General features: G+C 67.1%; 53 protein-coding genes (2 of these 53 cut by a window edge). 28 read left to right on the top strand and 25 right to left on the bottom strand.

The annotated features are described in order from the left end of the window. From MNQ99_RS16785 to MNQ99_RS16750, 8 genes are all read left to right on the top strand, one after another. On the top strand, window positions 1–230 hold the 3' end of the coding sequence (locus tag MNQ99_RS16785) for an amidohydrolase (RefSeq protein WP_241913749.1). 1,465 nt of this gene lie to the left of the window's left edge; the window shows 230 of its 1,695 coding nt (coding positions 1,466–1,695); the start codon falls outside the window, past its left edge; the stop codon is at window positions 228–230. Beyond that, window positions 227–1,480 carry a M20 family metallo-hydrolase gene (locus MNQ99_RS16780; protein ID WP_241913748.1) on the top strand — a complete coding sequence of 418 codons (1,254 nt, stop codon included), beginning with the start codon at window positions 227–229 and terminating at the stop codon, window positions 1,478–1,480. The genes MNQ99_RS16785 and MNQ99_RS16780 overlap by 4 nt, the downstream gene beginning before the upstream one ends. An 860-nt stretch (window positions 1,481–2,340) precedes the next feature. Continuing rightward, window positions 2,341–2,886 (top strand): CalY family protein, encoded by a 546-nt coding sequence (locus MNQ99_RS16775; RefSeq protein WP_241913747.1) that lies wholly within the window; start codon window positions 2,341–2,343, stop codon window positions 2,884–2,886. A 108-nt stretch (window positions 2,887–2,994) separates the two neighbouring features. Next, the gene (locus MNQ99_RS16770) at window positions 2,995–3,561 is read left to right on the top strand and encodes a signal peptidase I (RefSeq protein WP_241913746.1); all 567 of its coding nucleotides are present in this window, start codon (window positions 2,995–2,997) and stop codon (window positions 3,559–3,561) included. Between the two features lie 172 nt (window positions 3,562–3,733). Next, window positions 3,734–5,536: an Ig-like domain-containing protein gene (locus tag MNQ99_RS16765; RefSeq protein WP_241913745.1), complete on the top strand. Its 1,803-nt coding sequence runs from the start codon at window positions 3,734–3,736 to the stop codon at window positions 5,534–5,536. A gap of 13 nt (window positions 5,537–5,549) precedes the next feature. Continuing rightward, window positions 5,550–5,984, top strand: a complete 435-nt coding sequence (locus MNQ99_RS16760; RefSeq protein ID WP_241913744.1) for a hypothetical protein — start codon at window positions 5,550–5,552, stop codon at window positions 5,982–5,984. Then, the gene (locus MNQ99_RS16755; protein ID WP_241913743.1) at window positions 5,917–6,615 is read left to right on the top strand and encodes a response regulator transcription factor; all 699 of its coding nucleotides are present in this window, start codon (window positions 5,917–5,919) and stop codon (window positions 6,613–6,615) included. The genes MNQ99_RS16760 and MNQ99_RS16755 overlap by 68 nt, the downstream gene beginning before the upstream one ends. Further along, entirely contained in the window at window positions 6,608–7,924 is a 1,317-nt protein-coding gene (locus MNQ99_RS16750) for a sensor histidine kinase (protein ID WP_241913742.1), read from the top strand. The genes MNQ99_RS16755 and MNQ99_RS16750 overlap by 8 nt, the downstream gene beginning before the upstream one ends. 81 nt (window positions 7,925–8,005) lie before the next feature. Here MNQ99_RS16750 and MNQ99_RS16745 read toward each other — a convergent pair whose 3' ends face one another. Both MNQ99_RS16745 and MNQ99_RS16740 read right to left on the bottom strand, forming a co-directional pair. Continuing rightward, the gene (locus MNQ99_RS16745) at window positions 8,006–8,587 is read right to left on the bottom strand and encodes a sugar O-acetyltransferase (protein WP_241913741.1); all 582 of its coding nucleotides are present in this window, start codon (window positions 8,585–8,587) and stop codon (window positions 8,006–8,008) included. A gap of 115 nt (window positions 8,588–8,702) precedes the next feature. Then, window positions 8,703–9,665, bottom strand: coding sequence for a LysR family transcriptional regulator (locus MNQ99_RS16740; RefSeq protein ID WP_241913740.1), 963 nt, complete (start codon window positions 9,663–9,665; stop codon window positions 8,703–8,705). A 105-nt stretch (window positions 9,666–9,770) separates the two neighbouring features. Between MNQ99_RS16740 and MNQ99_RS16735 the strand changes: the two genes are divergently transcribed. Next, window positions 9,771–10,829 carry an MBL fold metallo-hydrolase gene (locus MNQ99_RS16735; RefSeq protein WP_241913739.1) on the top strand — a complete coding sequence of 353 codons (1,059 nt, stop codon included), beginning with the start codon at window positions 9,771–9,773 and terminating at the stop codon, window positions 10,827–10,829. 19 nt (window positions 10,830–10,848) lie between these two features. Next, window positions 10,849–12,249, top strand: coding sequence for an MFS transporter (locus MNQ99_RS16730; protein WP_241913738.1), 1,401 nt, complete (start codon window positions 10,849–10,851; stop codon window positions 12,247–12,249). A 93-nt stretch (window positions 12,250–12,342) separates the two neighbouring features. Here the strand turns inward: MNQ99_RS16730 and MNQ99_RS16725 are convergent, their stop codons facing one another. The 3 genes from MNQ99_RS16725 to MNQ99_RS16715 all read right to left on the bottom strand — a co-directional run bounded on the left by MNQ99_RS16725 (window position 12,343) and on the right by MNQ99_RS16715 (window position 15,857). Further along, window positions 12,343–13,563 carry a glycine cleavage T C-terminal barrel domain-containing protein gene (locus tag MNQ99_RS16725; RefSeq protein ID WP_241913737.1) on the bottom strand — a complete coding sequence of 407 codons (1,221 nt, stop codon included), beginning with the start codon at window positions 13,561–13,563 and terminating at the stop codon, window positions 12,343–12,345. A 348-nt stretch (window positions 13,564–13,911) separates the two neighbouring features. After that, a complete protein-coding gene (locus tag MNQ99_RS16720) occupies window positions 13,912–14,664 on the bottom strand; it encodes a pullulanase X25 domain-containing protein (protein WP_241913736.1) in 753 nt (250 codons plus the stop codon). A 146-nt stretch (window positions 14,665–14,810) separates the two neighbouring features. Then, on the bottom strand, window positions 14,811–15,857 hold the full coding sequence (locus tag MNQ99_RS16715; RefSeq protein ID WP_241913735.1) for an NAD(P)-dependent alcohol dehydrogenase: 1,047 nt from the start codon (window positions 15,855–15,857) through the stop codon (window positions 14,811–14,813). Window positions 15,858–15,960: 103 nt separating this feature from the next. Here MNQ99_RS16715 and MNQ99_RS16710 point away from each other — a divergent pair, with 103 nt between their 5' ends. Then, complete coding sequence (locus tag MNQ99_RS16710; RefSeq protein WP_241913734.1) at window positions 15,961–16,662, top strand: TetR/AcrR family transcriptional regulator; 702 nt, start codon at window positions 15,961–15,963, stop codon at window positions 16,660–16,662. A gap of 79 nt (window positions 16,663–16,741) precedes the next feature. On the opposite strand, the gene MNQ99_RS16705 is transcribed toward MNQ99_RS16710, so the two are convergent. Next, entirely contained in the window at window positions 16,742–19,330 is a 2,589-nt protein-coding gene (locus MNQ99_RS16705; protein WP_241913733.1) for an ATP-dependent Clp protease ATP-binding subunit, read from the bottom strand. Between the two features lie 210 nt (window positions 19,331–19,540). On the opposite strand from MNQ99_RS16705, the gene MNQ99_RS16700 reads away from it, so the two are divergent. The 3 genes from MNQ99_RS16700 to MNQ99_RS16690 all read left to right on the top strand — a co-directional run bounded on the left by MNQ99_RS16700 (window position 19,541) and on the right by MNQ99_RS16690 (window position 21,865). Next, a complete protein-coding gene (locus MNQ99_RS16700; RefSeq protein ID WP_241913732.1) occupies window positions 19,541–19,858 on the top strand; it encodes a hypothetical protein in 318 nt (105 codons plus the stop codon). Between the two features lie 284 nt (window positions 19,859–20,142). After that, a complete protein-coding gene (locus tag MNQ99_RS16695) occupies window positions 20,143–20,562 on the top strand; it encodes a LexA family protein (protein WP_241913731.1) in 420 nt (139 codons plus the stop codon). Then, entirely contained in the window at window positions 20,555–21,865 is a 1,311-nt protein-coding gene (locus MNQ99_RS16690; protein ID WP_241913730.1) for a Y-family DNA polymerase, read from the top strand. The genes MNQ99_RS16695 and MNQ99_RS16690 overlap by 8 nt, the downstream gene beginning before the upstream one ends. A 3-nt stretch (window positions 21,866–21,868) precedes the next feature. On the opposite strand, the gene MNQ99_RS16685 is transcribed toward MNQ99_RS16690, so the two are convergent. From MNQ99_RS16685 to MNQ99_RS16670, 4 genes are all read right to left on the bottom strand, one after another. After that, on the bottom strand, window positions 21,869–22,414 hold the full coding sequence (locus tag MNQ99_RS16685; protein ID WP_241913729.1) for a hypothetical protein: 546 nt from the start codon (window positions 22,412–22,414) through the stop codon (window positions 21,869–21,871). 702 nt (window positions 22,415–23,116) lie between these two features. Next, on the bottom strand, window positions 23,117–23,524 hold the full coding sequence (locus MNQ99_RS16680; RefSeq protein WP_241913728.1) for a hypothetical protein: 408 nt from the start codon (window positions 23,522–23,524) through the stop codon (window positions 23,117–23,119). Between the two features lie 48 nt (window positions 23,525–23,572). Then, complete coding sequence (locus MNQ99_RS16675; protein ID WP_241913727.1) at window positions 23,573–23,779, bottom strand: hypothetical protein; 207 nt, start codon at window positions 23,777–23,779, stop codon at window positions 23,573–23,575. Window positions 23,780–23,858: 79 nt separating this feature from the next. Continuing rightward, the gene (locus MNQ99_RS16670; RefSeq protein WP_241913726.1) at window positions 23,859–24,929 is read right to left on the bottom strand and encodes an NAD-dependent epimerase/dehydratase family protein; all 1,071 of its coding nucleotides are present in this window, start codon (window positions 24,927–24,929) and stop codon (window positions 23,859–23,861) included. 308 nt (window positions 24,930–25,237) lie between these two features. Here MNQ99_RS16670 and MNQ99_RS16665 point away from each other — a divergent pair, with 308 nt between their 5' ends. Beyond that, window positions 25,238–26,674: an aldehyde dehydrogenase family protein gene (locus tag MNQ99_RS16665; protein WP_241913725.1), complete on the top strand. Its 1,437-nt coding sequence runs from the start codon at window positions 25,238–25,240 to the stop codon at window positions 26,672–26,674. A 186-nt stretch (window positions 26,675–26,860) separates the two neighbouring features. On the opposite strand, the gene MNQ99_RS16660 is transcribed toward MNQ99_RS16665, so the two are convergent. Both MNQ99_RS16660 and MNQ99_RS16655 read right to left on the bottom strand, forming a co-directional pair. Further along, window positions 26,861–28,510, bottom strand: coding sequence for a catalase (locus MNQ99_RS16660; protein WP_241913724.1), 1,650 nt, complete (start codon window positions 28,508–28,510; stop codon window positions 26,861–26,863). Window positions 28,511–28,963: 453 nt separating this feature from the next. Next, window positions 28,964–30,190, bottom strand: a complete 1,227-nt coding sequence (locus MNQ99_RS16655) for an MFS transporter (protein ID WP_241913723.1) — start codon at window positions 30,188–30,190, stop codon at window positions 28,964–28,966. A 225-nt stretch (window positions 30,191–30,415) separates the two neighbouring features. Between MNQ99_RS16655 and MNQ99_RS16650 the strand changes: the two genes are divergently transcribed. After that, complete coding sequence (locus MNQ99_RS16650) at window positions 30,416–30,895, top strand: TetR family transcriptional regulator (RefSeq protein ID WP_241913722.1); 480 nt, start codon at window positions 30,416–30,418, stop codon at window positions 30,893–30,895. Between the two features lie 54 nt (window positions 30,896–30,949). Here MNQ99_RS16650 and MNQ99_RS16645 read toward each other — a convergent pair whose 3' ends face one another. From MNQ99_RS16645 to MNQ99_RS16635, 3 genes are all read right to left on the bottom strand, one after another. Next, entirely contained in the window at window positions 30,950–31,318 is a 369-nt protein-coding gene (locus MNQ99_RS16645) for an iron chaperone (RefSeq protein ID WP_241913721.1), read from the bottom strand. A gap of 107 nt (window positions 31,319–31,425) precedes the next feature. Continuing rightward, window positions 31,426–32,361, bottom strand: coding sequence for an NADP-dependent oxidoreductase (locus MNQ99_RS16640; RefSeq protein WP_241915408.1), 936 nt, complete (start codon window positions 32,359–32,361; stop codon window positions 31,426–31,428). 250 nt (window positions 32,362–32,611) lie between these two features. Then, window positions 32,612–32,938 (bottom strand): hypothetical protein, encoded by a 327-nt coding sequence (locus MNQ99_RS16635; protein WP_127513371.1) that lies wholly within the window; start codon window positions 32,936–32,938, stop codon window positions 32,612–32,614. Window positions 32,939–33,444: 506 nt separating this feature from the next. Here MNQ99_RS16635 and MNQ99_RS16630 point away from each other — a divergent pair. Further along, complete coding sequence (locus tag MNQ99_RS16630) at window positions 33,445–34,071, top strand: malonic semialdehyde reductase (protein ID WP_127513370.1); 627 nt, start codon at window positions 33,445–33,447, stop codon at window positions 34,069–34,071. A gap of 172 nt (window positions 34,072–34,243) precedes the next feature. Beyond that, complete coding sequence (locus MNQ99_RS16625) at window positions 34,244–34,804, top strand: DUF421 domain-containing protein (RefSeq protein ID WP_127513369.1); 561 nt, start codon at window positions 34,244–34,246, stop codon at window positions 34,802–34,804. Between the two features lie 39 nt (window positions 34,805–34,843). Here the strand turns inward: MNQ99_RS16625 and MNQ99_RS16620 are convergent, their stop codons facing one another. From MNQ99_RS16620 to MNQ99_RS16610, 3 genes are all read right to left on the bottom strand, one after another. Next, window positions 34,844–36,049: a GGDEF domain-containing protein gene (locus MNQ99_RS16620; RefSeq protein ID WP_127513368.1), complete on the bottom strand. Its 1,206-nt coding sequence runs from the start codon at window positions 36,047–36,049 to the stop codon at window positions 34,844–34,846. A gap of 250 nt (window positions 36,050–36,299) precedes the next feature. After that, window positions 36,300–37,133: a hydroxymethylpyrimidine/phosphomethylpyrimidine kinase gene (locus MNQ99_RS16615; protein WP_241913720.1), complete on the bottom strand. Its 834-nt coding sequence runs from the start codon at window positions 37,131–37,133 to the stop codon at window positions 36,300–36,302. A 106-nt stretch (window positions 37,134–37,239) separates the two neighbouring features. After that, window positions 37,240–37,692, bottom strand: a complete 453-nt coding sequence (locus tag MNQ99_RS16610) for a hypothetical protein (RefSeq protein WP_127513366.1) — start codon at window positions 37,690–37,692, stop codon at window positions 37,240–37,242. A gap of 165 nt (window positions 37,693–37,857) precedes the next feature. Between MNQ99_RS16610 and MNQ99_RS16605 the strand changes: the two genes are divergently transcribed. Then, the gene (locus MNQ99_RS16605) at window positions 37,858–38,568 is read left to right on the top strand and encodes a queuosine precursor transporter (protein ID WP_127513365.1); all 711 of its coding nucleotides are present in this window, start codon (window positions 37,858–37,860) and stop codon (window positions 38,566–38,568) included. Here MNQ99_RS16605 and MNQ99_RS16600 read toward each other — a convergent pair. Beyond that, window positions 38,532–38,771, bottom strand: a complete 240-nt coding sequence (locus MNQ99_RS16600) for a hypothetical protein (RefSeq protein WP_127513364.1) — start codon at window positions 38,769–38,771, stop codon at window positions 38,532–38,534. The two genes, MNQ99_RS16605 and MNQ99_RS16600, sit on opposite strands and share 37 nt — an antisense overlap. A 317-nt stretch (window positions 38,772–39,088) precedes the next feature. Between MNQ99_RS16600 and MNQ99_RS16595 the strand changes: the two genes are divergently transcribed. The 3 genes from MNQ99_RS16595 (at window position 39,089) to MNQ99_RS16585 (ending at window position 40,732) form a co-directional block, all read left to right on the top strand. After that, complete coding sequence (locus MNQ99_RS16595) at window positions 39,089–39,802, top strand: TetR/AcrR family transcriptional regulator C-terminal domain-containing protein (protein WP_241913719.1); 714 nt, start codon at window positions 39,089–39,091, stop codon at window positions 39,800–39,802. A 208-nt stretch (window positions 39,803–40,010) separates the two neighbouring features. Further along, the gene (locus MNQ99_RS16590) at window positions 40,011–40,412 is read left to right on the top strand and encodes a GNAT family N-acetyltransferase (RefSeq protein WP_241913718.1); all 402 of its coding nucleotides are present in this window, start codon (window positions 40,011–40,013) and stop codon (window positions 40,410–40,412) included. Beyond that, window positions 40,409–40,732: a hypothetical protein gene (locus tag MNQ99_RS16585; RefSeq protein ID WP_127513361.1), complete on the top strand. Its 324-nt coding sequence runs from the start codon at window positions 40,409–40,411 to the stop codon at window positions 40,730–40,732. The genes MNQ99_RS16590 and MNQ99_RS16585 overlap by 4 nt, the downstream gene beginning before the upstream one ends. An 88-nt stretch (window positions 40,733–40,820) precedes the next feature. Here the strand turns inward: MNQ99_RS16585 and tgt are convergent, their stop codons facing one another. After that, a complete protein-coding gene (gene tgt / locus MNQ99_RS16580) occupies window positions 40,821–42,080 on the bottom strand; it encodes a tRNA guanosine(34) transglycosylase Tgt (protein WP_241913717.1) in 1,260 nt (419 codons plus the stop codon). Window positions 42,081–42,490: 410 nt separating this feature from the next. On the opposite strand from tgt, the gene MNQ99_RS16575 reads away from it, so the two are divergent. Continuing rightward, window positions 42,491–43,549: an FUSC family protein gene (locus MNQ99_RS16575; protein WP_241913716.1), complete on the top strand. Its 1,059-nt coding sequence runs from the start codon at window positions 42,491–42,493 to the stop codon at window positions 43,547–43,549. A gap of 53 nt (window positions 43,550–43,602) precedes the next feature. Here MNQ99_RS16575 and MNQ99_RS16570 read toward each other — a convergent pair whose 3' ends face one another. Then, the gene (locus MNQ99_RS16570; protein WP_241913715.1) at window positions 43,603–44,379 is read right to left on the bottom strand and encodes an SRPBCC family protein; all 777 of its coding nucleotides are present in this window, start codon (window positions 44,377–44,379) and stop codon (window positions 43,603–43,605) included. Window positions 44,380–44,434: 55 nt separating this feature from the next. Then, window positions 44,435–45,343: a DUF6707 family protein gene (locus MNQ99_RS16565; RefSeq protein ID WP_127513358.1), complete on the bottom strand. Its 909-nt coding sequence runs from the start codon at window positions 45,341–45,343 to the stop codon at window positions 44,435–44,437. 768 nt (window positions 45,344–46,111) lie between these two features. Between MNQ99_RS16565 and MNQ99_RS16560 the strand changes: the two genes are divergently transcribed. Further along, entirely contained in the window at window positions 46,112–46,363 is a 252-nt protein-coding gene (locus MNQ99_RS16560; RefSeq protein WP_127513357.1) for a hypothetical protein, read from the top strand. A gap of 193 nt (window positions 46,364–46,556) precedes the next feature. Here the strand turns inward: MNQ99_RS16560 and MNQ99_RS16555 are convergent, their stop codons facing one another. Together MNQ99_RS16555 and MNQ99_RS16550 are read right to left on the bottom strand one after the other, a co-directional pair. Next, window positions 46,557–47,096: an NUDIX hydrolase family protein gene (locus MNQ99_RS16555; RefSeq protein WP_127513356.1), complete on the bottom strand. Its 540-nt coding sequence runs from the start codon at window positions 47,094–47,096 to the stop codon at window positions 46,557–46,559. 122 nt (window positions 47,097–47,218) lie between these two features. Further along, window positions 47,219–47,959 (bottom strand): VOC family protein, encoded by a 741-nt coding sequence (locus MNQ99_RS16550; RefSeq protein WP_241913714.1) that lies wholly within the window; start codon window positions 47,957–47,959, stop codon window positions 47,219–47,221. Between the two features lie 79 nt (window positions 47,960–48,038). Between MNQ99_RS16550 and MNQ99_RS16545 the strand changes: the two genes are divergently transcribed. Then, entirely contained in the window at window positions 48,039–48,632 is a 594-nt protein-coding gene (locus tag MNQ99_RS16545; RefSeq protein WP_241913713.1) for a YdeI/OmpD-associated family protein, read from the top strand. Window positions 48,633–48,686: 54 nt separating this feature from the next. Here the strand turns inward: MNQ99_RS16545 and MNQ99_RS16540 are convergent, their stop codons facing one another. Beyond that, the gene (locus tag MNQ99_RS16540) at window positions 48,687–49,850 is read right to left on the bottom strand and encodes a glycoside hydrolase family 76 protein (RefSeq protein WP_241913712.1); all 1,164 of its coding nucleotides are present in this window, start codon (window positions 49,848–49,850) and stop codon (window positions 48,687–48,689) included. 164 nt (window positions 49,851–50,014) lie between these two features. On the opposite strand from MNQ99_RS16540, the gene MNQ99_RS16535 reads away from it, so the two are divergent. The 3 genes from MNQ99_RS16535 to MNQ99_RS16525 form a co-directional block, all read left to right on the top strand. Next, window positions 50,015–50,791, top strand: coding sequence for a 3-hydroxyacyl-CoA dehydrogenase (locus MNQ99_RS16535; RefSeq protein ID WP_241913711.1), 777 nt, complete (start codon window positions 50,015–50,017; stop codon window positions 50,789–50,791). A gap of 241 nt (window positions 50,792–51,032) precedes the next feature. Continuing rightward, the gene (locus MNQ99_RS16530; RefSeq protein ID WP_241913710.1) at window positions 51,033–53,954 is read left to right on the top strand and encodes a phosphoenolpyruvate carboxylase; all 2,922 of its coding nucleotides are present in this window, start codon (window positions 51,033–51,035) and stop codon (window positions 53,952–53,954) included. A 788-nt stretch (window positions 53,955–54,742) separates the two neighbouring features. Beyond that, a protein-coding gene (locus tag MNQ99_RS16525) for an HD domain-containing protein (protein ID WP_241913709.1) crosses the window boundary here: on the top strand, window positions 54,743–55,281 show its 5' portion. 145 nt of this gene lie beyond the right edge of the window; only the first 539 of its 684 coding nucleotides appear in the window; its start codon is at window positions 54,743–54,745; the stop codon falls past the right edge of the window.

Here is a 55,281-nt window from a genome sequence, read left to right as displayed (position 1 = left end):
CCGCGGCCGCCACGGGAACTGAAGGGACCAGGGGCCGACTGATGCCGGGCATGCTGGCCGATCTGGTCTTCCTTAACCAGGACCCCACCGCCGTCGAACCATCGCAGATCGGCGCCACGCAGGTGCTGGCCACCATGGTGGGCGGCGAGATCCGCTATGGCGCAGAAATCTTCCCGGCGCAGGAAGGCCGTGATCCGGCGATGGCATCGACCGGGGAGGAAACCCGATGAGCACCACCAACCAGGAATTTCTGTCCGACTTCGCCACCATGTCCGGCTTCGGCGCTACCGCCGGCGGCGGCGTGGACCGGCAGGCCGGCACGACGGCGGACCACGCCACCCGCCGCTGGTTCGGCGAGTGGCTGGCCCAGCATGGCTTTGCCGAAAAAGTGGATGCGGCGGGAAACCAGTTCGGCACCCTTGACGTGGTTCCCGGCGCTCCGTATGTCCTGCTCGGGTCGCACCTGGACTCCCAGCCGCTGGCCGGCCGGTACGACGGCGCCTACGGCGTGCTGGCGGGGGCCCATGCGGCAGCCCGCGTCGCAACCGAGGCTGCTGCCGGCGGGCTCGACCCGGTGTACAACATTGCCGTGGTCAACTGGTTCAACGAAGAAGGCAGCCGCTTCACACCCAGCATGATGGGCAGCTCGGTGTTCACCGGCAAGCTCGCCTTGGAGCAGGCACTGGCCACGGCGGACCCGGCCGGGACAACGGTTGCCGAGGCCTTGGCTGCGGGCGACCGCAGCACCGGTGCCGGCGCCCCGGTGCTGGCGGACGTGGCCCGGTACGCCGAAATCCACATCGAACAGGGCAAGAACCTTGAGGAAACCGGCACGCAGGTCGGGATCGTGGACCGGACGTGGGCGGCCAGCAAGTACCGCGTCACGGTCGACGGCGCGCAGTCGCATACCGGTTCCACCCGGATGGAGGACCGCCGGGACGCCCTTTACGGGGCTGCGCTGGTGATTGCTGCCGCCCGCGATCTCGCCGCCGAGTTCGCGCCCGGGCAGCTGCACACGTCGGTGTCCGAGATGTACGTGCTGCCTAACTCGCCGGTGACCATCGCCCGGCAGGCGGTCATGAACCTGGACCTGCGTTCGCCGGACGAGGAGGTCCTGGCCCGCGCCATGGACTTGCTGGACAAGCGCATCGCCGACGCCGAGGCCCTCTCCCGGACGGACATCTCGCTGGTGCAGACGCATCGGTGGGGCTTGGTTTCCTACCAGCCCGCGGGAGTGGCGCTGGGAACCGCCAGCGCGGAACAGCTCGGCTTCAGCCACGCGGAGATCATGACGGTAGCGGGGCACGACTCCACCAACATGAAGGATGTCGTCCCCACTGTCATGCTTTTCGTGCCCAGCGTCGACGGCATCTCGCACAACGAAGCAGAATTCACCCGCGACGATGACGCCGTGCGCGGCGTGGACCTGCTGACCGAGGTCACCCGGCGGCTGGTCCGCGGCGAGCTCGCCGCCGACTAACGGTCCGCGGCCGCACCGCCGGAGGAAGGCTGGTCATCGTCGCGGCAGACACAGGGCCGGCAGCGATACGGGCAAGTCAAAAGCCGGCTCTACCGCGGCAGACGCGAAGACCAGAGCTCACGAAATCCGTGGTTGACCCATGACTGTGATCGTGGACTACAGCGCCGGAACTGCACCATCCGGAGGCATTGGAACGGCCCCGCGGACATCCGTAGGCGCCGTCGATCGCCCAATATCGCTGAGCTGCTAGATCCGAAATCCTGCCGGTCTTTCGGTTCTACGGGCAGCGCTAACGTACTTCGCGGGCCCCGCCGGCCGCGAATATTTCGGCCGCGTGTCCGGAAGCCCAGCACCCCAAGCCCACCTCTAGGCGATGCCAGTGTCCCAGCCGTTACCGGTGTTCTTGGTTCGGGGATATGACCCGCGCGCCAACCCGTTGAATGGTGTTTTCTATTCGTGGAACTCGAAGGGCCACAGACCAAGCCAGTACGAGTGCTGGCTTGGTCTGTGGCGGCAGCGTCCGGCATCCACGTTAACGATCGACCTGCCATGGTCAAAGCTTCGGCCAGTCTTGTCCCATCAGGGACCTTCAGGCACCTACTGGACCCCGTATAGCCCGCGATGAATTAGCTGACGGGGAGAGCAGTCATCCGCGTAAACAACCGGGAATTCCCTTGCTGCTGCGGGAGGCCGAACGGAGCCGTAGTGGATGTCTCTTGGAACTGGCGAATGGTTGTGGGACCGTCACGCTTTTTGTGGAAGATTGTTGGCATTCCCGGGTTGTTTCTGTGGGATTCCTGTGGGGTTTGGCTGAATAACGTTTTACCCAACAGCAACCCACTCCTCTGAAAGGGAAACCCATGACCACTGCAATTGCCAATCCCTCCCGCCGCGGCCGCATCCTCCTGTCCTTGGCCGGGCTCCTGGCTGCCGGCGCAGTGGCCGTCGGTTCGGGTGCCGACTTCGCCGCGAGTTCGGTCAATACGGACAACGCTTTCACTTCCGGCTCGTTGTCGCTCAGCAACAGCAAGGCCAACAGCGCTGTGTTCAACATGAGCAACCTGAAGCCCGGCGACAGCGTCACCGGCTCGGTGGCCATCACCAACTCCGGTACGCTGCCGGCTTCCTTCACGCTGAAGGAAACAGCCACCAGCACCTTCCCCAACGCAGACCTGCTGACCCTGAAGATCACCGACGCGAAGAACCCGAAGATAGTCTGGGCCGGCAACTTGGGCGCGTTGGGCACGACCGGCCTCGGCTCCTGGGCGGCAGGGGAACAGCGGGAATTCGTTTTCACCGTCACGTTATCGAAGGACGCGACCAACGCCGAGCAGGGCAAGACCGCCACAGCGCTCTATGCGTGGGGCGCAGTTCAGGCCGAAGGCCAGAACTACACCCAGCAGTAGCAACCAACTCACGGCGCGGCCTGCGGTTAGGGCCGCGCCGGCCTAACCGCAGGCCGCGCCCTGCGGTTAGGGCCGCGCCGGCCCACGCTCAGCCTGAAAGGACTTGACATGGCACACAGGCAGCGCACTCTTCGCCAACGGCTCGTTGGCGGCTTCATCAACATGGCGGCCGTGTTGGGCATCGCTGCCGCAGCGGCCATCCTGGTGCCCGGGCTGTTGGGCATGGAGCGCTACGTCATCACGGGGACGTCGATGTCAGGCACGTTCGAACGCGGTTCCCTGGCCTTCGAAGAGCCGGTCCCGGTGGGCCAGTTGCGGGTCGGAGATGTCATCACCTACATGCCCCCGCCGGACTCGGGGCTGACCCAACTGGTGACCCACCGGATCATCAGTATCGACGAGGACGCCCACGGGCTGGTGTTCCGGACCAAGGGAGACGCGAACAGTTCGCAGGATCCGTGGGAGTTCAGGCTGCAAGAGCCCATGCAGCCGCGGGTCGTGGCCACGGTTCCGTACGTCGGACACGCCTTCATCGCCCTGGCGGATAAGAGCCAGCGGATGCTGATCATCGGGGTCCCGGCTGGCGCCTTGGCCGCCTTCTTCCTGGTGGACTTTGTTCGCGGCCTGCGGCCAAGGCCCCAGGCAAACCCGGCTCAAGTTGGGCACCCGGCCTGACTCAACCCAATTGAAGTAACAGTGCCGGAGGGCGCCGCCAGCGCGCGCCCTCCGGCACTGTTACCTTCGCGTGGATCCTGCGTGGAAGAGCTGTGTACTTCGCCCTCCTAACGTTGAACCAAAGGTCGTCCCGTAGCGACGAATGCACCAAGACTCAGGAGAAGTCCAGGAAATGAAGGCCCGCACAGCACTGCTCGCGCTGTTGGCAGCCGTGATTGCTGTCGGCTGGGCCGGCTTGCCGGGATTCTCCACCGCCGCCTTTACCGCGACCACCACAAGCACCGCCCAGGTGACGACAGCCGCTGACTGGACTCCGCCCGTCGTCGTCCTCGATGCCCCCGCCTTTGTACTGAGGGACACGGTGACCCTGACCGCCGCCGCAACGGACGCCGAAACCGGGGTCAAGACCGTGCGGTTCGATTTTCTGGCCCCCGGAGCCTCGTCCTGGGCCGAGGTCTGCACGGCCACGCAGGCGCCCTTTTCCTGTGAGTGGAACACGAAGCCACTGGCCGACGGCAGCTATGGAATGAGGGCGACGGCGACCGACAACGCCGGGTACTCCGCCACTTCCGAGGCTCTCCGGGCGACGGTGGCCAACAACGTGCTGGTCGCCCTGGGTGACGTCGCGGACGCGGTGCGCGGAACGCCGACGCTGTCCGCCGCCGTACACAACGCCGGCGCGCTCGGCTATACGCTGCGGATCGAGTATTCGGCCGCCGATGCGAACAAGTGGACCGGGATTTGCACCTCCATGAACCCTCCTTTCAGCTGTAGCTGGAACACCGGCGCGCTGGCCAACGACTTCTACGATCTGCGGGCCGTCGCGGTCTTGGGCGGCAGCATCTTCTACTCGGCCATTGCCGAGGACGTGCTGGTGGACAACCAGGCACCGACCATCTCGATGACGGACCCCGGCTCGCCGCTTGCCGGCGTCCGAACATTCCAAGCCAAGGCCTCGGACGCCCACTCCGGTATTGCGCAGACGGTGCTGCAGTACGCTCCGTTCGGTGCGGGCAGCTACAAGGACCTCTGCACCGTCAATACCGCCCCCCACTCCTGCCGCTTCGACACCAGGGCCCTGCCCGACGGCAGCTACTCCTTCCGCGCCGTGGCCACCGATGTGGCCGGCAACAGCACCGTCTCCACGCCTATCTCCAGCCGGTTGGTGGACAACAATGCATCGGCCGTTTCAATGGAGAATCCGGGCGTCTACCTGACCGGCACGGTGACGCTTTCCGCGGCAGCCAGCTCCAAAGCCGGCGTCACCTCTGTGACCATTCAGCGCTCGACCAGCGGGACCTCGGCCTGGACCGATATTTGTGCGGACGCCACCTCGCCCTACGGTTGCAGCTGGAACAGCGCGACCGTGGTCAACGGGTTCTACGACTTCCGGGCCGTCCTGCTCGACGGAACAGGGAAAAGCACAACCTCCGATGCGACTAGCGGCCATCAGGTAGACAACACGCCGCTGCGCGGATTCGACGTCCAGGCCGCCAATGGGGGAGCCGTCGGCAAACTGCAGCCGGGCGACTCGATCACCTACACCTACAACCAGCAGGTCAACCTGTCCTCCATCACGCCCGGCTGGACCGGTGCGCCCCAGGCCGTCACCGTCCGACTGCAGGACGGCGCGCTGCTAGGCCTTGGCGCCACCGGCGACACCCTCGACGTGCAGCGCTCCGGCAGTGCGGTCAACCTCGGCTCGGTGAATCTGAAGCAAAACTTCGTCAAGGCCAACAAGACCGCACAGTTCAACGCCACCATGAGGGCGGGCACGACGACGGTCAACGGTGTGCAGGCGACCACCGTCACCGTCGCCCTCAACAACACGGGCAGCGGCAGCAACAACCTGCGCACCGCGTCGGCCGCCGCGAACATGGTTTGGGCGCCGTCCGCGGCCGCCCTTGATCTCAAGGGAAATGCGGCGTCGACGGCACCCGTCATTGAAGGAGGCCCCCTTGACATCGACTTCTAGACCCAGGAACACCGTGACCGGTGCAGCAGCCTGGGCGGGAGCGGTCCTGGCGCTGGTGCAGGGCGGACAGTCGTTCGCACACTTCGGCCGCACAGATCATATCGGGCTGGTACTGGTTTTTTGTGCCCTTGCCGGCCTCGCCGTGGCGGCACGGCTGTGGTGGACGGGCTGCTTCGAATCAAGGCTTTTCAGTGCCCTGCTGGCCCTGTTCGCCTTGGTTGGCCAGCTCATGCACGCCGCCATCGGCTGGCCTGGCGAACCCGCAGCAGGCTGGACGGCCTATGGGATTTTCGTCGTCGTGCTGGCGCCCGCCGTGCTGGTCCTTCTGACTCTTGCCCTCATTCGCCCAGACCCATCAGGGCGCGGCTATAGTAGATTAAATGATTCACCAGATATTGGTGGTGGAGGACGACGACGGCATTGCGCTTCCGCTCCTCCGAACCCTTGACCGCGAGGGCTATCACGTGGACCGGGTGTCCCACGGGATTCCCGCTCTCGATCACGTGCGGGCCGGCGGCACGGATCTTGTCATCCTAGACCTAGGCTTGCCGGACATCGACGGACTGGAAGTCTGCCGCAGGCTGCGCGAAGACGGCTTCGGCGGCGGTGTTCTGATCCTGACCGCCCGCGGCGGGGAGTTGGACCGCGTCGTCGGCCTGGACGTTGGCGCCGATGACTACATGGCTAAACCGTTCGGGCTTGCGGAGCTGCTGGCCAGGACACGGGCGCTGCTCCGCCGCCATCGCACCGATGTACCCTCGTCGCCGGCGGAATCCGCTCGGCCAGGCATGGAAGTGGACAGCCAAGCCCGGCGGGCCCAGGTGGGCGGCAGGGAACTGCCCCTGACCGCAAAGGAGTTCGACGTCCTGGCGCTGCTGCACACCGAACCCGGCACCGTCTTCACACGCGAGCGGCTGATGGACACCGTATGGGACGAAAACTGGTACGGCTCCACCAAAACCCTCGACGTCACCATCGGCCGTCTGCGCCAAAAGCTCGAAGAACACGGGGCACCGGCGAGGGTGACCACCGTGCGGGGTGTCGGCTTCCGGCTGGAACCGATTCAGACGGATGCGTGAACGCCTCGTAGCAGCATTCGTCTGCCTGGCCGTCGCGCTGGTCGCGCTCTACGCGATCCCTCGGTCCTACATCATTGCGGACGACATCCGTGCGACGGAGATCCGAAAACTCGAACGTTCGGCCAACCTGCTAGAGGTGCTGCTGCCCGAACGCGCCCGCAACGAGGCCGTTACCGCGGATTTCTTGGCAGGGCTCGTCAACCAGGCGGAACGGATCGAATATGTCCGGGCCGATGGAAGCGTCATTGCCGCCGGAGCCGAGCTAGCGCCTGATCCGGCGAATATTGTCTTGACCCGTGACCTGCCCGACGGCGTGACGGTCACCCTCTCGCGGTCCGCCGATTTTGTCGAAGCACGGGTAGCCGAGGAACTGGTCTCACTCGCCGCCCTGGGGCTGGGGCTGCTGGTGGCGGCCGTAGTCGCCGGGCTATTCGTGGCGGGCACCATGTCCCGTCCGTTCCTGAAACTCGCGGACGCGGCGCGCAAGCTGGGGGAGGGTGACTTCGCCGCCGACATCCCGCGCTTCCGAATCCCCGAGGCGGACGGCATCGGACGGGCGCTGCAATCGAGCTCCACAGCGCTGGAGGGCATGCTACGGAGGGAACGTGAATTTGCCTCCAATGCCTCCCACCAGCTGCGCACCCCGCTCACCGCCCTCCGCCTGGAGATCGAAGACCTCACGCTGCGGAAGGAAACCCCGCCCGAGCTCGCCGGTGATCTGCGACGCGCCCTGCATGAACTGGACCGTCTGAACGGAGCCGTCAACGATCTGCTGGACCTCTCCAGGAACCAGCGTATGGCCGCGGTAACCGACATCAACCTGGTGTCGGTTACGGCCGACGCCGTTGCGCGCTGGCGGGTCACCGCTGACGGGTTGGGTCGCCAACTGGAGGCGTCCCTGCCCGACACGCTACCGGCCAGGGTGCCTAAGGGGCCCGTACAGCAGATCCTCGACGTTCTCTTCGACAACGCGCTCAAACACGGCAGGGGTACAGTATCCGTGCGCGCCGCCGACGCCGGCACGCATCTGGGCATCACGGTGACCGATGAGGGGCCACGGCCCGAAGGCGACATCTTCCACCGGCACGTGAGCGGTGGCACCGGTGAAGGAATCGGCCTGGCCCTGGCCGGCGAACTGGCCGCATCCATCGCATGCCATCTAGGACTGGATGCCTCGCCGCAGACGAGCTTCACCCTGAAGCTTCCCAAGACGTCCTCCACCACCAATGCACTGTTGGGGCCTGGCAACCGAGGCGCCACGCTAAGCAAGCCCGACACACCCTCGGCCGGTCCCGGTTGGGGCCGGTGAGCCCCTTTGTGATCGGGCAGGTCTGCCCATTGGCGCGTCCGCAGCGCAGTTTCGTCCAGTTGATCCCGGGGCCCGGCGCGTTCAGAGTTCCCGCACCACCCGGGCCGGGCTGCCCACGGCCACCACATTGGCCGGAATGTTCCCCGTGACCACCGAGCCGGCGCCGATCACGCTGTTCTCGCCGATCGTCACACCGGGACAGACGATTACACCGCCGCCCAGCCAGACGTTATCGCCGAGGGTGATGGGCTGGGCCGCCTCCAGCTTGTCCCTGCGCGGCTGGGATTCGATCGGGTGCGTCGGCGTCAGGAGCTGGACGCCGGGCCCGATCTGGCAGTCGGCGCCGATGGTGATGGCCGCGACATCCAGGGCGGTGAAGTTGTAGTTGATGAAGGTGCGGGGACCAATGAAGATGTGTTCGCCGTAGTCGACGAACAGGGGCGGCTTCACGTATGCGTCTTCGCCCAGGCCGCCCAGCAGTTCGGCCAGGATCGACCTCGCATCGTCCGCATCGGCCACCACCGCGCGGTGGTAGTCGTCGGCCAGCCGGAGGGCGCGTTTGGCCCGGCGTTCGCTCTCCGGATCGTCGGCAACGTACAGGTCGCCGGCCAGCATCCGTTCGCGGTTGGTTCGGGCATCCCCGGCGAAGTAGTCAGTCTCCATAGCTTTGACCGTATCGCCGCAGGGGCGGCTCGAAAAGGCGGGCACGACGACGGCGGGGCCCACCCGCGCAGGTGAGCTCCGCCGTCGTACGGGGTTGGCTTGGCAGAGGAAGCGTTCAGTCCTTCGGTGTCTCCTTGCTGGGATCGAAGACGACGTGCATATCCACGGGGGAGCCGCCGTCGCTCTCCGCGGCCCAATGGTGCCGCAGGGCCACGAGGGTTTCCGTCACCAAAGCGCTCCGGGCCACCCCCGCCGGCAGTGCGGCCACCACGGAATTGCTATGCATCCGTCCGTCCACCGGCCGGAAAACCAGCGGCCTTCCCTCGGGACTTTGCCGGGCCGGTTGCATGAGCAGGGAGTAGGCGAGGTTGCGGCCCACCACATTCTGGATCACCTGCACGCTGGCCGAACGCCACCGCACGGTTGGCGTAACGCCGGCTCGGTCGAACTCCGCCAGCGTCCGCTGGAGCGCGGGTTCCTCATTGACCAGTATTGCGGGATACGGTGCGAGGTCTGCCAACGTGATCTTGTCTCTTTCGGCCAGCGGATGCTCCGGGCTGAGCGCCACCTGCCGCATCGTCGGGCGCAGTATCTCCGCCTCGCAATCTGGCAGCAGCTGCGCCTCGTAGGCCGCGGCCAACTGCGCCCGGCCCTCGAGCACCGCTTCCTGGACCTCCGGACCGGCCCCCTCGATGAAGTCGAGTTCCACCTGCGGGTGGCGGCTGGTGAACCAGTCGATCAGCGGCGGAATGATGTGCAGGGCCAGGGTTCGGAAGACCCCAACAACGAGCCGGCCGGACAGCTCGCCATGGACCTGGTTGACGGCAGCGGACATGCCATCGATCTGGTCGGCCACCTGTCGGGCCCGCACGGCCACGGCCTGTCCCTCCGCCGTCAGTGCCACTCCTTTGCCGCGGCGCCGGATGGCTAGCGTGGCTCCCAGCGCTTCCTCCAGTTGCCCCAGCGCCAGGCTGACCGCCGCCTGCGAGACGTGGCAGCGCTGCGCGGCCTCGGTGACGGAGCGCGTCTCCGCGATGGCCGCGAAGTATTCCAGCTGACGCAGCGTTACTTCCTTCATAAGTTCTCCTTGTGGGTCTCCCCACTTATTATAGCTAGACAAATGTGATGGCTGCCACCATGCTCGGATGAAGACCTAAAAGATTCTTGAGAGAGGAGCGGCCGCATGGAACATTCGGGCCCTCACGTCATCACGCTGGGAACGGCCGGCGGACCCCGCTGGTGGAAGGACCAGCAGGGAACGCCCCGCTTCGGCATCTCCACGGCCGTGGTGGTGAACGGAACGTGGTACCTGGTGGACTGCGGTCAGGGAGCCGGGCGCCAAGCCAACGCCGCCGGCCTCAACATGGCCGATCTGGGCGGCATCTTCATCACGCATATGCACTCGGACCACACCGTGGACCTGCCCTCGCTGTTGCTGTTCGGGGCCTTCGAGTTGAAGAACTCGAACCGCGGACCCATCCCCGTGGTGGGACCTGGTGACCGCGGCAAACTGCCGCCGCTCTCACCCCGCGCCACCTCCATTCCTGCTCCGGTGGCACCGCACCGGCCCACCCCGGGAGTCGCGGGTCTGGTGGAAGGCCTGCTGGCCGCGTACGCCGCCGACTGCAACGACCGGATCTTCGATTCGCTGGCCAAGAGCCCGCTGGACCAGTTCGAACCGCGCGAAATCGTGCTGCCTGCAGGCACCGGGTTCGATCCGGACACCAATGTTGCCCCGGACATGGAGCCGTTCGAGATCTTCCGGGATGCCAACGTCACGGTCAGCGCGATCCTGGTTTCACACCACCCGACGGCGCCTGCGTATGCCTTCCGTTTCGATACGGAGGCCGGGTCGGTCACCATTTCGGGCGACACGGCCCCCTGCGCCAACATGGTGCGCTTGGCAAGCGGCACCGACCTGCTGCTGCATGAGGCCATCAACCTGGACATCCTCGCCGGCCAGTACTCCGACGCGCAGATGCTTCAAGCCACCATGGACCACCACCGCCGCGCCCACACCACCGCGGCCGAAGCGGGAAAGATTGCCGAGGACGCCGGTGCTCGCCACCTGGCCCTCCACCATCTGGTTCCCACGTACTCGCCGCCGGAAGCCTGGTTGGAGGCTCGCAGCACCTATGGCGGGCCGCTGAGCATACCCGACGACCTGGACGTGATCAGTTTCAGCCGGGCGATCAGCCCAGACTCTTTGTCCGTTTCCACCGCCGGCAACGTCGCCGGATAACCTACCTCAAGGACACTCCATGAGCACAACTCCCACGACCGCCGCGCCATCCGGCGCCTACCACGCCAGTCCGCGCGACATGCGCCGGATCCTGTTCTCCAGCTTCCTCGGCACCGCGGTCGAATATTACGACTTCATTCTGTACGCCACGGCAGCCGGCATCGTCTTCAACCACGTGTTCTTTGCTGGAATGGACCCGAACCTGGCTATCTTCGTCTCCTTCGGCACGCTGGCCATGGGCTACATTGCCCGGCCGCTCGGCGGTTTCCTCTTCGGGCACCTCGGCGATCTGGTGGGCCGTAAGACCATTCTCATCAGCACGGTGCTGATGATGGGCATCGCCTCTACCCTGATCGGACTGCTGCCTACTACTGACCAGATCGGAGTCTGGGCGCCGATCCTTCTGGTGTCGCTCCGCCTGTTCCAAGGAATCGCCGTCGGCGGTGAGTGGGGCGGCGCCATGCTGCTGGCTTTTGAGAACTCGCGGAAGGAGTCCCGCGGCTTCGCTGCATCCTTCGCTTACATGGGGGCCCCGGCCGGAACGATCATCGGCACGCTGATGCTCTCGGCCATGACCATGCTTCCCGATGGACAGTTCCTGGAGTGGGGCTGGCGCGTGCCGTTCATTCTTTCCGCGGTCCTGATGGCGCTGGCGATCTTCATTCGGATGCGCGTCTCGGAATCCCGCGTTTTCAAGGAGATCTCCGCCAAGAGCGAAGCGAAGAAACGGCGCGTTCCCGCAGCCGAGCTGTTCCGCGAGCACCCGAAGTCGCTCCTGATCGCCGTCGCGTCGGGACTGTCCGGCCAGATGGCCCAGGGGCTGATGGGTGCGTGGGCCATTTCCTACGCCGTGCAGCAGGCCGTGCTGGTCCAGACCGAGGTGCTGAACCTGAAGGCGCTGGGTGGAGTGGCCACCATCGTGATGATCATCGTCGCGTCGAAACTGTCCGACCGGTTGGGACGCCGGAAGGTGCTGATCGCAGGCAACATCGGTGCCATGGTGCTGGCCTTCCCGGTGATGGGGCTGCTGGAGATGGGGTCGACCGTGGCGTTCATGCTGGCGATCTTCCTGGGCCTCTCCATCGTGCAGGGATTCACCTCCGGCCCGTACGGTGCCTTCGTTGGCGAACTCTTCCCGACGTCGGTGCGCTATTCCGGCACGTCCATCGGCTACCAGTTGGCTTCCACGCTCGGTGCCGGCTTCACGCCGATGATTGCCACCGCCCTGGTGATGGCCGGCGGCGGGTCGCTCTGGCTGGTGGCCTGCCTCTGGATCGCCTTTTCCGGCATGAGCCTGGCGTCGCTGCTGGCGGCCAAGGACCGTTCCGACCAAGACATTGAGCAGTTGGACGGCCCGGCTGCGGCCCCTGAGCCAGACGCCGCCCCGTCCGAGGCCGGCAAGGTTTCTGCCCGCGCATAGCGGCGCGGCCACGGTCCCACCACGACGACGGCGGAGCCCACCTGCGCAGGTGAGCTCCGCCGTCGTACGGGGTTGGCTTGGCAGTGGCCGCGTTCAGTCCTTGGGTGTCTCCTTGCTGGGATCGAAGAAGGGCTTTTGCACCACCGTGCCGTTGCGGATTCCCTCCGGTGTGTGGATGGACAGCGACGTGCCCTCTTCGCTGAGGTCGAACGGCACCATGGCCAGGCCAATGTTCCGTTCCAGCCGAGGGGAGTTGCAGGCGCTGGTGACTTCGCCGATGTGGGCGCCGCCGCCGACCGAGACCGGGAAGGGTTCGATCATGGAGCCGTCGTTGTAGCTGCCCAGCGGTTCGCCGTCGATGTCCACGCCGACCAGCAGCCGGTCGATGCCCTTCTCGCGGATGCGGCCCAGCGCCTCCTTGCCGACGAAGTCCGCCTTTTGGTCCAGATCCACCATCCAGTTGTAGTCGTAGCCGACCTCCAGCGGGTTGGTGTTGAGCGTGATGTCGCAGCCGTAGGCCAGCATGCCTGCCTCGATCCGCCGGATGTGGCAGGGGCCGATGACGCGCAGGTCGTGCGGCTGGCCGGCCTCCCAGACGGTGTCCCAGAGGCGCCCGGCGTTCTGGGTGGCGTTGTAGAGGTAGATCTCGTAGCCGATTTCGCCGGTGTAGCCGGTCCGGCTGACCACCACGTCCATGCCGTTCAGGGTGTGGTGCTGCATGTAGTAGTACGGCATGTCCAAGATCTGCGGGCCGAACAGGTCGGACATCAGACCCTTGGCTTTGGGGCCCTGGACCTGGACGGGTGCCACGTCCACTTCTTCCACCGTGACGTCCCAGCCGCCGGCGTGCGCCAGGCCCATGGCCCAGAGGTGAACGTCGCTGTCCGCCAGCGACAGCCAGAACTTGTTCTCCTCCACGCGCAGGATGATCGGGTCGTTGATGATTCCGCCGTCGGCCGCGGTGATGAAGGCGTATTTGCACTGGCCCACCGCGCACTTGGTCAGGTCACGGGGGGTCAGCATGTTGGTGAAATCGAACGCCTGCGGGCCGCTGATCTGCAGCTGCCGCTCCACGCCGACGTCCCAGAGGGTGACGTCGTTCAGCAACGACCAGTACTCGCCGACCGGGTCGCCGTAATGGCGCGGATGGTAGGTGTGGTTGTAGACGCTGTAGGCCGCGACGCCGTGCTCCCGCGACTTCCAAAAGTACGGGGACTTGCGCAGCCGGGTATAAAGCGTGACGGCCGGGTGGGGGTTAACGCGTGAATCGGTGCCGTTGAACGGGGCTGAGCCCGAATCGAGAATTTCCGACATGGATGCTTCCTCCTTCGAGGTTCTGGCGCCAGCCGGACCTGAAGTAGTTGCGCATGATGCGCAGCCCTGCGCCATGTGAGACATCGTGACAGTTGGGTAACGAACCAGTCAAGGGTTGTCGAAGACGGTCCTCGGGCACACTTTTTCGGCGGCCTCAACCGGGACGCCGACGATCAGGTTCGAGTCCTTGACCTCGAGCGTGCATAGTGGGATTCGCATTCCGCAGCACGAAGCCGGCCGGGTAGATCCCCAGTCTTCCCGGCCGGGCCTTCACGTGTGTTGTTGTGTGCAGAATTGAAGATTGAACACAACAGCCTGGGCAGGATGCCCCGCCGCGGCGGACCAGCCTCAGGCAGGAGCCAGCTGGGACGCCGGGGCCAGATCGCGGCTGCTGTGGTCATACGCGATGGTGACCGCACCGCCGTCGTGCTGGAACTCGTGGTTGGCTCCGTCGAGGAGTCCGTAGGCCCCGTAGTTCTCCTCCCACGAACCGTTGAGCGCGAACTTGAAGGCGTAGCGCCCGGCAGGCAGCTCGCCGTCCAACAGCCACAGCCCGTCGGCCGGATCGAAACTCATCTGCACCGCATTGGCGGCCGGATCCCAGTCCCGGTCAGCGCCGAGCAGGACACCGAAGTCGCCGACTACGGCCACGGATTCCGGCTGGCCGCTGGGGCGTTTGGGATCCGTCACCGGGGCGGGTGCTTCCGCCACCTGGGCCGGCGCTTCCGGCGCGGCGGCACTCTTTGCATCCTCCGCCCGTGCCGGCGCGTCGGGCAGCGGGATTCCCGCATCGAGAGCTTCTGCCAGTTCGGACGGGCTGGAGAAAGCGGCGACGGCCCGCAGCCCGTCTTCGGTGACAGCCCATCCGCCGCGGCCCTTGGACATCCAGCCCGCCTTCACCAGCCGGGCGGTCGCCGTCGTCAGGTTCTTGAAGCCGCGCGGCACTCCGCCGCTGAGCAGTTCCTGTTCGTAGGCGGTCGGCGGTACACGGCGCAACGCTTCGCTAATCACCTCGCGGGCATCGGGGCGGGTGCCGTTGGAGGCCGCTTCGGCCAGGATCTCGAGGACGGATCTGAGTCGCAGATGGGCATTGTTGGGCATAGCCGTGGCTCCTTCGCGGTGCAGCCGAAACGGGTGACGCTCCCAGTCTGGGACCCCGGCTATGGTGTGCGCCACTGTTTGGCGTTGTGTGTCGGAGCCGGCGCTGCCTTTTATTTGCTGGTCCAGTGATGAAGCCTGCCAAAAGGCTAGACGGTGATGACGGCTTTGCCCCGGATTTCTCCGGCATCCAGGCAGGTGATTGCTTCCGGCATCTGCTCCAGCGGATAGGTCCGGTCGATGCTGGGTGACACCTCGCCCGCGACGATCATTTCACTCAACCGCTCGAATTCCGTGGCGTTCTCGCGTGCCATAAACATGACAAAACGCTGCCGGCTGAACAGAGACAGGAGCATGCCAGCGATCGGCCTGAACAGGCCACCGGTCCAGCGGTCGCCGTCTTCGCCGCCGACAATGACCACCGTGCCGCCCGGGGCCAGTGCTCGGCGCAGGCGCTTCAAGGACGGGTTGCCTGCCACGTCGACGATCAGGTCGTAGCGGCGTCCGCCGGCGGCGAAGTCCTCGCGGGTATAGTCGATGACGGTTTCGGCGCCGAGCCCCCGCACCAGATCCGCCTTGGCGGCACTGCACTCGCCGGTGACGTTCGCGCCCATGGCGGTGGCGATCTGCACGGCGTAGGTACCCACGCCCCCGGAGGCCCCGGTAATCAGCACCTGCTGGCCCGCCTTGAGTTTGCCTGCGTCGCGCAGGGCCTGCAGGGCGGTGGTGCCGGATACCGGCACCGCGGCCGCCTGCTCGAAGCTCAGAGCGGCCGGCTTCAGCGCCAGCATTTTCTCCGCGGCCACCGCGAATTCCGCGAAGGAGCCCTTGCCGTAGCCGAAGACCTCATCTCCGACGGCAAACCGCGTGACGGCAGCGCCTACCGCGGCTACAGTTCCCGCCACATCAAGGCCGAGTATCGGATTCTTGGGGGTGCGCCAGCCCGACACTACGCGGACCGGGTAGGGCAGGCCGGTGGCCATGTGCCATGCCCCGCGATCCAAACCGGCTGCGCGGACCTCGATGAGCACCTGGTCGTCGGTGATGTCCGGCACCGGCACGGTGGCCAGATGCAGTGCGTCGGCCAAGCCGTACTGGTACTGCACAATGGCGCGCATGGTTTGTCCCGGGGAGGCGGCGCTGCCCTCCGCCGGAGGCGTCTGTCCTGCAGGAGCGGGGGTTTCTTTCGGTTCCATGGAGGCATCCTTCTCGAGGTTTTGGACACTGGGACTGCTGACTGAGTCGTACTTTGTACGAAGGTATCGTACAAAGTACGAGAATGCTATAGTCGCCGGAACAATGAATGAAAAATCCGCTGCTTCCCCCACAGAACGTCTTCCGCTCAGCCGCGAACGCGTAGTGCAGTCCGCCATGGCCATTGCCGATGGGGGCGGCCTTGCCGGGCTGACCATCCGCTCGCTGGCCAAGTCCTTGGGGACCAAGCCGATGTCCCTCTACCACTACGTGCGCAACAAGGACGAGATCCTTGATGGCATCGTGGATGCCGTCTTCAACGAGATCGAGCTGCCGGTACCGGGCGGCCAGTGGAAGGCAGAGCTGAAGCGGCGGGCAACATCCGCCCGTCTGGTACTGCGCCGCCATCCGTGGGCGATTGCCCTAATGGAATCCCGGACGGTGCCGGGGCCGGCGAACCTCCGCCACCATGACGCGGTCCTCGGTACCCTCCGTGCGGCCGGTTTTTCCCTTTCCTTGGCCGCGCATACCTACGCCCTGCTTGACGCCTACGTTTATGGCTCGGCCCTGCAGGAGGCGTCGTTGCCGTTCGACGGGCCGGACAGCTTAGCGGAAGTCGCCGGACCGATGGTGGAAATGTTCAGCACGGGGGACTATCCACATCTGCGCGAGTTTGCGATGCAGCACGTTCTGCAGCCCGGTTACGATTTTGGCGACGAGTTCGACTTCGGGCTGGACCTGATCCTCGATGGCCTCGCCGCCCATCTGCCGGAGCCGGTCGGTGGCATCGATGCAGGGGCGGCGTAGCCGACGCACACAACGGCAGAGGGCGGGGCACCCCTTGAGTGGAGTGCCCCGCCCATTGCCGTTGGCGTGGTTGGCGCCGTTATGCCACGGCGGCCATGCTGTCGGCCGTCACCCGGAGTCCGTCCTCTCCCGGGGTCACGCGGATCCGGCCGCCCTCGGCCACAGCCTCGGCCACCAGCAGGTCGGCAATCCGGTCGTCCAGCTCGCGCTGGATCACGCGACGCAGCGGCCGGGCGCCGTATTCCGGTTCGTAGCCGGCCTCGGCGATCCAGTCCACCGCGTCCTCGTCCACGGCCAGCGAGATGCCCTGGGCGGCCAGACGGGCCTCGGACCGGCGCAGCTGCAGCCGCACAATGGAGCGCAGCTGCTCCTTCTCCAGCTTGCGGAACAGCACAATCTCGTCGATCCGGTTGAGGAACTCCGGCCGCATGGCCTCGCGCAGCCGGCCCATCACCCGGGCGCGCAGGTCCTGCTCGGAGGCGAAACCGTCCACGCCGTTATTGGACGTGAAGCCCAGCGCCCCGCCCTTGCTGGCCAGGAATTCCGACCCGAGATTCGAGGTCATGATCACCACGGTGTTGCGGAAGTCAACGGTGCGGCCCTGCCCATCGGTGAGGCGTCCGTCGTCGAGCACCTGCAGCAGCAGGTTGAACACGTCCGGGTGCGCCTTCTCCACCTCATCCAGCAGCACCACCGAGTACGGGTGCCGGCGGACCCGCTCGGTCAGCTGGCCGGCCTCGCCGTAGCCGACGTAGCCCGGAGGGGCGCCGACCAGCCGCGAGACGGTGTGGCGCTCCCCGTACTCGCTCATGTCGAAGCGCACCATGGTGTTCTCGTCACCAAACAGCGACTCCGCCAGCGCCTTGGCCAGCTCGGTTTTGCCCACCCCGGTGGGACCCAGGAACAGGAAGCTGCCGACGGGCCGGCCCTCGTCGCCCATGCCGGTGCGGTTGCGCCGTACCGACTTGGCGATGGCGGTCACCGCGTCGTCCTGCCCGATCACCCGGGCGTGCAGGTCCTCCTCCAGGCGGGCCAGTCGCTGCCGGTCGCCCTGGCTCAGCCGGGCGGCCGGAATGCCGGTGGCGCGGGCAATGATTTCGGCAATCTCCGCCTCGCCGACCACATCGGAGGGTACGACGCCGAGGCGCGCGCCGCCGTCGTTGTCCTCCGTAGCGTTGGTGGCTGGCTCGGCTGCGGAATCGATCTTGGCCTTCAGTTCCTCGATGTCATCGCGCAGCGAGGAGGCATCCTCGTAGCGTTCCTCCGCAACGGCGGCGTTCTTGGCTGACTCGAGCTCCGCCAGCTGTCCGCGCAGCGCCTCCACGTCCACGCGGGGGCCGCGGCGCAGGCTCAGCCGGGCGCCGGCCTGGTCGATCAGGTCGATCGCCTTGTCCGGCAGGAAGCGGTCGGTGATGTAGCGCGAGGACATCTCGACGGCGGCGCGGATGGCTCCGTCGGTATAGGTCACCTGGTGGTGCTCTTCGTAGCGGTCCTTCAGCCCGGCCAGGATCTGCACGGCGTCCTCGATCGAGGGTTCGCCCACCATCACCGGCTGGAACCGGCGCTCCAGGGCCGGATCCTTTTCCACCTTGCGGTATTCGCCCAGCGTGGTGGCGCCGACCAGGTGCAGCTCGCCGCGGGCCAGTCGGGGCTTGAGGATGTTGCCGGCGTCCATGCCGCCCTCGCCGCCTCCGCCGGCGCCGACCACGGTGTGCAGTTCGTCGATGAAGACGATCAGTTCGCTGCTGGCGGCACTGATCTCTTCCATGGTCTTTGTCAGCCGTTCCTCGAAGTCGCCGCGGTATTTGGTGCCGGCCAGCATGCCGGGCAGGTCCAGCGACACCACGCGCTTGCCGCGCAACTGCTCCGGAACATCGCCGTCCACGATCGCTTGGGCCAGCCCTTCCACGATGGCGGTCTTGCCGACGCCGGCCTCGCCGATCAGGACCGGGTTGTTCTTGGTTCGGCGGGCCAGGATCTCGATGGTTTGCGCGATCTCGTCGGCGCGGCCGATCACCGGGTCCAACTGGTTCTCGCGGGCCCGGGCGGTCAGGTCAAGGCCGAACTGGTCCAGCATGGGTGTGGCGGAGTTGGGGTTTTGTTCCTGCCGGGTTGCGGCGCCGCCGCCCGGGTGGGCCTGGGCCGCCTCCGCCGCGTTGGCCTGCTGCAGCGCCTGCGGGGTGACGCCGGTGCCGGCCAGGATTTGGCCAGCCGCGGTTTCCTGGTTCAGCACGAACGCGGCGAACAGATGCTCCGGGTCAATGTAGGTGGAGCCAAACGCCCGGGCCACCTGGTGCGCATCCAGCAGGGCACGCTGGGCCGAGGGGGTCAGGGACGGCGCCTCGCCGATGGGCTCGGCCTTTTCCGGCAGGCGTTGCTCGGCGGCGCGGACGATGTCCCGCGGATCGGCGCCGGCGAGCTTGATCTGGCCGGCAGTCGGTTCCTGTTCGGCCATCACGCGCAGAATGTGCAGCGCATCCACTTCCGTGTGGCCGAGTCCAGCGGCAAATGCGGCGGCCTGGGCCAGCACTTCCTGGGTGCGGCGGCTGAGCAGCCGGGTGAGGTCGACCGTGCGGCGGGACTGCGCCGCACGCTGGCCCTGCAGGTAGCGGACCAGGAACTCGTCGAATGATCCGTTGCCGGACGTGGGTCCGAAGAACAGTGGCATTGATGATCCTCCTGTGGACTTGAGTGCCTTCGACTCATGTTAACGCTTCATGCCGAAGATTATTCCACAAGCCGGGAAAAGTTGAGTCGAGTCGACTCACATTGACGATGCATGCAGAAAACAATGCCTACACAGGGGGATAGCGCCGGCAGCAGGCCGACGTGGAGCGTAGCTTTGCTTTTCCCAGTATCAGGAGTCGAGGAGCGGTTCATGACGGACAGCAGGGAAGCGTTCGAGAAGCGGCGCGAAGAACTTGAACGGTTGTTTCGGGAGGGAGGGCCACGACTGGAGGCGTATCTGCGCGAGCAAGCCATGGAAGGCATCAGAGACGCCTATATGACTTTTGACGACGCCGCCCAGGCCCTCGGCAGGGTGATTGTCGACGGGCACAAGGCGGGAATGAGCGCGGAGGAAATCCAGCGCCTTCTCGACGAACTGGCCAATGAGGCAGAGTACTGGGCTGAACTTCCGATCAGCGTCCGTTTGAGCACCAAGCACGTGCAGAGCATCATCCAAAGCGCCGCGTGACTGACTGCTTCCTCAGAAGGGCGGGGGATTGTCATCCCGTTGTTCACCACCATCCCCAGCCGGGTAGCAGCCCTCGGCATCGTCGGGCGAATCTGAGGGGGATCTGCGAGAGGACGGGCAGAAGCCCCTAGAAGAAGCGGAATGCTATGGTCCGCGATTGGCGCCTCCCGAGAGAGCCGTGCAGCCGGTCGAGGTCCACGTCCGCCGAGCTAGTCCCAAGGCTTTCGAAGATCCCGGGGTGATAGTCTGATCTTCGAAGATCTGTTCGAAGATGGGGGCTTGTCATGTTCGGTCTGGAGCGCCCCTCCGGCGCGTCGGCCGGCCCGGAGCTGGGTGACGGGACGCCCGAAGACGCCCGCGGCTTTCCCTCACCGGCGCGGGACTATTTCCACGGCGGCCTCGACCTGAACCGGCACCTGATCCGGGACCGTACCAGTACCTTCGTGATGCGCGTGGCCGGTAACTCGATGGCATCGGCCGGAATCTGCGACGGCGATGAGCTGATCGTGGACCGCGCGCTGGAGCCGCGCGATGGCTCGGTGGTGATCGCCGTGCTGGACGGGGAGCTGGTGGTGCGCCGCCTGCATCTGGCCGCCGGCGGTGTGCGCCTGCAGACGGACGACGGCGGTGTCCCGACCGAGGTGGGCGAGCTCGGCGACCTGAGCATTTGGGGCGTGGCCACGCGCTGCCTGCACCATGTTTAGCGAAGGACCCGCCGCAGCGCCGACGCAGCTCCGTGAACGGATCGCGCTGGTGGACGTCAACAACTTCTATGTCTCCTGTGAGCGGGTGTTCGACCCGTCGCTTGAGGGACGCCCCGTCGTTGTCCTGTCCAACAATGACGGCTGCGTGGTCGCGCGCTCCGAGGAAGCCAAGCAGCTGGGGTTGAAGACCGGCACGCCGTGGTTCCAGGTGGCGCCACGCGCCAAGGCCTGGGGACTGGTGGCAAAATCCAGCAATTACGAGCTGTACGGCGACCTCAGCGCCCGGGTGATGGAAGTGCTGGGCCGGTTCGGAGCCTGGCAGGAGGTCTACTCGATCGACGAGTCGTTCCTGGGCCTGCCCGGGGATGAGCCGCAGCTGCGGGAGACGGCGGCCCGGATCCGGGCCGCCGTGGTCCAACAGGTGGGCGTTCCGGTCTCCGTCGGCGTAGCCCGGACCAAGACGCTGGCAAAGTTCGCCAACCACGTAGCCAAACGGAATCCACAGATGGCCGGCGTCTGCTCGCTGGGTTCTATGCCGGCGCCGGACATCGAATGGATCCAGTCGCGTGTTCCCGTCACCGGGCTGTGGGGCGTGGGTGGGCGGACCGGGAAGCGGCTGAACGCCATCGGCATCGAGTCGATCGCCGATTTGAAGGCCGCGGACCCACAGGTGATCCGCAAGAAGTTCTCCGTGGTGCTGCAGCGGACGGTGCTGGAACTGAATGGCACGGCCTGTATCCCGCACACCGAGGAACGGGCCGACAAGCAGCAGATCATGTTCTCGCGCAGCTTCTCCACACCGGTCACCGCGCTGGAGGAGATGGATCAGGTGATGGCCGTTTACGCCCAGCGCGGCGCCGCCCGGATGGCTGCCGAGGGACTGCGCGCCTCGGTGCTGACGGTGACGGCGGGGACCAGCAGGTTCGCCGGCGGGGAAGCGTCGTTTCCCGCCGCCAGTGTCCACCTTCCGGCGCCCACGCAGGATCCGATCCAACTGACCAAGGCCGCGGTGGCTGCCATGCGCGGCTGCCTCATTCCCGGCGCCCACTATGTCCGGGCAGGAGTGCTGCTGTCCGGGCTCGAACCGGCGGCCGGCCAGGAGGCCTTCGACCCGTTCGTCAGCGACTTGGACCAGCGGAACATCGGCGACTTGCTCGGTGCCGTCCGATCGAAATTCGGAGAAGCCGCCATCGGGCTCGGCCAAGGCGGGCTGGCGGCGCCGGCCGCGTGGTCCATGAAACGCGAATTCTCCTCGCCGCGCTACACCACCGAGTGGGCAGAGCTTCCGGTGGTTAAGGCATAGACATCAGCTGCCGTAGGTGGAGTCTTGCCGCAGCGGCGGTACGCGGGTGTGGCAGATGCTTTCGAACGCGGCGGGGTCGGTTAGTTGGATGGGCAAGACAACTGCGGCGGCATGCCGGGGGCGCTCTGGCCGTGACAACAGCGTCACGGAAACGCAGGATGGCGCCCCGACTAAGGGCGCTTCGCGGGCCAGCGCCCACCAGCCGTCGTCGTGATGGGAAATGCCCAGCAGCTGCCGCATCTCCGGCACCCGGAGCCAAGCCAAGGGCGTTGTCCCTTCGGCAGCCCCGCCGCCCACTGCGTCCAGGCGTTGCCCGTCGGCTCTGGTGGCCAGCATCCCCACGAGAAGAGGTTCGCTGGAGACCATCCGGGTCAGCAAGCCGATCCAGATGGCTTCTCCGTCCGGGGAAGGCACCGTCAGGCCCTCGGAACCGGCACAGAACGGCAAGGTACCCAGACTGGCAGGGGTGGCGTAAACAATACCGTGGTCGGGGTAACGGTAGCGCTGAAACGAGACCGACAAATGCGGTGTCAGCTTGTACTCAAACACCGGGCTCTATCCATCGCTGCCGCCCGCTGCACCGAGATGGCAGCCGGCGCCGTCAAGAAGGATGAGAATGTTCTGGGCCACGGCTCACGCTTCTATCAGCAGTTCCGAGCCCTCGCTGCACGAGGGGTCCCTCCGCTAACGGAGCGTGGCATCGGTTTAGTCCTGCCAGCGTTACTGGGGCGTTACTGCGTCCGGAGATGGGGCGGGCGGGAGATGGGCGGGTGGGCGGAGGCGGACGCGCAAAGATGTTTGAAAGGTTTAAAGGCGCCGACAGCCGACCGAGACGCGTGCGCCAGGCCGTGCGAACCGACCGTGGCGCCCGTCCAGCCCGCCATTCGGCCCGTCCAGCCCGCCACTCGGCGGCGGCGACAACAGGTTGGCTACAGACCGTTGTCGCCGCCCGGCCGGCGCGGGTTAATCGCTGGGACTGGTGTCCGTGGTCAGGCCGCGGTCGTCCGGCGTCTTCCGGTCCTTCTCTTCAGCCGGCCCAGGCGGTGCATTCATGTCCTCTTTGTCCCCAGACTTCGACGCGGAGTCGGTTGGCGACGTCTCATCTGACGTCCCATCTCCGGGGTCGCCCGCATCCGCCGCAGGGTCCTTTTGGCCGTGAGGCTCTCTGTCCTGGTTGCTTTCGGTCATGCTCCGCCTTCCATCAGTTGCTGGTTTAGTCCGGCTCGGGCCCGCTGGTTGCGGTCCGAGCTGTCAGACTCCGGGTCCGGGCGGACGCAGGTCGTCGCTGCCGCCGGTGGCCGGCCGGCCCGGCATGGCGCCGCCCTCGTCCGTCCAGTCCTGTCCCGTTTGGTCGTTGAGGGCAGGGTCCGAGACGGTGTCGGTGACGGTGGTTCCGACGTCGTCCTTCCCATGCTTTCCGGGCAACTTGGAGGCCGCCGCGGATCCGGCCTTCTTGGCCGCCTCGGTGAGTTGCTCAGCGACTCCCGGGGCCTTGTCCTTGACCGCGTCCGTTGCCTCGTGAACCTTGTCCTGCACGGTTGGGTTGTGCCATAACTCTTGACTCTTGGTCTTCAGCGAATCGTAAGCCGACCGCCCCGACTTTGAGCCCAGGACGAATCCAAGGGCCAGACCGGCGCCGAACATGATTTTCCCTTTCACAGGGTGCTCCTTTCATACGGTGGGTGATGGAGGTGTTGCCTGGGGGTCCTAGGGGAACGGCGCGTTGGGAGTATCGGCTTCGCCATCGTGGTCCTTGTCGCCGTAGGCTTTCTTGGCCAGATCGTCGGCCAGCTTTTCGTCGCCGTGGACCGGGATGTGCGCCTCATGGACGTCGTTCTCGCCTGCGCCAGCGGGCTGGGCTTCGCCTTCCAGATCGTCCGGCTGTTCCGGGCGGGAATTTTCGTTCTGGTCCATCACATCCTCCTTCTCGAGTGTGTCGTTCTGGGGAGCGGACCGGACACCGCGTTCCGCGCGCGGCACCCTGGGGCTCAGACTACGCGCCGGTCCTCGGTTCCGCACGGGTGCAGCGGCTCCGCGGGCGCATGGCCGGTGATTCCGGAACGCCTCCCGCAGCCGCCATGCCGTGGAGCACCTCTCGGATCGCCGAGACCGAATCAACCCGCGGGTTCCACCCCAGTTCTGTCCTCGCGCGGGTGGTGTCCATCACCGGCGCGGCGCGGGCCATGTCCACCCATCCCGGGTCGCTGGCCAGCAGCCGGGCCGACCACGCCGCACCCACCAGCAATCTGACCAGCGGTACGGGGACGGGCAGCCAGCGGCGGGCGCCGAACAGGGCAGCGACCAGCCCGGGCGTCAGGACGGGCTCGGCGGCCACATTGAAGGCACCGCGGGCACCTTGATCCAGCACGCGCCAATAGGCGTCCGCCATGTCATCAGCGTGCAGCGCCTGGAAGACAAACTCCTCCGGAAACGGAAACAGCGGCAACCGCAGCCGGTTGACGAAGAACTTCGGAATCCACGGTCCCACGAAGTACCGGCCAATCTGGCTGCCTGCCTGGGCCTGGAAGATCAGGCCCGGCCGCAACCGTGCCACCTTGATCTCCGGATGGTCGTCGGCAAACCGGTCCAGCAGCTCTTCCTGCTGACCCTTGAACCGGCTGTAGTGCGAACTCGCGATGCCGCGGGCCGGCCAGTCTTCGCTGACGCGGGAGTCTTTCGGCCCTGGGCTGTACGCGCCCACCGACGACGCGCACACCACATGCCCGACGCCGGCGTTGACGGCGGCGGCGAGCACATTCGCGGTGCCGTCCACGTTCACCCGGCGCATCGTCTCTTCGTCGTGGTTCGGCTGCAGCACCCAGGCAAGATGGACGACGGCGTCGCACCCCTTGAAAGCCTCGGCTAGCCTCTGCCGCGCATCGCCTGAGGCGACGTCCAGCGCAACCCAGGTGACGCCGTCGTACGGTGCTCGCGCGGCATCCGGCACGCGCCGGGCAATCCCGACTATTTCCAAATCATCCGCACGTTCGCTCTGCGCGGCATGCAGGCGCCGCAAAAGCGCTGTTCCCACGTTTCCGCTGGCTCCGACCACCGCAATTCGCATGCTCCCGACGCTACCGCCGATGCCGGGGCTTGGCGAGGGCGGGAAGCGGGCAGGGGCTTACGGAATATAGCCACGTCACGGAGGGACCCAAGGCATAGCTGCAGGTCAGCGCGTTATTCATGCCGAACGCTGAACGATTTCGGTTCACGTGGAACCTCTTCGTTTGCCGGCAGGAGGAGTGCCCTGACGCGGCCGCTGAAGGAAGCTATGCGCTCAGCGTCAAGTCCTCGGCGCGCAAAGTCTAAGCAGCCGCGCCGGGTCTACGGCAAGCTGGAGGCAGTTGTCGTCACAGACGGGGAGGAAAAACCATGACCACCGAGACCACAGTCGAGGGTACGTTCGCTACCGCTGCGGATTTGCTCGCAGCAATCCAGCCGGCCGAGGGCGGGCGGAAGATCAAGGATCCGGCCACCGGTGAGCTGGTCGGCCGCGTGGCCGAGCCGGGTGTCGCCGAGCTGGAGGCGGCGGTCGAGGCCGCCCGCCGCGTGCAGCCGGAGTGGGCCGGCCGCGGCCACGCCGAGCGCAGCGAGTACCTGAACCTGGCCGCGGATGCGGTGGAGGCGAACGCGGAGGCGCTGGCCGAGCTGCTCTCGCGCGAGCAGGGCAAGCCGCTGAACGGGCCGAACGCCCGGTTCGAGGTCGGCGCGTGCGCCGGCTGGCTGCGAGCGACCGCCGCGTTCGAACTGGAGCCGGAAACGTTGGTGGAGGAAGACGGCAACCACGCCGAGCTGCACTACCGGCCGCTGGGCGTGGTCGGCGCGATCGGGCCCTGGAACTGGCCGATGATGATCAGCATCTGGCAGCTGGCTCCGGCGCTGCGGATGGGCAACACCGTGGTGATGAAGCCCTCCGAGTACACGCCGCTGTCCGTGCTGGCGCTGGCCGAAGTGCTCAACACCGTGCTGCCGGCCGACGTGCTGCACGTGGTCCCGGGCGGCCGCGAGGTGGGCGAGGCGCTCTCCGCGCACGCGGGCATCGACAAGGTCATGTTCACCGGTTCCACCGCCACCGGCAAGGCGATCATCCGTTCCTCCGCGGACACGGTGAAGCGCCTGACCCTGGAATTGGGCGGCAACGACGCCGGCATCGTGCTGCCGGACACCGATCCGAAGGCCGCCGCGCAGGACCTGTTCTGGGGCGCGTTCATCAACACCGGCCAGACCTGCGCCGCGCTCAAGCGGCTCTACGTGCACGAGGACATCTACGACGACGTGTGCGCCGCGCTGACCGAAGTCGCCGAGCAGATGCCGATGGGCGTCGGGCTGGACGAGAACAATGTGCTGGGCCCGCTGCAGAACAAGGCCCAGTACGACATCGTCGCGAAGCTGGTGCAGGCGGCGAAGGATTCCGGCGCCCGCGTGCTCACCGGCGGCAACCCGGACGAGGGCCAGCCCGGTTACTTCTACCCGGCCACGCTCGTGGCGGACATCGACAACGACAACCCGCTGGTGGCCGAGGAACAATTCGGTCCGGCACTGCCGATCATCAAGTACTCCACCGTGGACGAGGCAGTGGCGATGGCCAACGGCCTGAAGGTCGGCCTGGGCGCCTCGGTCTGGTCCTCCGACCCGGCCAAGGCCCGCGAGGTCGCGGCCCGGATCGAGGCCGGCACGGTCTGGATCAACAAGCACGGCGCGATCGATCCCCGGGTGCCGTTCGGCGGTGCCAAGCAGTCCGGCTACGGGCTGGAGTTCGGCGTCGAAGGGCTCAAGCAGCTCGGCTCCCCGCAGGTCATCGCCGGGTAAGCGCAGCAACTGGCAACGAAGCAGGCCCGGACGGAAACTATCCTCCGGGCCTGCTCCGTGCGGAGACGCGGCTGACTCGCCTTCCGTGGCGGCTTCGCAGGACAGGATAACGACGGCGCGGGAGCCCCGGCAGGACTACGACGGCGGGTGAGCCCCGCCGTCGTTGTTCTGCTTTTGGTGCCGGAGCTACCGGTCCACCTTCATGCGTTCGTTGGGCACGCAGTGCGTCATGGTCAGCCCGGAGACGTCGCGCGGTCCGTTCTTGCCCAGGTTCGCCATCCACGCCTGCTCCGCTTCGGAGAGGTTTTGGCTGGCCAGCGGCCCCAGGTCCTTCACCTCGTCCAGCGTGATGCCGATGCCGTCGCCCACGCGCTCGCCGAGCTCGTCGGCGACCATGTAGAGGTGCCAGAGCATGCGCTCCTGGACCGGCCGGTCGCTCTGCGACAGTGCGTCCGTCAGATTGGTGATCAGGTCCTCGCGCTCCCAGTCCTGCTGCAAGTAGAACCGCTGGCCGGCCTGCAGGTAGTCGTTGGTCCGGGGGATCCGCTCGCGGGTCAGCCGTCCACTGATCTCCGGTCCAAACACGTGGTGGTAGCCCTCGTCCTTGGCCGCCTCCTGCACGCCGCCCGTGATGCTGGGTTCGTAGTTGACGTGCGGGTTCTGGCCCGGGGCGGTGTCCACCATGTAGGACATCTGCCCGTCCCGCTGGTTGGTGGCCACCGGCGCCTTCGGGCTGTTGACCGGCAGCTGCAGGTAGTTGGGCCCCACCCGGTGCCGCTGCGTGTCGCTGTAGGAGAACGTGCGGCCCACCAGCATCTTGTCGTCGGAGAAGTCCAGGCCGTCCACCAGCACGCCGGTGCCGAAGGCGATCTGCTCGTTTTCGGCGAAGAAGTTCTGGGCGTTGCGGTCCAGGACCATTCGGCCGACGGGCCGGGGCGGGAACTGATCTTCCGGCCAGACCTTGGTGTCGTCCAGCGGGTCGAAATCGAGTTCGGGGTGCTCGTCGTCGGACATCATCTGCACCTGTAGTTCCCACTCGGGGAAGTTGCCGGCCTCGATGGCGTCGTAGAGGTCCTTGGTGTGCGAGCCCAGGGTGTGTGCCTGCATGTTCGCGGCGTCCTCGGCGGTCAGCGACTTCACGCCCTGCTTGGGCAACCAGTGGTACTTGACCAGCACCGTCTCGCCGGCGGCGTTGACCCACTTGTAGGTGTTCACGCCGAAGCCCTGCATGTGCCGGTAGTCGGCCGGCACACCGCGCGGGCTGAAGACCAGCATCACCATATGCATGGACTCGGGCGACTGGCTGAAGAAGTCCATCGCGCGGTTCGGCACGGAGGCCTGGAAGTGCACCGGGTCCGGTTTCTGCGAGTGGATGAAGTCGGGGAACTTGAGCGCGTCGCGGATGAAGAAGACGCCCAGGTTGTTGCCCACCAGGTCCCAGTTGCCGTCCTCGGTGTAGATCTTGACTGCGAAACCGCGCGGGTCGCGGGCCACCTCGGAGGAATCGCGGCCGCCGGCCACGGTGGAGAAGCGGATGGCCAGGTCGGAGCGCTTGCCCGCTTCCTGGAACAGCTTGGCGCGGGTGAAGTTGGCGATCGGTTCATCGCCCCACTTGCCGTAGGCCTCGAAGTAGCCGAAGGCCGTGGTGCCTCGGGCGTGCACTACCCGCTCCGGGATGCGCTCGCGGTCGAAGTGGCTCATCTTCTCCAGGAACTGGTAGTTCTCCAGAGTGGCCGGGCCGCGGGCGCCGATGGTTCGGGTGTTCTGGTTGTCGTAGACCTTGTGGCCCTGCCGATTGGTCAGGGGCTGGTCCGGGGATTTGGCCGCATCGGTCATCGCTGATCACTCCTAGGGAAAGGTGTGGGCCGGTTGCCGTGTTCCACCTTCCTCCTGGTGCGTGCCGAGGGCAAGAGTTCGACGGCGGCGCGCGGGTGGCTGTCTGAGGCACCGGGAAGCAGTCGGGAAGCAGCCGCTTCCGCGTGGCGAGGCGGTCGCTTTCCGATGGTGAAGCTGGGCACCGGACGACTTTCGCTTAAGTGCAGGCTCAGCCCGTCACACACGCGCCTGCCGTACGCTATACGCCACATTGCGACCCAAGCCTGCGGAAGGCATCCGCGTTTGCGGAGCTTTGGCCCTGGTCTCCCGCGTGTGCGGCTCTCAGGCGTCTACCCCTGGCGGAGTGTGGCGTATAGCGTACGGCCTGTGGCCCGCAGCGCGTATGGGCCGGAATGATCCGCTTCCGGGCACCGAAGCAGCCGGCTCCCGCCCAGCTCGGCCCCACGCGTCCCTCTACCGGTGGGCGAAGCTCAGGCCCAGCCGTTTCTCGCTCAGGTAGAGGCTCAGGCAGATCCCGAGCAGGGCGAACGTGCAGGTCATCCACCAGGTGGACTGCCAGCCGCCGGTGACGGTGGCCAGCCAGGCCACGATGGCCGGGCCGGTGAAGTTGCCGACGTTGAAGATCTGCTGCATCAGGCCCATCGCGGCCGGGGTGGAACCGTCCGGCGGTGCCAGATCCACGGCCATCCGCGTGAGCGTGGACGGGATCACCGCGCCCACCATGGAGAACACGGCCACGCAGGCGAACTGGATGGCCATGCCGCCGGGCACCGCGGCCCAGTCGACGGCGAAGGTGAGCACCGTCGTCGTGCCCATCAGGATGAAGGTGGGGATGAGCAGCAGCCGGGGCGGGACGCCGCGCTGCAGCAGGGGAGCGGTACCAATGGCGCCCACGGCATTGAGGCCGCCGACCACCGCGGAGAGGATGCCGGCCCAGATGCCGGTGACGCCGTTCTGGTGGTAGATGGTGGGCAGGAAGCCGACCACGGCCATCCACTGGACGGTATAGCAGCCGAACACCACGCCGGCGATCCAGGGTTTGGGAGACCGGACGGTGCGGCCGATCCGGCGGGTGGCTGCGGGCAGGCCGGAGCCGTCGCGCGGCGGATCCTGCGGCACGAACTTCAGCACCAGCGGGATGGGCACCAGGGTCAGGGCGGCCATGAGCCACCACCAAACATGCCAGTTGGTGGCCTGCAGGATCAGCGCGCTCGCCACCAGCCCGGTGAAGGTGGCAAAGCCCTGGTAAGCGCTCCAGAAGCCAACGGCCATGTTCACGCGCGCGAGCGGGGTGTTGGTGCGGATCAGGCCGGGCGCCACCACCGTGGTCAGCAGGAAGCCGGCGCCTTCCAGCGCGCGGCAGGCCATCAGCACGACGGCGGAGTCGGCGAAGCCGCCGATGACCGAGCCGGCAATGAGCAGCCAGAGGCCGATCAGCAGGCAGCGCCTCGCGCCGATCATTTCCGCCAGCAGCGAGACGGCCAGGCCGCCTGCCATGCCGGCCACCTGCACCACGCCCAGCAGGACGCCCGCCTGCACCAAGGACATGCCGAGCTCGTGCTGGATGACGGGAATGGCGGTAGGCAGCTTCCAGATGTGCATGGCGGCGGTGACGCCCGCCAGTACGACGACGATCCACGCCGCATCTGCCCGCTGCCGGGTGACGCTGGGTGCGGCCATGTTGCTCCTTCGGCCCCGGTCAATTAGTTGCCTGTACAGACTAACTGCGGTGCGATAGAAGGTGACGCGCGGCACGTAAGACAGGCTGCGGCGTCGTAATAGTTGACTCGGATCCGGGTCCGGACGCGTCCATCGGGGCGGCCGCGGGATGGGCCGCCGGCGGCGTGGCGGCTGTGGATAGACTGGCTGGGGCGGCAAACCCGCCGGGAACCACGAGAGGGCAACATGTTTGAACCTGGGGCGCCGATCGACGAGGTCGAGCGCGATGTCGAATCCATCATCATGGCTTTGGTACACGAGCTGGGCGAGCGGGCCGACGCCGACCCGGAGCCGCTGGGCGCGGAGGAACGGGCCTACATCGCGGCGTTCTCCGACGCACGGGCAAACACCGACCGCAACCAGGCCGGCCTGCTGTCCACAGCGATCAGGCAACCGAACCTGGCCGAATCACTGGTCTACCTCAACCAGCGGCTGGACCGCCAGGACCTGGATCCGCGCGAGCCGGTGGGCATCCTGGGGATCATCGTCCGGCTGGCAATGGACGGGCTGTGGGTCTCCGACATCCTGGACAGCACGCGGTTCAAGCCCGCGGACCGGCGCCGAATCACGGACGTCCTCACCGGGATGACCTATCTGACCGACGCGCGGCTCAAGGAACTGCTGGCCGAGCTGCAGCCGAAGGCGGCGGGGGACAAGAAGGGCTGAGCACCCGCGCCGTCAGGCGCCTGCGCGGTCAGCCGCCGGTGACGTCGTGCGCCGTCAGGCACCGGTGACGTCGTGGCCGCGCTGGCGGGCCAGGGCCCTGACCACCCGCGCGATCAGGTCATACGGAATCGGTTTGCCCAGCGGAAACTTCAGGGTCCCCTTGGCTGCGACGTAGGGCTCCAGGTCGTGCCTCAGCGCCGCATCGGCCTCCGGCAGCGGGTAGAGCGAGACATGGTGCTTCCAGCCGGCGAAGTAGACGAGGTAGTGCCCCTCGAACATGATGGCGGGGATGGCGTAGCTGATCTGCTCGCCGGCTCCCGGGATGGCGTTGTGGATGGTCCGCCGAACCTCCTGGAGAATGGTCCGCACGTCTTCCGGGAACGACGCGATGTAATCGTCGACGTTCGAAAACTTCTCCGCCATCTCTGATCCCCCTCTGGTCCCGCCTTCTGGTCCGGCCCTCTGGCCCGGTCTTCTGGTCCAGTCCCCTCTGCCTCCGGCGTGCTGCCGCCTCTCCGGCTCGCTGCCGCTTATCCGGCGTGCTCCGCGAACGGCGTCAGCACGATCTTCCCGGCGACGCGGCCTTGCTGACTGTGCCGCATGGCGTCCGCGGCCTGGTCCATCGGAAAGGTCCGGTCGATATCCACGGTGAGCTTGCCGGCGTCGGCCAGCTCGCTCAGCCGGGCGAGTTCGGAGCCGTCCGGGCGCACCCAGATGTAGCGGCCGCCGTGTTCTGTCACCGCCGGGTCGGCGATGGAAGCGTGCCGGCCGCCGTTCCGCAGCACGGCCTGGGTGTCCTGCAAGACGCCGCCCACGAAGTCCGCCGCCACGTCCACGCCCTGCGGTGCTAGTTCGCGCACCCGGTGCACCAGACCGGGGCCGTATTCCAGCGGTTCCGCACCGAGTTCCCGCAGCCGCTGGTGGTGCTTCTCCGACGCCGTCGCGATGACCCGGAGACCGCGCTCGACGGCGAGTTGGATGGCGATCCGTCCGACCCCACCGGATCCATTGTGGATCAGAAGGGTTTCGCCGGTGGACGGGGCCAAAGCGTCCAAAGTCCGCTGCGCCACCATGCCAGTGAGCGGCAGACCGGCGGCTTGTTCCCAGCTCAACGATGCCGGCTTCCGCGTCACCATGGAGACCGGCAGGGCCACGAACTCCGCGTACGTGCCGCCGGCCACCGTGTCCCGCCGGCCGTACGCATACACTTCATCGCGGGGTGAAAATTCAGGGGTGTCCGGCCCGACTTGCTCCACCACGCCGGCAACGTCCCAGCCGGGGATCACCGGGAAGTGGATGTCCAGCATCCGGTCCAACCCGCCGGACATCACCTTCCAGTCCACCGGGTTCACGCTTGAGGCTTTCACGCGGATCAGCACCGTTCCCGGGGCTACCTTCGGCCGCGGAACTTCTGACAGCTCCAGCACCTCCGGGCCGCCGTAACGGGAATACGTCATCGCCTGCATGCTCTTGCCCAAATGGGTACTACCTTCCTGCTACTTCCTGTTTTGCTCCACCCTAGTGGCCGGCAGCCGTGCTTTCCATGGGGCCGCAGCGCGCGGTCGGGTGCGACCGGCAGTCGGCAGGCGAGGCCGCTGCAATCCAAAACCGGGAGGTCAAAAGGGGGCCGCGACCTAGGCTGCGGCGCACCAAGAAGGCGTGCACAAGATTTCCAGTCCCATGTACGACGGCGATGCGTGCCCGCCGTCGTACACGTCAGAACGCTCCGATCGCTGTGCCGTAGGCCAACGGCACCAGGATCAGCGCCAGCAAGCAGGCCGTCGCGATCCACCAGGCCCTGCTGCGCCGTACCAGCGCGATGCCGGCCAGAACCGGGGCGGCGATCATGATGACCAGGGCGGTCAAGCCGAAGAACCCGGTAGCGGGATCCGGCGCCGCGCACTCCAGCAGGCAACCGGTGAATCCGATATAGACCACCAGCAGCGCCCAGAACATCGGCAGCCCCAGCGCGGCCCAGCCGCCAATCACCAGAAGAAGGCCCCACCACACGGGACGCCGGGAAGCCGCAGCAGTTTCGGTCACCGTGTTTGTCTACCAGTGCTGGCGGGCGGGGGCAATGTTTGGCCAGATCTACGTCGTAGGCCCGGCGCCCGGCCCTCGCCAGCTCAGGGCCCGTGCCGTTGGCCCGGTACCGCTCGCCGGTGCCCGGCGCACGGGCGACCCGAGCCCGGCCCGCACCAGCGCCCCCGCCCGGCGCACGGACCTCGCCCGCGCCCCCCTCCGCCCCCGCAGATCGAGTTCCCACCGCAGCACTGTCCACGTCTTGCGCGGCCCGAAAAAGTTTCCGCAGGTCAGGGCGGTGCGCGCCTTCAAAACATGGACAGATTCGGCTGAACGTGGACAGTAACCACGGGTCCCGGCCCGCCCCGGGCAACATGGACAGATCCTGCTGAACGTGGACACCAACCACGGGCCCGGCCGCCGGCCCGCCGGGCCCTGTAGCGAAGGTCACCCCGTCGGGAGAAATTTCGGCTCGAGGCCACGGCGTTAAACCCACCAGACACCACACCCCCAACCTGAGGAGTCCCATGAGCGTCGAAACCGCTGACGTCAACCTGCAGAACCAGCTGTCCGTGGGCCGCGAGGCCGCAGACCACCTGTTCCTTGAGGCCCGCACCGCGAACACGTTCTCCACGGAGCCGGTCACGGACGAGCAGCTCGCCGCCATCTACGAGCTGGCCAAGATGGGCCCGACCATGATGAACAACCAGCCGCTGCGCATCACCTGGGTCCGCTCCGCAGAAGCCCGCGAGAAGCTGGCCGCCCGGATGGCCGAGGGCAACCGCGCTAAGACGCACTCCGCTCCGATGGTCGCCGTGCTCAGCTACGACACCGACTGGCACGAGCACTTCGAAACGTTCTTCCCGCACGCGCCGGAGCGCAAGGAAATGTTCGACGGCAACGCCGAAATGCGCGCCGAGGTGGCCAAGAACAACGCCTGGCTGCAGGCCGGTTTCTTCATCATGGCGGTCCGCGCCGTGGGCCTGCACGCCGGCCCGATGGGCGCCTTCGACGCCGCCGGCATCGACGAGGACTTCAACGCCGGAACCGCCAACCGCACCTTTATGGTGGTCAACGTCGGCACCCCGGGCGAGAACCCCTGGTTCCCGCGGCTGCCGCGCTTGGACGCCGAGATCGCAGTCCAGACGGTCTGATTCGTACCTGAACCGCTGACGACGGCGGTGCCCACCCCAGCGGGGCTTACGAGCCTCCAGCGGTGGACACCGCCGTCGGGCATTTAAAATGTAGCTCGGGTACGCCGACGGCGTACCCGAGCTGCCGGGGATCTTTGATGGCAGCCGGCCGGAAGCGTTTGAGGAGGCCTCGATGTGGCAGGAATACGGGCTGGCATGGTCTGACGCACTGAGGGTCGTCATTTCGGCGATAACCCTTTACGTTGCGGTCCTGCTGGTGATCCGCGTATTGGGCCAACGCACACTGGCCAGCATGTCCAGCTTCGACCTGGCCGCCGTCATAGCGCTCGGTGCCGTGATCGGCCGGGCTATCCTCGGCAACACGCCAACGCTCGTTGCGGGCCTGCTGGGGCTGGTCACCCTCCTGACCCTGCAAGCAGTCGCCGGACAGGTCCGTCGGCTGGGGCGGGGAGCGCAGTTGGTCAACAGCCGTCCGGTGCTGCTGATGGCCGGGCAGGACATGCTGCGGGACAACCTGGTCCGTTCCCATGTGGTGGAGGAGGAAGTGCGGGCCAAACTGCGGCTGGCCGGTATCCGGCACCCGTCCGAAGTTGCCTGCGTGGTGCTCGAATCCACCGGGCAGATCAGCGTGCTCCGCCGTGGCCAGCCCATCGATCCCGCGCTGTTGGAAGGGGTGGCGGGGGCGGACAGGATGCCGCAGGATTTGCTCTGGGGCGGCGGGAGGGGCATTTAACTGCAGGTCAGCGACAGTCGGTGCGTCGGCAATCGGGAATCAGGGCCGGGCTGCTCCGCTACCGGACAGTTGGTCCTGGCCGCCCTCGCGGTCGCCAGCAAGGACGGCCCGGTCGCGGCCCTCGGACTTCGCCTCGTAGAGTGCCGCGTCGGCCGCATCGATCGCCGCATCCAGCGTGTTGGCATCCGGTGTGTCCGGTCCCTCGCCGATGGCAGCGATACCGAAGCTCACGGTGGGCAGCGTGAAGTCCGGAAAGTCCGCCGCGCGCAGGTTCTGGCTGATGAGGTGGGCTACCTGCTTGGCTTGTTCCGGGGCAGCGCCGGAGAGCAGCAGGATGAACTCCTCTCCGCCATAGCGTCCCACCAGATCGGTGGACCGGACGGTGTCGGTACAGACCTGGGCGAAGGCGCGCAGCGCTTTGTCGCCGGCGGGGTGGCCATGCGTGTCGTTCACCGTCTTGAAGTGGTCCAGGTCCGCCAGCATCAGGCTGCCGGATCTGCCGCCGCGGCGCAGGCTGTCGATCCGATCCGCGGCCAGGTCAAGGAAGGCAGTGCGGTTGAGCAGCCCGGTGAGCCCGTCGTGCAGCGCGCGCTTGCGCAGGTCCCGGGCGGCCTGCTCTTCGCTGAACGTGGCCATGCTGAAGGAGACCACCACCATCACCGCCATGTTGATCAGCGTGGTGGCCGCGCCCCCGAAGAAGGTCTGGAAGATGCGGCCTTCCGGCCCGTCCGCCAGGAAGGCGGCAAACCGGCAAAAGTAGAAGGCTGACAGGAACCCGGAAACGACTGCCAAGGGGCCACGCAAACGCGTAAAACCGCGGCGCAGCCGGAAAAGTTCGGAGGCAGCCAAGCCAAAAAACAGGGTCAAGAACGCGAGGAACACCGTTCCGCCGGCCCAGACATTCGTGCCTGGATTATCAACGGCGGTGCTCACGCCCGCAAGAGCCATACCGGCCGCGATCAGTAACGGCACCGGTTTGCGGGCATTCAGCGACCGGGTTCCGGTCCAAACACCCGCGGCGCCGAAAACCACCAGCACATTCGCCAAAGGAGTGGCCCACCACTGGTGTCCCGTGCCGTTCAGCAGGTAACCGGCGGAACCGGTGAGGAACATCGCGATCGCGGTACACCACCAGGCGCTGTAGGGGGCACGCGTCCGCCGGTAGGTCACCATATAGAACAGGACCAGCAGAACGATGCCCACCACGGCGAAGGCAACCCTGAGGGTCGCTGTGTCCAGTGCCATGGTCCTCCCCGCTGTTGGCCTGCTTATTGTGTCAACGTCAGTATTGCAGCGGGACTTCCGTCACGGTTATTTCAACATTGTTTGTGTCTCGAGGTGCCGTGGCGCGGCGGGCGGGGATCCGCGGGGTGCCCTGGGCGCAGCGACGGCGGCACCCCGGCGGGCACCGCTGTCGTCGCATCCGCGGGGCGCCGCGGACGCAGCGACGGCGGCACCCGGGCGCGGGCACCGCCGTCGTCATTAAAGGGAAGCGTCAGGAAAGCGTGGCGCCGCCCTGCCATAGGGCGTCGAACGGGGCGTGGGAGGAAACCCGGGCCTTGATGCCCTCGGTTACGAAGGCTTTGGCGGTCCTGGCAGCTTCCAGCGGGGTGGCGCCCTTGGCCAGTTCGGCGGTCACCGCGGCGGCCAGGGAACAGCCGGCGCCGGAGACGGCCACTTCGCCGATCTTCGGCGCGGAGAGAACCTCCAGGGTGTCGCCGTCGTAAAACACGTCCACCGCGTCAGCGCCCGCCAACCGCACGCCGCCCTTGGCCAGCACGGCCGCGCCGGAGGCTTCGTGGATGATCTTGGCGGCCGCCTTCAGGTCTTCGACGTCGTTGATGGTGATGCCGGCCAGGGACTCGGCTTCGAAGTGGTTCGGCGTGACGAAGGTGGCCAGCGGCAGCATCTGGGCCTTGAGCGCCTGGTCGGTGTCCAGCGCGTGGCCGGGCTCCTGACCCTTGCAGATCAGCACCGGGTCCAGCACCACGTTGTCCCACTGCTGGTTCTTCAGCGCCGCGGCGACGGTGTCGATCGTCAGGGGCGAGCCGAGCATGCCCAGCTTGACCGTCTTCAGCGAGCCTTCATAACAGGTCTGAATGGCTTCCAGCTGGTCGGCGATGACGCCGGCGTCCACCGGGACAAAGCGGTGGTTCCAGTTGTCCTTCGGATCGAAGGAGACGATGCAGGTCAAGGCGGTGACGCCGTAGGTGCCCAGCGCCTGGAAGGTCTTCAGGTCGGCCTGCGCGCCTGCGCCGCCGGTGGCTTCGGAGCCGGCGATGGTCAACGTAATAGCGGGCGCGGTGGTTTCGGTGGTGGAAACAGACATGCGCCCATTTTCCACCCCTCCACCCGCGGTTCCTAATAACGACGGCGGTGCTCGCCTCAGGGCGAACGCGCGGCGGGCTGCGCGGCGGCTGCGCGGCCGGGTCCGGTCAGCGGATATCCATCATCTTCCACACACTGAGGCGGCCGATCGCGGCGGCCAGCCCGATCAGCGCCGCCAGTTCGAGCGTGCCGAGCGGGTCGCCGCTGGAGAGCGAGACCAGGATCAGGAAGGAAGCCGTGGTCATCACCAGGAAGAAGGCCAGCACGTGCAGCCACTGGTTGGCCACCGGCCGGAGCAACAGGCCCAGCACAAAAGCGATCGGCGCCCCGACCACCAGTCCGACGCCGCCGGCATACAGCCCGACGACCAGGGCCAGGAGTGCTGCCGACGCCAGCTGGTGCCCGTTGACCGGGCCGCCGATCAGGGTGAGCAGCAGGGCGCCCAGCGCGAAAACCGAGATTGCCACCAGGAAACCCACCACAAAGGCGCCGAACCCAAACGTCACCCGGTGGCGCGGGTTGCTGCGCTCGAACTCGTCGAGCTCCGGTTCCTGGCTCATAGAGCAAGGATAGGTCGGCCAACAAGGAACTGTCGGGCCGTGGGAGAATGGATGGCGGTCCGGGTGGCAGACGGACCCATTAGTGCTAATACAGCGGACGTTTCGTCAGGCACCTGACGGTGTGAAGCGTTGCGCGAACCACTTCTATAAGGGTGAACCACCACAATGACTGAACTGCAATCCCGCACGCCTGCCCGCTTCGCCTCGATCGGCAGCCCCTACTTTGGCATCATGCTTGCCGTGATGGCCGTGGTCCTGATTCTGTCCAACATCGGCGCGGCCAAGGGTGTGGTCATCGGGCCGATTATTACCGACGGCGGCTTCTTCCTGTTCCCGCTGGCCTACATCCTGGGCGACGTGATCAGCGAGGTGTACGGCTTCAAGGTGGCACGCAAGGCCATCATCACCACCTTCGCCCTGTCGGTCTTCGCCTCGCTTTGCTACTGGGTCATCATCGGACTTCCCGGCTTTGACGACGACTTCGGCCGGATGAAACAGCAGGCCCTTGAGGGTGCGCTCGGCCCAGTGCCGTTGATCGTGCTCGCCAGCCTGCTCGGCTTCCTCGTGGGTCAGACGCTGAATTCCTGGGTGCTGGTACGGATGAAGGAACGTTGGGGCGAACGCCGCTTGTGGGCGCGCCTGATGGGCTCCACAGGGGTCGGGGAATTCGCCGACACACTGATCTTCTGCTCGATTGCGGCCTCGATTATCGGCATCAACGACGTCCCCACGTTCGTCAACTACGTCTTGGTCGGCTTCGTCTATAAGACGTTGGTGGAGTTCCTCTTCGTCCCCGTCACCACAGCGGTGATCGGCTGGGTGAAGAAGCGTGAACCGTCCTACAATGCGCTGGCTTCGGATTCCTCTGCAGCCTGATCGTCGATGACCAGGGTCGGGACGCGCTCGCTGAGCTCTGACGGCGACAAGTTTGCCGACACGAGGATTTCCTCCGGTGCGATTCCGGCCTTCAGGGCGACATCAATGGCAACGTCCAGATTCGTTTCAGCCTGGTCCATCTCGACCTGCAACCCCTCGACCGCTGCCGAAGCGGTCCAAACGTCCTTCAGATGTTCTTCCATTTTGCTAACTTCCTATCTGGCCAGAACGAAGGTCCCTCTGCCCTAACCGGGCCTCCCACCCCTCGGATGAAGGAACGAGCCCCGGGTTTCGCCAGCTTACAGTGTAAGGTCTGCGCTTGGCACCCCCAGATCAGGCATTTTGCCGGGAATTTTCCAAACCTTCTCCAACAGCGCAAAAACCGCGGCCCGCAGCGGAAATCACGCACTGCCGGGTGCGGGATTCGAGCAGGACTTGGGCCGCTCGTCCGCGGGCGGTGGGAGGACAGGGGGAATCCGGGCGCGTAGGCTGGTGCGCAATCGCAGGAGGGAAGTGCTCAATGGTCGAGTCCGGAACGTCCGCATCGCCAGACATGGGCCATCCCGGTGGCGACAGGCCGCGGCTGGACCGACAGCGGATTCTCGAGGCCGGTGCAGTGTTCATCGAGGAGCATGGGGTCCGGCAATTGAGCATGCGGCGGCTGGGTGCCGAGCTGGACGTCGAAGCCATGTCGCTGTACCGCTACGTGCCCTCGCGAGAGGACCTGCTTGACGGCATCGTGGAGTCGGTGGTCGACGAGTTGTACAGCGATCCCGAAGTGTATGTGGAGCCGCGCTACGGTTGGCAGGACTACCTTCTCCGGCTGGCCCATGGTCTGCGCCGGCTGGCCGTGAAGCATCCCCAGGTCTTCCCGCTGATTGCCACGCGGCCCGCCGAGGCTCCGTGGGTCCGCCCGCCGTTGCGGAGCCTGCGCTGGGTCGAGTCGTTCCTCAGGGCGATGACCCAAGCGGGGTTCAGCAACGAGCAGGCGGTCGAAGCCTACCGGGCCTTCAGCAGTTTCCTGATCGGCAACTTGTTGCTGGAGGTAGCTGCCCTCGGCGCCGACATCGGGCCGGTGGAGGATCCCGATCCATCGCCCTCCCGGCAGGCGGACCTGACCGACTATCCACTTCTGCAGGAGTTGCAGGACCTGTTGTCGGAGGACCGTTCCAAACAGGAGTTCGACGCGGCGCTTGATGTCCTGCTGGACAGGCTGGATGGCCAGCTCGGCTGATGGCAGCCCATGCCCGTCCGGCAATGTTTATCCTCCCGCCACCTGAAATTCACCCGGAGACTTTGCAGAACGATACTAAGCATGCTTTGCTTACATCGTAAGTACGGATACTGTTGTGGCTCCGGCCCGCTGGAGCCATGGTTTCGCAGCAGGTGGCTGGCATCGCCAAAGGCGGCACTGCCGGGCTGCGCATGGATGAGGAGAAGGCATGCAAGTTATACGCGACAACTACGGCGCATCACGCTTCGATGCCTACGTTGATGGTGAAGTGGCCGCGTCATTGCAGTACAAGATCCAAGACGGCGAAATGTGGCTCCTCGAAATCAAAGAAGACCGTTGGCACCGCGGACTGGGACTCGGCGAGCCCTTGGTGCGCCGGGCGCTGGCCGAGGCGCACCGCCGCCGGCTGCGTGTGCTGCCGTTTTGCTCGGAGGCCAGGCAGCAGGTCTTCGGCCATCCGGTCTTCCTGCAGTTGGTCCCCCAGGAGCAGCGCAGCCGATTCCACAAGTCCTGGGCGCTGGAAGGCAAATCCCGTGCCGCACGTCGCCGCCGTCGGGTTCCGGCTGCCGCTGTCCGCGCCTCGGCTGGCTCGAAGGCGGGATCCCGATGAGCGGAAAGCTGGGAGTGACGGTTCGCGTCGACCTGGAATGCTCATCGGCGCATATTGACGTGCGCGGGCGGGTCGATGAGCGCAATGTCCTGGCAGTGTATTCACTCGCGAAGCGGGCAAATTCTTTGGCGGCAGGCCTGGAAGTGACCATAGATCTGCAGCATGCCTCGGTGGACGGAGCCGTCCTCTGGCATTTGCAGGCGTGTGCGATTTCCGGGGTCCTGCCCGAGCATGCCGATCCGGAACAGGTCGACTGCCGGCTGATAATCCTGGCGCCCCTGGCGCAGGACGAGCAGGCCGACGTCGTGCTTGCCGCCTAAGCAGCAGGCGCACTCAGTGCGGAAGGCCGCCGTCGTTATCTTTGGATGCGACGGCGGCCTTCCGCCTGTGGAGATGTAGCGGCGAAGGTCAGGCGTAGTAGCGGCCCAGCACCTCGGCCTTGAAGTCGAAGAAGGAGCCGTCGTCGATGGCCAGCCGGGCGTCGTCGACCAGCTTCACGGTGAAGCGTTCGTTGTGGATGGAGATCAGCGTGTGGCTGACCATCTCGTTCGCCTTGAACAGGTGGTGGATGTAGGCGCGGGTGTAGTTGGCGCAGGTGTAGCAGTCGCAGCCGTCAACCAGGGGCGTGAAGTCCAGTTTGAATCGGCGGTTGGACAGGTTCTTGCGGCCGTCCGGGGTGTAGAACGCCGAGTTTCGGGCCACGCGCGTCGGTGAGACGCAGTCGAAAGTGTCCGCCCCGTTCTCGATCGCGGTGAAGATGTCGTCCGGCTCGGAGATGCCGAGCAAATGCCGTGGCTTGTCCTCGGGAAGCTCCTCGGTGCACCAGCGCACGATGGTGCCCAGGTTTTCCTTCTCCAGTGCGCCGCCGATGCCGAAGCCGTCAAAGTTCATCGCGCCAAGGTCCCGGCAGGCCTTGCGCCGCAGGTCTTCGTACTGGGCGCCCTGGATCACGCCGAAGAGTGCCTGGTACGGCCGGTGCGAGCGCTCGTCGGTGAGCCGCTCGTGCTCCGTGACGCAGCGTTCGGCCCACAGCCGGGTGCGCTCCAGCGACTCCTCCTGGTAGCCGCGCGAGTTCATCAGCGTGGTGAGCTCGTCGAAGGCGAACATGATGTCCGCGCCCAGTTGGTGCTGCACCTGCATGGAGATCTCCGGCGTGAAGCGGTGCTTGTCGCCGTTGAGGTGTGACTTGAACCAGACGCCGTCGTCGTCCACGTGGGCCAGCCGCTCCTTGCCGGGTGCCACCTGGTCATCCGAGCCGGTGCTGGCCGCGGCTGCGTCCATGTTGATGACCTTCTTGAACCCGGAGCCGAGGCTCATCACCTGGAAGCCGCCGGAGTCGGTAAAGGTGGGGCCGTCCCAGTTCATGAACCTGCCCAAGCCGCCGGCCGCGTCCAGCACCGCCGCGCCAGGCTGCAGATACAGGTGGTACGCGTTGGCCAGCAGCGCCTGCGCGCCGAGTTCCTTCATGGACTCGGGCAGCACCGCCTTGACCGTGGCTTTGGTGCCGACGGCGATGAACGCCGGGGTCTGGATCTCTCCGTGCGGCGTGGTGATGGTACCGGTGCGGCCCTGGAATCCGCCGCCGTTCTCCTCCATCCGGGCAGGGGAGGGGCTGGCGGTGTTGGCGAGGCGATTGCCGACGCGGAAGGAAAAATCAGACTGGGGCACCCCACCATTTTGCCCTACCGGGTGCACCACAGGGCGCGTGTGTGGTGCGGGCAGCGAAAGGCCATGCGGCGTGTGGCACGGCGGACGCCGACCTGTCGACCCGCTCACAGAATGATGATTGCCTCAGGCAATCGAATTAGGGTTGGAGAGTGGAACTTTTGCGGCTGCGGTCCCGGGCGGCGGGCCGTCCGGCCCGTCCGTACGCAGGTTCCCCATACTTCTCTCCCGAATCCAGTCCGGGGCGGCGGCCCTAAGGACTTCGGCGCTCCGCATGGATTGACCTCGCCAGAGTTGGGACCCAGGCGGCCCAGTTGGCCGGTGGAATCCTGGGGCCAGCGGGATTTGGGGGCCTCCGGCGGGTGATGGAGACGAGGCATCGTGGATAGTGGGGCAAGCGAAAGGTGGGCAGCATGGCGACGCAGTACGTGCGCGAATTCTTCCGGGTAGGTCCGGCGCGCCAGGACCATATCGTGGCCACCCGCTGCGGCATCAGCGTCGGCCTGCCGCTGCTCGCCCTGCTGGCGATGGGCCGGTTCGATCTGATGATCTTCGCCGCCTTCGGCGCCTTCACCGGAATCTACGGCCGGGGTGAGGCTCACGGAGCAAGGCTGCGGCATCAGGGCCAGTTCGGCGTGTTGATCATGCTGGTCATGTTCCTCGGCGCCCTCACCGCCATGGCCGATGCCGGACCCTGGGGCATCGTCTTCGGCACCACGGTGGTGGCGGGCCTGTGGTCGCTGGCGGTCAACTACTTCCAGCTGCGACCGGCGGGCGTCATCTTCTTTACGTTCGGCTATGCGGCCATCGGTTCCATCCCGCTGACCGCGCCGCTGTGGCAAGCCATGCTGACCGGCCTGGCAAGTGTGGTGCTGGCCATACTGATCGGGATCAGCAGCCGGCTGGTGCCGACCTGGCGCACATCCATGGCGCCGCCGCCCAAGCCGCAGTTTACGCGCGAGCACTGGCGGGAATTCCGCGTCGAGGCCGGTGCCAATGCGCTGGCGGCCCTGACCGCAGGAACCCTCGCCACTGTGGTGGGGCTGGGACACAACTACTGGGCGATGGTGGCTGCCGTGGCGCCGATCGCGGGGCCCAGCCTTGCCCAACGGGTGAAAAAGGGCGTCCACCGAATCCTGGGGACCTTCGCTGGCGTGGTGGTAGCCGGGCTGTTGCTGGCCCCGCGCCCGGAGCCTTGGGTCCTGGTCCTGATGGTGATCGTGCTGCAGTTCAGCGCGGAAATGTTCGTGCTGCGCCACTACGCGCTGGCGCTGATCTTCATCACGCCGCTGGCCCTGATCATGACCGAGCTTGCTGCCCCCACCGATCCGCGTGAACTGATGGTGGACAGGGCGCTGCAGACCGCCATTGGCGCTCTGGTGGGGATCAGCCTCGTGTATCTCATGCACCAGCGGACCATCCGCGAGAAGAACCGGCGCCGCTTCCAGCGCCGGCAGCAAGGCGGGGCCTGACGCGCGGGGTGCACGCCCGTCGGTGGAAACTCCGCCGGCGAGGGCCGGGTTCTCTAGTCGGAGCCGGGTCCGGCGGTGCTGCCCAGCACCAGCGGGTCGGCGCCGGGCAGCGCGTTGTTGCGCCAGGCCTCCCAGCCGTCCCGGATCTCGGCCAACCGCCTGGCACCGAGCCCATAGCAGCTGATCAGCACCTGGCTGCCGCCCTCGGGCCTGCCCTCCGGGTGCGATGGGGTTTCTGCGACGATCAGCAGGCCGCCGCCACGGTCGGCATACGAATCAACGGTCAACCCCAGCTGGCGGTCCGAGCGGAACCACACCTTTCCGGAAATCTCTTCCCCGGTGGCCAGAGATGCGCTGTACGTCTCACCCGCCGTCGGCAGGTTGTCCAGGCCAAGGCTGGAGAGCAGCCCGCCCGACGGGATGGAGTCTGCGCCGAGGTAGGTGGTCTGGCGGGGGTCATTGGGGTGCCGTTCCAAGGCGAACCTCAGTTGCTGCAGGAAGGTCAGCCAGCCTTCGGTGACGTCCTCCCACCATTCGTCGGACTGCTCGCCGGACTCGGGGCCGCGCTGAAGGGTGAGCCGGACGCCGTCGCCCACTGGTTCCAGGATGAAGGCGTCGCTGTCGCCCATGGTGAGCCGTTTGTGGTCTTCGGCCTCTGTGGCGTCGCTGAAGTAGATCTCGCGGATCTCCTCGTCCAGTCCAGCCATATCCCAGCCGTGCCACTGCGCGATGCGTCTGGGTTCGCGCAGCATGGTCCACACCTGGCGGGCATCCGCGTTGATGTGGACGCTGAGTGAACCGGGCTCCGTTGCAACTCCGCTCTCCGTCATGCGGCCGACTCTACTCCCGGGCCGCAGGGAGTGGCCAGAGCCCGGACGCAGGGCGTTAGGAGTTCCGTTGCTGGACGTCCAGGGCGCGGATGGCCACCAATTCGTTGCTGATTCGGCGGTCCAATTCAACCGGTTCCAAAGTCTCTGACCCGCCGTGCGTGCGCAAGTACAACAGCGCGGTCAGCCGCAGCTCACGCCACTCGCGCTCCGCCGTGCGGTCGGCGGCAGCCATCGCCCGGTGGATTTCTTTGTCATAGAGGTTCGGTTCGTTCAGCTGGCGCTGGCGGACCTCGGCGTTGATCTTCGCGCGGAAGGGATCCTCGTCGGCGTCGTCCGGAGTGCGCAACGTGTCGGCCAGCCGCAGCGCTTCCGCGCTGTCCTCTTCGCTGCCAGATTCGCGCAGGATGTAGGCGGCCATGGCCAGTGCCGACTCGATCCATTTCCACCGGCCGAAGTTCCCGTCGAAGGGCTGGTCGATGATCAGTCGGCACACCGTGAGCGCGCGCTCGCGGTCGTCCAGTTCCACGAACAGCGTGTGCGCGAGGTCCCGCACGTCCTGCAAGTGGCTGCCGGCTTTGGCATTGAGCCCGCGGCTCAAACGGGCGGCCAGCCGCTGCACTCCGGCATTGCGGGCGTGCGCGCGGGCTACCGCCACCACCACGGCTTCGGGGGTGCCCTCCTCGGCGGGAATCAGTTCCAGATCATCCTGCGCCAGCGCGCCGGGCAACTGGGCGGGCCGGCGTGAGGAAGCAATGCGGATGCGCGACCCGTGGGCAATGCGCACCCGGCTGCCGTCTTCCAAGGTAGCCACCACCACCGCCGGAGTGCCGAAATCATCGGGTACGACGGCGGTGTCCGCCACGGGTGCGGAATGCTCACCGGAGCGCGTGAGGAACCGGGCACCGGCGCCTACGCTTTCGGCCTTGACATGGTGGATGAATGTCTCGGCCTGTTGTTCGGTCATGGGTAATTCCTTAGTCACGCTCGCGATCGTCAGAACAGTATATGAAATCGTTACCTTTCGGTTGGGAGGCCCGCTGTGGTGTGCCGCGAAGCGCCATGATGAAACGATGGATCGTGAGCGGCATCTCAGAATCGGTCAGGTCGCGGGAGCACGGCGAGCACGGGAGCACGGGGGGTGCGCGTCAGCGCGTCGGTGGTTCTGCCCACCGTCGGTTTGTCGCCTGGATGACGGCATATCGGTGTGTTGCTTGGGTGACGGACCATCGGTTTGTCGCCTGGATGACGGCCTGACTTGGCGGACGGAGGCAGCAGACGCCACATTAAGCCAGGGGAGCCAGCGCTGCTGTCGCCGAGCCGTCCTTGGCGCAGGCTGCGGAAGATGGGCGTACAGCATGCGCCACATTGCCTGCCGAGTCGTAAGCAAAACTGGCGCTGGTCCGCTCCTTTGGGCCGGGGGCCGTGGGGTCTCTCAAGCAGGCACGAGGAATGCTGATCATTCCTCAGGGAGTGTGGCGCCCGCTGCTCATGGAGGGGAAGGGGCACCGCCCCAGCAAGGGGCACCAGACGGTCCGGGGTCTGAGCCGTGCCGACGGAGAATGTCCTTGCCCGAATTATTTGGTATCCGGAGCGGGATCGAGGACCAAAGGTGACCGCGATCGCCGATAGCGTCTAAGACATCGAAAAGCTTCCGGAACCGCATCTTCGTTAAGCCTCCGGGAAGCGCACCAACGCACAGCAGCCCTACGTTCTGTGAAAGTTGAAGCCTGCCATGAGCATCCTCTTTGCCCCCGAGGCCCGCAGCGGCCAGGTGCCGACGCACGCCCCCGTTCAGCCCGAACAGCTCCGCGGCCAGAGCCACCTGACCGTTCTGCTGCGCGCCGCCGGCCTGATCCTGATAGATCTTGCCAACCGGCGCAGCCGGCGGCCGGTCACGCTGAAGCGGCTGCGCTGTCAGGACCAGCACCAGGAGCAGTCCCGCGACCTGGCCGCCCAGATGTACACCTGGACGCTGCCCAGGTAGGAGCACCTCTCGACCAAGGCGTAGGCGGACCTCTCGACCAAGGCGTAGGAGCGCCGCCCGACCGGCGGGCCGACACCGCGTCCCGATCATCGAGGAGTCAGCAGGCTCCCTTTTCGCGGCTGAAAAGGGCGCCTGCAGAATCTTCGTCGGGGTTTTGCGGTGCGGGGACCAGACAACCGTGCCGGATCGGTGGTTAGCGGCACCAGCCGGCGTGAGCCAGCGCCTGGCGCAGGAGATTGCCGCGGCCGCCGATGAACTCGGACTGGACCGCATGGCTGAGGGCATCCTCCGGCGTCATCCAGCTCAGCTCAAGTGCGTCCTGCCGTGGGTTGCATTCTCCGGTGACCGGGATGACGTAGGCCAGCGCCACGGCGTGCTGCCGGTCATCGGTCAACCCGGTCTCGGACGGCGACGGGAAATACTCCGCCACGGTGAACGGCACCGGGCTGGCAGGCAGCTGCGGAAAAGCCAGCGGCCCCAGGTCCTTTTCCAAGTGGCGCAGCAGGGCAGCGCGGACCGTCTCGCGGTACATCACCCGTCCCGATACGAAGGTGCGGACCATCTCGCCTTCATCGGAGGCCTGCAGCAGCAAACCGATCTCCGTCACGTAGCCCAGCGAGTCCAGCCGCACCGGCACTGCCTCCACGTAGAGCATCGGCAGGCGTTGCCGGGCCTCGTGCAGATCCTCGTTGGAGAGCCAGCCGGGATACGGGTCGGGGGTGCGTACACTCATGTACTTGTTCTACAGCACCGTTGCGATGCCAGTCACGCCAGCCGTCCGGAACGGCGCGTCCGGCCCGCGATCCAGTGACGCGCCTTGAGCGGTGGCCCGGTCTGTATTAGCGTGCCGCTGGGTCAGTCGGTGTCGGCGGGTCTGGACGAGGCATCCGGCCGGACGGTGAACCGGAGCATCCGGATGGCAGGCTTCGCGCCGTCCGGATGCTCCACCAACAGGGCCTGCCCGGCGGCCTCGTCCGCCACAGAGCCGGTGATCCCCGCTGCGGTGAGGCGGTCCCGCAGGGCGGTGAGGTCGTCGTCGTACTCAAAGGAAAGTTCCAGCTGCTCCGCTGCGCCGTGCCGCACGGCGACCAGCCCGCCGTTCTTCGCCGCGAAGTCCGCCCATTCGCCGGCGTCGCCGAACCGGGGGTGCGCGCCGATCCCGCGGAGGGTGGCAACTGCGCCCGGGACATCCGGCGTCACCCAAACCGGCCTCACGGCCAGCGCCGGATCCGGCTGGTCTGGGCCGGGATGGTTGCCGAAGGAGGGCGAGGCAGGGTCGGCCAGGAAACTGAAGCCCGACGGCGCCGTAATCCTGACCGTGCGGCCGTGGTCGGCGTCCTCGATCGCCGCCTTGGTGCCGTCGGCTGCGGTGCGGCGGGCGAACTCGTCCAGGTCGCGGACCTCGAAGCCCAGCCGCACGTGGCCGTCCGCGGGGTCGCCGGCATCGACCCGGCGCAGCCCCAACCGGCCGGAGGCGGCGTCAAACTCCAGCCAAGCCCCGCCGTCGTCGGCCGCATACACCAACCCGGCGGCGGTCAGCAGCTCCCGCCACGGCTCGATCCGGGACGTGAACACAACGGGGCGCACGCGCAGCACGGCATTCTCCTTCAGGTCAGCAACGAAGATACTTCAGAAACTACTAGACGCCGAGGCCGCGCCGTGCTGGCATAAGGGCATGCCCGCAGAACTTCCGGAATTGCTGTTGCCCGACGCCGCCGCCTGGCGGGCCTGGCTGGAGGAACACCACGCCGCGTCGGCCGGCGTCTGGCTGATCCTGCACAAAAAGGGCGGCACGGTGACGGAACTGGACTACGCCGGGGCCTTGGAAGAGGCCCTGTGCTTCGGCTGGATCGATGGGCAGGCGCGCCGCCGGGATGCCGAAAGCGTTTTCCAGCGGTTCACCCCGCGCGGTAAACGCAGCATCTGGTCGCAGCGCAACGTCGGGTATATCGAAAAGTTGGAGCAGGCCGGCAAGATGCACGACGCCGGCCGGGCGGCGGTGGCCGCTGCGCAGGCCGACGGCCGCTGGGAGAAGGCCTACGCCGGGCCGGCCACGGCCCAGGTGCCAGCGGACCTGGCCGCGGCGATCGCGGCCGTCCCGGAGGCGCAAGCGATGTTCGACGTGCTGACCTCGCAGAACCGCTTTGCCCTGATCCACCGGCTGGGCCAGCTGAAGACCGACGCCGGCCGGCAGCGCAGGATCGCCGACTTCGTGGAGATGTTGGCGCGGCACGAAACACCGTACCCGCAGCAAAAAATGCCGTCCTGACCCCTCGGCCCGCGGGGTGCCGCCGGGTTCAACCGGCCGGCGTTGCCGCCGGGTTCAACCGGCCAGCGTGGCGGCGGCCTCCAACGTCATCCACGCCTGCAATTGGGTGGAAAGTTCAAGGACTGTTCCCGGCTCGGGCTTCCCGGCGGCCGGTGCCGCGGGGTCGGCGGAGAAGACCAGGACCTCCCAGCTGCGGTGGTTCTCGATGGCCCGCCCGGCCCAGAAGCCTTCCGCGGTGTCCGCGACCATCCGCGCGGCCAGCTCGCGGACCTCGCCGGGCAGTTTCTCGGACCGGGCCGCCACGGCCAGGTAGCGGGCCAGGATCCCGGTGAACAGTCCGCCGTCGCCGGCGCCGTGTGTGCGCAGGACGAGTTTCCGGCCCTCTTCCTCGGTGACTTCGGGCTGCTGCACCAGGCCAGCCGCGATGCCGTGCACCAGCTCGGCCGCACGCCGCAGGTCGGCATCCCGGCCCACCGCCAGCAGCGCCGCCAGCACCGGTCCTTGGTTGTAGGTATAGACGTCCGGCACCAGGGCGGGTTTCCCGCCGGCGACGCGCACGCCGTCCAGATACAGCCGCCGCTCCGGTGCGTAGAGCTCGGCATCCAGCCAGTCCAGCAGCCGGGCGGCCTGGCCGGTGTCGCCCGAACGGGCCAAGTACAGTGCCGTCGGCGCCGTGGCCGGCGTGTTCTTGAAGTCCCGGGCGGTGCTCCAGAACAAGCCGCCGCCCAGGTCGGAGGTGTGCGCCGATTCCAGCTGGGGCAGCAACCGGCGCGCCGCGGACTTGGACCGAAAGCGCGGCTTGTTCGCGTCGGCCGCCAGAGCATCCAGCCGCTGCGTGGCCAGGGCCAGCCAGGCCATGTCGTCGTAGTAGGCGTTGGGGAAGCGGAAGCCATTGCGCCATCTCACTGTGCGCAGCAGCCGGGCAGCCAGGCGTCCCGCGCTCGGTCCGTTGCCGCCGTCGTAATGCTGTTCCCGGCGCAGTTCCCGCCGGCCGGCATCCACCAGGCAGTCCAAAAAATGCGCCTGCCACCAGTAGTGCCACGGTCCGGTCCAGCCGGGCGCGGGCCGGCGGACGGCGCCCAGCAGCGTAAAGGGCAGCCCCAGCAAACGGTGGCCGAAATGGCGGACGACGGCGATCGCCGCCTCGTCCGCGCGGCCCGCCGTCAGCGTGGGGTTGGGCGGGCGGAAGGCTCCGCCGCCGCCGGGCAGGGTGGGCATGGGCACTAGCCTAACGGCCGTCTAGTGCCCAAGCGGGCCGGGCATTCTGCCGGTGGGCCCCCGCCGGTGACGGCGGCGTGCTCCGGGCCACACTAGGCTGGGATGTGCGGTGCCGCCGGTGGACGGCGGCGGAGAAAGCACGTTGACAGGATGAGGAGGACCCAGTGGAGGTTTCCGGAGCCGTAGCTCTGATTACCGGCGGAGCATCAGGACTGGGAGCGGCGACGGCCCGTCGGCTGCATGCTGCCGGCGCGTCAGTGGTGCTGATGGATCTGCCCGGTTCGAAGGGGGAGGAGTTCGCCGCCGAACTGGGGGAGCGGGCCGTGTTTGTGCCCGCCGATGTGACCGTTGAGGACCAGGTGCAGGCTGCGGTGGACCGGGCGGCGGCGCTGGGGCCGCTGCGCATCCTGGTGAACTGCGCCGGCGTCGGCACGCCTGGCAAGGTGCTGGGGCGCGGCGGCGTGCTGCCGCTGGAAGCGTTCAGCAAGGTGGTCCAGATCAATCTCATCGGCACGTTCAACGTGATCCGGCTGGCGGCCGCCGCGATGGCCGCGACCGAACCGGTGGAAACCGAACTGGGCGGCCCGGAACGGGGCGTCATCATCAACACGGCCTCGGTGGCGGCCTTCGACGGCCAGATTGGCCAGCCGGCCTACGCCGCCTCCAAGGGCGGGGTGGCGGCGATGACGCTGCCGCTGGCCCGGGAACTGGCGCGCTCGCTGATTCGGGTGGTCACCATTGCGCCCGGGATCTTCGAGACTCCCATGATGGCCGGACTGCCGCAGGAGGCGCAGGAGTCTCTGGGCCATCAGGTGCCGCACCCGTCCCGGCTGGGACGGCCCGCGGAATACGCCGAACTTGCCGCGCACATCGTGGCCAACAGCATGCTCAACGGCGAGACCATCCGGCTGGACGGCGCCATCCGGATGGCACCGAAGTAGGCCGGACAGGTTGGGAGCGGCAGGCTACCTCAGGCTTGCGGGGTATCTGAGGCGGCGGGCTCCCAACGAGGCGGGCCACCCAAGCCAGCGGACCCGGGACGCGACGGGCCCGGGAGGCGACGGGCCCGCGGTCGGAGGGCCGCCGCCGTCGTACGCTTGAGGGGATGCCGCGGCCACGCTGCGGAATCCGCCGCCCCGGCACAAACCGGCAAGCCCTGTTGGACGCGAAAGGACATGTCCCATGCCCCACGCCGCCCGCGATCGGGACCTCGACGCGAGCCTGCGCGCCGACGTGCGCCGGGTGAGTACGCTGCTGGGCGAATCTCTGGTGCGCCAGCATGGGCCGGACCTGCTGGATCTGGTGGAACAGGTGCGGCTGCTGACCAAGGAATCCAAGGAAGCGGCGCGCGGCGAGGGCGAAGCGACCGGGCCGTGGACCGCCCGCGACGTGATCGACCAGGTCCGCGAATTGCTCGCCGGGTTGGACGTAGACGAAGCCACCGATCTAGCGCGGGCCTTCGCCTTCTACTTCCACCTGGCCAACGCCGCCGAGCAGGTGCACCGCGTGCGCCAATTGCGCGTCCGGCCCGAGGAGGACGGACAACTGCTCCGCACCGTCGCGCAGATCGCCGATGAAGCCGGACCGGAAGCGCTGCAGCGCGCGGTCAACCAGCTGGACGTCCGGCCGGTCTTCACCGCCCATCCCACCGAGGCGTCGAGGCGGACCGTTCTGGACAAGCTGCGGGCCATCTCCGATCTGCTCTCCACGACGACGGCGGAGGGCAGCACCGCGCGGCGGCGGCAGGACCGGCGGCTGGCCGAGATCATCGACCAGATGTGGCAGACGGACGAGCTGCGGCACGTGCGGCCCAGCCCGGTGGACGAGGCGCGCAACGCGGCCTACTACCTGGGCAACATCCTTACCAACACCATGCCGGAGCTGATGGGGGACCTGGCCGAACTGCTCTCCGAACACGGCGTGACACTGCCCGACGACGGTGCCCCGCTGCGTTTCGGCTCGTGGATCGGCGGCGACCGGGACGGCAATCCGCATGTGACCGTGGACGTGACGCATGAGGTCTTTCAGCTGCAGAACCAACATGCGGTGCGGATCAACATCGGCTTTGTGGACACCCTGATCGCGGTGCTCTCCAACTCGACGACGATCGTGGCCGCCACCGGCGAGCTGTTGGACTCCGTGGCCGAGGACCTGGCGAACCTGCCGGGCCTGGACCCGCGGGTGCGCGAGCTGAACGCGAACGAGCCGTACCGGTTGAAGCTGACCTGCATCAAGGCGAAGCTGCTCAACACCAGTGCCCGGATCCAGCGCCGGCTGCCGCACGAACCCGGGCGCGATTACAGCTCGACGGCGGAGGTGCTGGCCGACCTGGCGTTGATCGAGCAGTCGCTGCGCGCGCATACCGCCTCGCTGGTGGCGGACGGTTCGCTGGCTGCGGTGCGTCGGGCGGTGTCCACCATCGGACTGCATCTGGCCACCTTGGATTTCCGGGACAACGCGGGCAAACACCACAAGGCCGTCGCGGCGCTGCTGGCGGCGCGGGAGGCTGAGAGTGTGCCGGCCGGGGTGCCTGGGAGTGGGCCGGCTTCGGCGGCGGGTGCGTCGGGATCCCCGGCACCGGTGGGCGGGCCGGCGTCAACGGTGGTCACAGATACAGCCGTTTCGGTGGATCCTGCCGCGCCGGGAGGTTACCTGGAGCTGGGGCCCGGTCCGCGGCAACGGCTGCTCTCCTCGTTGCTGCTCTCGCCCGGGCCGCTGGCACCGCCGTCGTCGTTGAAAAAGAAGCGAGCGCGCACACTGGAGGTGTTCCAGGCGATTGCCGATGCGCTGCGCCAGTACGGCCCGGACGCGGTGGAGACGTACATCGTGTCCCGGGTGCGCGGCGCAGACGACGTGCTGGCGGCGGTTGTGCTGGCGCGCGAGGCCGGCCTGCTGGAACTGAGCGGGGCCCAGCCGGAGGCGCTGATCGGGTTCGCGCCGCTGCTGGAAAGTGTGGAGGCCTTGCGCAGCGGCGGCCAGATTCTGGACGATCTGTTCTCGGATCCGCAGTACCGCCGGATCGTTCAACTGCGCGGCGATCTGCAGGAGGTCATGTTCGGCTACTCGGACTCCAACATGGAAGCCGGCGTGGCCACCAGCCAGTGGGAGATCCATAAGGCCCAGCTGGTGCTGCGGGACGTGGCGGCGCGGCACGGCGTGCGGCTGCGTTTCTTCCACGGCCGCGGCGGATCGGTGGGACGTGGCGGCGGGCCGACCTACGACGCGATCCTGGCCCAGCCCAATGGCGCGCTGGCCGGCGAGATCAAGTTCACCGAGCAGGGCGAAGTCATTTCGGACAAGTACACGCTGCCGGAGCTGGCGCGGGAAAACCTGGAGCTGGCGCTCGCGGCCATGCTGCAGGCGTCGGCCCTGCATCAGGAACCGAGGACGTCGGAGGCCGAGCGCGGCCGGTACCACGCGGCGATGGAGGAGATCTCCGGCGCGGCCTACGGGCGCTACCGCTCCCTGGTGGAGCATCCGGATCTGCCGGAGTATTTCCGGGCGTCGACGCCGGTGGAGCAGCTGAGCGCAGTGAAATTCGGTTCGCGTCCGGCGGACCGCCCGGAGGCCGGCCCCGCCGCCGGTCCGGGGTTCGGCAAGCTGCGGGCCATTACCTGGGTGTTTGGCTGGACCCAGTCGCGGCAGATCGTTCCCGGTTGGTACGGCGTGGGCAGCGGACTGCGCGCCGCCCGGGCCGCCGGCCTCCAGCCGCTGCTGCGCGAGATGATCAGCAACTGGCACTACTTCCAGTCCTTCATCTCGAACGTGGAGATGACGCTGGCCAAGACCGATCTGGACATTGCGGCGCATTACGTCTCCACGCTGGTTCCCGCCGAGCTGCGGCACCTGTTCGACGACATCCGCGCCGAGTACGAACTCACCGTGGCGGAAATCCGGATGCTCACGGGCGAAAACCAACTGCTGGACAACCAGCCGGTGCTGCAGCGCTCGCTGGACGTCCGCGACCAGTACCTGGACCCGATCTCCTACATGCAGGTGGAGCTGCTGCGGCGCATCCGGGCGTCGGAGCCGGACGAGGCGCTGCAGCGGGCCATGCTGATCACCGTGAACGGGATTGCCGCCGGCTTGCGGAATACCGGGTAGCGCAGGGCGGGCTGCGGGCCGGGAACGGGGCCGGCGCGCGGCGGGCGCGTGGCCGGTACGCGGCGCGCGCGGCTGGCGTGGGGCGCGGCTGCCGGTCCGGTGTGCGCCGGATTAATGAATCCCCGGCCTCCGCTCCCACGTATCGGCCAAACGTCCCACGTTTTGGACGACCAATACCGCCCTGACCTGTGACGATGTCGGCGGGCCCCGGCAAGACGTGGGAGCGAGAGCGGCGAGCAGATGACATCCGGCGTGGCGGCCACCTCTGGCGCGGCCGGCGGCCGCGGGCTCGCTGCCGGCGATGAGCAGGCCGGGCTCGTCGCGAGGCCGGCGCTGTCCGGGGCTGGGGGTTCCCCAGTCAATAACTGTCCATGTTCAGCAATAACTGTCCACGTTTCAGGCGAACTACCCCCCTCTGACTAGGCATGATGCTTAAGCATCCGGTAAAACGTGGACAGCGCAGGGAGGGGCGCCGCCTGCGTCCGGTGCCGGCCTGCGGACGGTGCCGCTCCGGGTGCCGCCCGCGTCCGGGTGTCCCTGAACGCAGTTGCCAGTCCCGGCCAGCCCCGCTCCCCCGCCGCGCCGCCCTCCGTGGGGCGTGTGACCCGCCCCCTCACACCGCCAGGGACGCACTTGCCGTGCCCCCGCCTCCGCCGCCCCACCCCGCCCCCGCCGCCCCGGCCGACCCACGCCGTCCCGACCGACCCACCCCACCCACCCAGCCACCCCTTCCGTCCAGCGGAAACGTGCGGTTGCCCGGGGCAGCCCGGCGCGGCATGCTGTGGAGCATGACCAAGCTGCTGCCTTCCGGAAACCTGTTCGGCCACGACGTCACCGCCGCCATCGACGCCGAACCGGACGGAGTCCTGCAGCTGGATGAGCATCTGGCGCTGATCTGGGAGCAGGCCGCACCGCTACTGACCGTCCGGGACAACGACGCGCACACGCTGTACGCGGTCGGCCTGGCCCAAGCCATGCTGGCCGCACATCCGGAGGCCGACGCCGGCGTCGTGCTTCCGGCGATCATGCTGCACGACATCGGCTGGTCCCAGATCCCGCCGGACGAGGTGCTCTCCGCCATTGCCCCCGGCGGTGGCCGGCCCGACCTGGTGCTGCTGCACGAGAAGGAAGGTGCCCGGCTGGCGGCGGGAATCCTGGAGGGCGCCGGCCACACGGCGGAGCTCATTCCGCGCATCCTGGAGATCATCGACGGGCATGATTCGCGCAAGGAGGCGCTCTCGATCGAGGACGCGATCGTCAAGGACGCGGACAAGACCTGGCGGCTCAGCCCGCACGGCCTGGACACGGTGATGGAATGGTTCGGGCT

This window comes from Arthrobacter sulfonylureivorans, from assembly GCF_022637435.1.
GTDB lineage: Bacteria > Actinomycetota > Actinomycetes > Actinomycetales > Micrococcaceae > Crystallibacter > Crystallibacter sulfonylureivorans.
Note: the sequence above shows the minus strand (reverse complement) of the source record. Positions and strands in the feature narration are given on the sequence as shown.

What these genes read in the sequence shown, in the direction of transcription:
- MNQ99_RS16780 (WP_241913748.1), top strand. Translation starts at nt 227, where the DNA reads ATGAGCACCACCAACCAGGAATTTCTGTCCGACTTCGCCACCATGTCC.
- MNQ99_RS16775 (WP_241913747.1), top strand. Translation starts at nt 2,341, where the DNA reads ATGACCACTGCAATTGCCAATCCCTCCCGCCGCGGCCGCATCCTCCTG.
- MNQ99_RS16770 (WP_241913746.1), top strand. Translation starts at nt 2,995, where the DNA reads ATGGCACACAGGCAGCGCACTCTTCGCCAACGGCTCGTTGGCGGCTTC.
- MNQ99_RS16765 (WP_241913745.1), top strand. Translation starts at nt 3,734, where the DNA reads ATGAAGGCCCGCACAGCACTGCTCGCGCTGTTGGCAGCCGTGATTGCT.
- MNQ99_RS16755 (WP_241913743.1), top strand. Translation starts at nt 5,917, where the DNA reads ATGATTCACCAGATATTGGTGGTGGAGGACGACGACGGCATTGCGCTT.
- MNQ99_RS16750 (WP_241913742.1), top strand. Translation starts at nt 6,608, where the DNA reads ATGCGTGAACGCCTCGTAGCAGCATTCGTCTGCCTGGCCGTCGCGCTG.
- MNQ99_RS16745 (WP_241913741.1), bottom strand. Translation starts at nt 8,587, where the DNA reads ATGGAGACTGACTACTTCGCCGGGGATGCCCGAACCAACCGCGAACGG.
- MNQ99_RS16740 (WP_241913740.1), bottom strand. Translation starts at nt 9,665, where the DNA reads ATGAAGGAAGTAACGCTGCGTCAGCTGGAATACTTCGCGGCCATCGCG.
- MNQ99_RS16735 (WP_241913739.1), top strand. Translation starts at nt 9,771, where the DNA reads ATGGAACATTCGGGCCCTCACGTCATCACGCTGGGAACGGCCGGCGGA.
- MNQ99_RS16730 (WP_241913738.1), top strand. Translation starts at nt 10,849, where the DNA reads ATGAGCACAACTCCCACGACCGCCGCGCCATCCGGCGCCTACCACGCC.
- MNQ99_RS16725 (WP_241913737.1), bottom strand. Translation starts at nt 13,563, where the DNA reads ATGTCGGAAATTCTCGATTCGGGCTCAGCCCCGTTCAACGGCACCGAT.
- MNQ99_RS16720 (WP_241913736.1), bottom strand. Translation starts at nt 14,664, where the DNA reads ATGCCCAACAATGCCCATCTGCGACTCAGATCCGTCCTCGAGATCCTG.
- MNQ99_RS16715 (WP_241913735.1), bottom strand. Translation starts at nt 15,857, where the DNA reads ATGGAACCGAAAGAAACCCCCGCTCCTGCAGGACAGACGCCTCCGGCG.
- MNQ99_RS16710 (WP_241913734.1), top strand. Translation starts at nt 15,961, where the DNA reads ATGAATGAAAAATCCGCTGCTTCCCCCACAGAACGTCTTCCGCTCAGC.
- MNQ99_RS16705 (WP_241913733.1), bottom strand. Translation starts at nt 19,330, where the DNA reads ATGCCACTGTTCTTCGGACCCACGTCCGGCAACGGATCATTCGACGAG.
- MNQ99_RS16700 (WP_241913732.1), top strand. Translation starts at nt 19,541, where the DNA reads ATGACGGACAGCAGGGAAGCGTTCGAGAAGCGGCGCGAAGAACTTGAA.
- MNQ99_RS16695 (WP_241913731.1), top strand. Translation starts at nt 20,143, where the DNA reads ATGTTCGGTCTGGAGCGCCCCTCCGGCGCGTCGGCCGGCCCGGAGCTG.
- MNQ99_RS16690 (WP_241913730.1), top strand. Translation starts at nt 20,555, where the DNA reads ATGTTTAGCGAAGGACCCGCCGCAGCGCCGACGCAGCTCCGTGAACGG.
- MNQ99_RS16675 (WP_241913727.1), bottom strand. Translation starts at nt 23,779, where the DNA reads ATGGACCAGAACGAAAATTCCCGCCCGGAACAGCCGGACGATCTGGAA.
- MNQ99_RS16670 (WP_241913726.1), bottom strand. Translation starts at nt 24,929, where the DNA reads ATGCGAATTGCGGTGGTCGGAGCCAGCGGAAACGTGGGAACAGCGCTT.
- MNQ99_RS16665 (WP_241913725.1), top strand. Translation starts at nt 25,238, where the DNA reads ATGACCACCGAGACCACAGTCGAGGGTACGTTCGCTACCGCTGCGGAT.
- MNQ99_RS16660 (WP_241913724.1), bottom strand. Translation starts at nt 28,510, where the DNA reads ATGACCGATGCGGCCAAATCCCCGGACCAGCCCCTGACCAATCGGCAG.
- MNQ99_RS16655 (WP_241913723.1), bottom strand. Translation starts at nt 30,190, where the DNA reads ATGGCCGCACCCAGCGTCACCCGGCAGCGGGCAGATGCGGCGTGGATC.
- MNQ99_RS16650 (WP_241913722.1), top strand. Translation starts at nt 30,416, where the DNA reads ATGTTTGAACCTGGGGCGCCGATCGACGAGGTCGAGCGCGATGTCGAA.
- MNQ99_RS16645 (WP_241913721.1), bottom strand. Translation starts at nt 31,318, where the DNA reads ATGGCGGAGAAGTTTTCGAACGTCGACGATTACATCGCGTCGTTCCCG.
- MNQ99_RS16640 (WP_241915408.1), bottom strand. Translation starts at nt 32,361, where the DNA reads ATGCAGGCGATGACGTATTCCCGTTACGGCGGCCCGGAGGTGCTGGAG.
- MNQ99_RS16630 (WP_127513370.1), top strand. Translation starts at nt 33,445, where the DNA reads ATGAGCGTCGAAACCGCTGACGTCAACCTGCAGAACCAGCTGTCCGTG.
- MNQ99_RS16625 (WP_127513369.1), top strand. Translation starts at nt 34,244, where the DNA reads ATGTGGCAGGAATACGGGCTGGCATGGTCTGACGCACTGAGGGTCGTC.
- MNQ99_RS16620 (WP_127513368.1), bottom strand. Translation starts at nt 36,049, where the DNA reads ATGGCACTGGACACAGCGACCCTCAGGGTTGCCTTCGCCGTGGTGGGC.
- MNQ99_RS16615 (WP_241913720.1), bottom strand. Translation starts at nt 37,133, where the DNA reads ATGTCTGTTTCCACCACCGAAACCACCGCGCCCGCTATTACGTTGACC.
- MNQ99_RS16610 (WP_127513366.1), bottom strand. Translation starts at nt 37,692, where the DNA reads ATGAGCCAGGAACCGGAGCTCGACGAGTTCGAGCGCAGCAACCCGCGC.
- MNQ99_RS16605 (WP_127513365.1), top strand. Translation starts at nt 37,858, where the DNA reads ATGACTGAACTGCAATCCCGCACGCCTGCCCGCTTCGCCTCGATCGGC.
- MNQ99_RS16600 (WP_127513364.1), bottom strand. Translation starts at nt 38,771, where the DNA reads ATGGAAGAACATCTGAAGGACGTTTGGACCGCTTCGGCAGCGGTCGAG.
- MNQ99_RS16595 (WP_241913719.1), top strand. Translation starts at nt 39,089, where the DNA reads ATGGTCGAGTCCGGAACGTCCGCATCGCCAGACATGGGCCATCCCGGT.
- MNQ99_RS16590 (WP_241913718.1), top strand. Translation starts at nt 40,011, where the DNA reads ATGCAAGTTATACGCGACAACTACGGCGCATCACGCTTCGATGCCTAC.
- MNQ99_RS16585 (WP_127513361.1), top strand. Translation starts at nt 40,409, where the DNA reads ATGAGCGGAAAGCTGGGAGTGACGGTTCGCGTCGACCTGGAATGCTCA.
- MNQ99_RS16575 (WP_241913716.1), top strand. Translation starts at nt 42,491, where the DNA reads ATGGCGACGCAGTACGTGCGCGAATTCTTCCGGGTAGGTCCGGCGCGC.
- MNQ99_RS16570 (WP_241913715.1), bottom strand. Translation starts at nt 44,379, where the DNA reads ATGACGGAGAGCGGAGTTGCAACGGAGCCCGGTTCACTCAGCGTCCAC.
- MNQ99_RS16565 (WP_127513358.1), bottom strand. Translation starts at nt 45,343, where the DNA reads ATGACCGAACAACAGGCCGAGACATTCATCCACCATGTCAAGGCCGAA.
- MNQ99_RS16560 (WP_127513357.1), top strand. Translation starts at nt 46,112, where the DNA reads ATGAGCATCCTCTTTGCCCCCGAGGCCCGCAGCGGCCAGGTGCCGACG.
- MNQ99_RS16555 (WP_127513356.1), bottom strand. Translation starts at nt 47,096, where the DNA reads ATGAGTGTACGCACCCCCGACCCGTATCCCGGCTGGCTCTCCAACGAG.
- MNQ99_RS16545 (WP_241913713.1), top strand. Translation starts at nt 48,039, where the DNA reads ATGCCCGCAGAACTTCCGGAATTGCTGTTGCCCGACGCCGCCGCCTGG.
- MNQ99_RS16540 (WP_241913712.1), bottom strand. Translation starts at nt 49,850, where the DNA reads ATGCCCACCCTGCCCGGCGGCGGCGGAGCCTTCCGCCCGCCCAACCCC.
- MNQ99_RS16530 (WP_241913710.1), top strand. Translation starts at nt 51,033, where the DNA reads ATGCCCCACGCCGCCCGCGATCGGGACCTCGACGCGAGCCTGCGCGCC.